The 55,166-nt window shown below is 67.8% G+C and carries 42 protein-coding genes (1 of these 42 cut by a window edge); 8 read left to right on the top strand and 34 right to left on the bottom strand.

Going from position 1 to position 55,166, the window contains the following annotated elements; all coding sequences use genetic code 11:
• Positions 1–46 precede the first annotated feature (46 nt).
• The 6 genes from ACIRRA_RS36230 to ACIRRA_RS36205 all read right to left on the bottom strand — a co-directional run bounded on the left by ACIRRA_RS36230 (position 47) and on the right by ACIRRA_RS36205 (position 11,408).
• Entirely contained in the window at positions 47–874 is an 828-nt protein-coding gene (locus ACIRRA_RS36230; protein ID WP_402777676.1) for a hypothetical protein, read from the bottom strand.
• A 298-nt stretch (positions 875–1,172) separates the two neighbouring features.
• Positions 1,173–1,967 carry a hypothetical protein gene (locus tag ACIRRA_RS36225; protein WP_402777673.1) on the bottom strand — a complete coding sequence of 265 codons (795 nt, stop codon included), beginning with the start codon at positions 1,965–1,967 and terminating at the stop codon, positions 1,173–1,175.
• A gap of 236 nt (positions 1,968–2,203) precedes the next feature.
• The gene (locus ACIRRA_RS36220) at positions 2,204–5,206 is read right to left on the bottom strand and encodes a pPIWI_RE module domain-containing protein (protein ID WP_402777670.1); all 3,003 of its coding nucleotides are present in this window, start codon (positions 5,204–5,206) and stop codon (positions 2,204–2,206) included.
• Positions 5,207–5,222: 16 nt separating this feature from the next.
• A complete protein-coding gene (locus ACIRRA_RS36215) occupies positions 5,223–8,936 on the bottom strand; it encodes a hypothetical protein (protein ID WP_402777667.1) in 3,714 nt (1,237 codons plus the stop codon).
• Positions 8,929–10,122 carry a hypothetical protein gene (locus ACIRRA_RS36210; protein WP_402777664.1) on the bottom strand — a complete coding sequence of 398 codons (1,194 nt, stop codon included), beginning with the start codon at positions 10,120–10,122 and terminating at the stop codon, positions 8,929–8,931. The genes ACIRRA_RS36215 and ACIRRA_RS36210 overlap by 8 nt, the downstream gene beginning before the upstream one ends.
• The gene (locus ACIRRA_RS36205) at positions 10,119–11,408 is read right to left on the bottom strand and encodes a PD-(D/E)XK nuclease family protein (protein ID WP_402777661.1); all 1,290 of its coding nucleotides are present in this window, start codon (positions 11,406–11,408) and stop codon (positions 10,119–10,121) included. Before ACIRRA_RS36205 ends, ACIRRA_RS36210 begins: the two co-directional genes overlap by 4 nt.
• Before the next feature lie 642 nt (positions 11,409–12,050).
• Here ACIRRA_RS36205 and ACIRRA_RS36200 point away from each other — a divergent pair.
• The gene (locus tag ACIRRA_RS36200) at positions 12,051–13,538 is read left to right on the top strand and encodes a serine/threonine-protein kinase (RefSeq protein WP_402777658.1); all 1,488 of its coding nucleotides are present in this window, start codon (positions 12,051–12,053) and stop codon (positions 13,536–13,538) included.
• Here ACIRRA_RS36200 and ACIRRA_RS36195 read toward each other — a convergent pair.
• Both ACIRRA_RS36195 and ACIRRA_RS36190 read right to left on the bottom strand, forming a co-directional pair.
• Positions 13,535–15,556, bottom strand: a complete 2,022-nt coding sequence (locus ACIRRA_RS36195; RefSeq protein ID WP_402777655.1) for an N-6 DNA methylase — start codon at positions 15,554–15,556, stop codon at positions 13,535–13,537. The genes ACIRRA_RS36200 and ACIRRA_RS36195 overlap by 4 nt on opposite strands.
• A 272-nt stretch (positions 15,557–15,828) precedes the next feature.
• On the bottom strand, positions 15,829–16,962 hold the full coding sequence (locus tag ACIRRA_RS36190) for a replication-relaxation family protein (protein ID WP_402777652.1): 1,134 nt from the start codon (positions 16,960–16,962) through the stop codon (positions 15,829–15,831).
• Positions 16,963–17,568: 606 nt separating this feature from the next.
• Between ACIRRA_RS36190 and ACIRRA_RS36185 the strand changes: the two genes are divergently transcribed.
• Positions 17,569–18,006, top strand: a complete 438-nt coding sequence (locus tag ACIRRA_RS36185) for a PIN domain-containing protein (RefSeq protein WP_402777649.1) — start codon at positions 17,569–17,571, stop codon at positions 18,004–18,006.
• Positions 18,007–18,070: 64 nt separating this feature from the next.
• Here the strand turns inward: ACIRRA_RS36185 and ACIRRA_RS36180 are convergent, their stop codons facing one another.
• The 20 genes from ACIRRA_RS36180 to ACIRRA_RS36085 form a co-directional block, all read right to left on the bottom strand.
• Complete coding sequence (locus tag ACIRRA_RS36180; RefSeq protein ID WP_402777646.1) at positions 18,071–20,251, bottom strand: MMPL family transporter; 2,181 nt, start codon at positions 20,249–20,251, stop codon at positions 18,071–18,073.
• Positions 20,252–20,256: 5 nt separating this feature from the next.
• Complete coding sequence (locus ACIRRA_RS36175; protein ID WP_402777643.1) at positions 20,257–21,189, bottom strand: SDR family NAD(P)-dependent oxidoreductase; 933 nt, start codon at positions 21,187–21,189, stop codon at positions 20,257–20,259.
• Complete coding sequence (locus tag ACIRRA_RS36170; RefSeq protein ID WP_402777640.1) at positions 21,186–21,689, bottom strand: DUF2505 domain-containing protein; 504 nt, start codon at positions 21,687–21,689, stop codon at positions 21,186–21,188. Before ACIRRA_RS36170 ends, ACIRRA_RS36175 begins: the two co-directional genes overlap by 4 nt.
• 2 nt (positions 21,690–21,691) lie before the next feature.
• Positions 21,692–23,500 (bottom strand): BTAD domain-containing putative transcriptional regulator, encoded by a 1,809-nt coding sequence (locus tag ACIRRA_RS36165; RefSeq protein ID WP_402777637.1) that lies wholly within the window; start codon positions 23,498–23,500, stop codon positions 21,692–21,694.
• A 67-nt stretch (positions 23,501–23,567) separates the two neighbouring features.
• The gene (locus ACIRRA_RS36160; RefSeq protein WP_402777634.1) at positions 23,568–24,002 is read right to left on the bottom strand and encodes a DUF1772 domain-containing protein; all 435 of its coding nucleotides are present in this window, start codon (positions 24,000–24,002) and stop codon (positions 23,568–23,570) included.
• A gap of 193 nt (positions 24,003–24,195) precedes the next feature.
• A complete protein-coding gene (locus ACIRRA_RS36155) occupies positions 24,196–24,603 on the bottom strand; it encodes a hypothetical protein (protein WP_402777632.1) in 408 nt (135 codons plus the stop codon).
• Positions 24,593–25,558, bottom strand: a complete 966-nt coding sequence (locus ACIRRA_RS36150; RefSeq protein WP_402777629.1) for an NADP-dependent oxidoreductase — start codon at positions 25,556–25,558, stop codon at positions 24,593–24,595. Before ACIRRA_RS36150 ends, ACIRRA_RS36155 begins: the two co-directional genes overlap by 11 nt.
• Complete coding sequence (gene ubiG, locus ACIRRA_RS36145; protein ID WP_402777626.1) at positions 25,555–26,262, bottom strand: bifunctional 2-polyprenyl-6-hydroxyphenol methylase/3-demethylubiquinol 3-O-methyltransferase UbiG; 708 nt, start codon at positions 26,260–26,262, stop codon at positions 25,555–25,557. Before ubiG ends, ACIRRA_RS36150 begins: the two co-directional genes overlap by 4 nt.
• Before the next feature lies 1 nt (position 26,263).
• On the bottom strand, positions 26,264–27,484 hold the full coding sequence (locus ACIRRA_RS36140; protein WP_402777693.1) for an FAD-dependent oxidoreductase: 1,221 nt from the start codon (positions 27,482–27,484) through the stop codon (positions 26,264–26,266).
• Positions 27,484–28,023, bottom strand: coding sequence for an ester cyclase (locus tag ACIRRA_RS36135; RefSeq protein WP_402777624.1), 540 nt, complete (start codon positions 28,021–28,023; stop codon positions 27,484–27,486). The genes ACIRRA_RS36140 and ACIRRA_RS36135 overlap by 1 nt, the downstream gene beginning before the upstream one ends.
• Positions 28,010–29,140: a 3-oxoacyl-[acyl-carrier-protein] synthase III C-terminal domain-containing protein gene (locus ACIRRA_RS36130; protein ID WP_402777621.1), complete on the bottom strand. Its 1,131-nt coding sequence runs from the start codon at positions 29,138–29,140 to the stop codon at positions 28,010–28,012. The genes ACIRRA_RS36135 and ACIRRA_RS36130 overlap by 14 nt, the downstream gene beginning before the upstream one ends.
• A 13-nt stretch (positions 29,141–29,153) precedes the next feature.
• The gene (locus ACIRRA_RS36125) at positions 29,154–31,559 is read right to left on the bottom strand and encodes a beta-ketoacyl synthase N-terminal-like domain-containing protein (protein WP_402777618.1); all 2,406 of its coding nucleotides are present in this window, start codon (positions 31,557–31,559) and stop codon (positions 29,154–29,156) included.
• Positions 31,560–31,577: 18 nt separating this feature from the next.
• A complete protein-coding gene (locus ACIRRA_RS36120; protein WP_402777615.1) occupies positions 31,578–32,852 on the bottom strand; it encodes a beta-ketoacyl-[acyl-carrier-protein] synthase family protein in 1,275 nt (424 codons plus the stop codon).
• Positions 32,849–33,346: a 3-hydroxyacyl-ACP dehydratase FabZ family protein gene (locus ACIRRA_RS36115; RefSeq protein WP_402777612.1), complete on the bottom strand. Its 498-nt coding sequence runs from the start codon at positions 33,344–33,346 to the stop codon at positions 32,849–32,851. Before ACIRRA_RS36115 ends, ACIRRA_RS36120 begins: the two co-directional genes overlap by 4 nt.
• Positions 33,343–34,647 (bottom strand): beta-ketoacyl-[acyl-carrier-protein] synthase family protein, encoded by a 1,305-nt coding sequence (locus ACIRRA_RS36110; RefSeq protein ID WP_402777609.1) that lies wholly within the window; start codon positions 34,645–34,647, stop codon positions 33,343–33,345. The genes ACIRRA_RS36115 and ACIRRA_RS36110 overlap by 4 nt, the downstream gene beginning before the upstream one ends.
• Positions 34,647–35,096, bottom strand: coding sequence for a hypothetical protein (locus ACIRRA_RS36105; protein ID WP_354840748.1), 450 nt, complete (start codon positions 35,094–35,096; stop codon positions 34,647–34,649). Before ACIRRA_RS36105 ends, ACIRRA_RS36110 begins: the two co-directional genes overlap by 1 nt.
• 21 nt (positions 35,097–35,117) lie before the next feature.
• Entirely contained in the window at positions 35,118–35,897 is a 780-nt protein-coding gene (locus ACIRRA_RS36100) for an SDR family NAD(P)-dependent oxidoreductase (RefSeq protein WP_402777605.1), read from the bottom strand.
• The gene (locus ACIRRA_RS36095) at positions 35,897–36,322 is read right to left on the bottom strand and encodes an acyl carrier protein (RefSeq protein ID WP_402777602.1); all 426 of its coding nucleotides are present in this window, start codon (positions 36,320–36,322) and stop codon (positions 35,897–35,899) included. Before ACIRRA_RS36095 ends, ACIRRA_RS36100 begins: the two co-directional genes overlap by 1 nt.
• 100 nt (positions 36,323–36,422) lie before the next feature.
• Positions 36,423–37,355, bottom strand: a complete 933-nt coding sequence (gene fabD, locus ACIRRA_RS36090) for an ACP S-malonyltransferase (protein WP_402777599.1) — start codon at positions 37,353–37,355, stop codon at positions 36,423–36,425.
• A gap of 241 nt (positions 37,356–37,596) precedes the next feature.
• Positions 37,597–38,160 (bottom strand): TetR/AcrR family transcriptional regulator, encoded by a 564-nt coding sequence (locus ACIRRA_RS36085; protein ID WP_402777596.1) that lies wholly within the window; start codon positions 38,158–38,160, stop codon positions 37,597–37,599.
• A gap of 307 nt (positions 38,161–38,467) precedes the next feature.
• Here ACIRRA_RS36085 and ACIRRA_RS36080 point away from each other — a divergent pair, with 307 nt between their 5' ends.
• Positions 38,468–39,319 carry a BTAD domain-containing putative transcriptional regulator gene (locus ACIRRA_RS36080; protein ID WP_402777593.1) on the top strand — a complete coding sequence of 284 codons (852 nt, stop codon included), beginning with the start codon at positions 38,468–38,470 and terminating at the stop codon, positions 39,317–39,319.
• A 196-nt stretch (positions 39,320–39,515) separates the two neighbouring features.
• Here ACIRRA_RS36080 and ACIRRA_RS36075 read toward each other — a convergent pair whose 3' ends face one another.
• From ACIRRA_RS36075 to ACIRRA_RS36050, 6 genes are all read right to left on the bottom strand, one after another.
• Positions 39,516–40,145: a hypothetical protein gene (locus ACIRRA_RS36075; RefSeq protein WP_402777590.1), complete on the bottom strand. Its 630-nt coding sequence runs from the start codon at positions 40,143–40,145 to the stop codon at positions 39,516–39,518.
• Between the two features lie 157 nt (positions 40,146–40,302).
• Entirely contained in the window at positions 40,303–43,107 is a 2,805-nt protein-coding gene (locus ACIRRA_RS36070) for a DUF5682 family protein (protein WP_402777587.1), read from the bottom strand.
• The gene (locus ACIRRA_RS36065; RefSeq protein ID WP_354835976.1) at positions 43,104–44,222 is read right to left on the bottom strand and encodes an AAA family ATPase; all 1,119 of its coding nucleotides are present in this window, start codon (positions 44,220–44,222) and stop codon (positions 43,104–43,106) included. Before ACIRRA_RS36065 ends, ACIRRA_RS36070 begins: the two co-directional genes overlap by 4 nt.
• A gap of 13 nt (positions 44,223–44,235) precedes the next feature.
• Entirely contained in the window at positions 44,236–45,576 is a 1,341-nt protein-coding gene (locus ACIRRA_RS36060) for a VWA domain-containing protein (protein WP_402777584.1), read from the bottom strand.
• Positions 45,573–46,949: a hypothetical protein gene (locus ACIRRA_RS36055; protein ID WP_402777581.1), complete on the bottom strand. Its 1,377-nt coding sequence runs from the start codon at positions 46,947–46,949 to the stop codon at positions 45,573–45,575. Before ACIRRA_RS36055 ends, ACIRRA_RS36060 begins: the two co-directional genes overlap by 4 nt.
• A complete protein-coding gene (locus tag ACIRRA_RS36050; protein WP_356999960.1) occupies positions 46,949–47,359 on the bottom strand; it encodes a hypothetical protein in 411 nt (136 codons plus the stop codon). The genes ACIRRA_RS36055 and ACIRRA_RS36050 overlap by 1 nt, the downstream gene beginning before the upstream one ends.
• Positions 47,360–47,857: 498 nt before the next feature.
• On the opposite strand from ACIRRA_RS36050, the gene ACIRRA_RS36045 reads away from it, so the two are divergent.
• The 5 genes from ACIRRA_RS36045 to ACIRRA_RS36025 form a co-directional block, all read left to right on the top strand.
• Positions 47,858–49,801 (top strand): serine/threonine-protein kinase, encoded by a 1,944-nt coding sequence (locus ACIRRA_RS36045; protein WP_402777577.1) that lies wholly within the window; start codon positions 47,858–47,860, stop codon positions 49,799–49,801.
• A 145-nt stretch (positions 49,802–49,946) separates the two neighbouring features.
• Positions 49,947–51,215, top strand: a complete 1,269-nt coding sequence (locus tag ACIRRA_RS36040) for a glycosyltransferase 87 family protein (RefSeq protein ID WP_402777574.1) — start codon at positions 49,947–49,949, stop codon at positions 51,213–51,215.
• 130 nt (positions 51,216–51,345) lie between these two features.
• Positions 51,346–52,737: a hypothetical protein gene (locus tag ACIRRA_RS36035; RefSeq protein WP_402777571.1), complete on the top strand. Its 1,392-nt coding sequence runs from the start codon at positions 51,346–51,348 to the stop codon at positions 52,735–52,737.
• Between the two features lie 40 nt (positions 52,738–52,777).
• Positions 52,778–54,025, top strand: coding sequence for an AAA family ATPase (locus tag ACIRRA_RS36030; RefSeq protein WP_402777568.1), 1,248 nt, complete (start codon positions 52,778–52,780; stop codon positions 54,023–54,025).
• Positions 54,022–55,166 carry the 5' portion of a VWA-like domain-containing protein gene (locus ACIRRA_RS36025; RefSeq protein ID WP_402777565.1) on the top strand. Its footprint extends 85 nt past the window's final position, so the window shows 1,145 of its 1,230 coding nt (coding positions 1–1,145); its start codon is at positions 54,022–54,024; the stop codon falls past the right edge of the window. The genes ACIRRA_RS36030 and ACIRRA_RS36025 overlap by 4 nt, the downstream gene beginning before the upstream one ends.

The following is a 55,166-nucleotide window of genomic DNA, read 5'->3' as shown; positions in this document are numbered from 1 at the left end:
CTGCTCTACCAGGGGCTTCCTCGTGCCTCATAGCGACACGCCGACATCAGATCCGTTGCCCGTCAACATCATCCGACCAGGATGAAAAGGGCTCAGTGAGACCGATTTGGTGCCTTGACCCGGTGAGATAACGCGTGTCCTCCCAAGCGATCCCGAAGCCGGTAGCCCCGTTTCGGTCAGCCTCGCGCGCGATGATCTCGAGCACTCCGTTCATCAGGGCACCGAGCCTATCCAGCGGAACGTCGGGGTTGTGCGGTACGAACGTCAGCGTGGTCGTGTCGACGTGCCGTGCGGGGATGAGCGACTGTCCCAAACTTGTCCACGCCTCGGGGATATGCACACTCAGCTGTTTGTCTGGCTCCACTTTCAGACACAGAATTCGGAGCCCATGCCATGCCGTCAGCGATAGAAGAGAGTGATCGAGTAGTGGCGAATAATCGGTCGACACGACGACGAAGCAGATATCGGTGCGCGCGGCGAAGTGTAGATGGTTGCGCAATTCCTGCTCGTATGCGATGAGTTCGGTCGCCGTTTCTCGTGCGCTTTTGCGACTTCGTTTAAGCTCGAATACCACGACGGTGCCGGTGCTCGGCGAGACGTAGAGCAGATCAGTGAACAGCGTTTGACTTCTGTCGAGGGATATCGATGCGTGGCTGTTCGCAACTGGCACGAGCTGACCCAGCCGGTCCTTTACTGCTAGGGCTGCTTCGGCTGCTCGGTGCACTACCAGATCGTCAAGGAGTAACAGAAACTCACCGCTTTGCTGCCGGTCCGCGGCGATCGTCTTGGCGTCGTCCCATCCAGTAGTGATGTTGACGAGTTCCCCTCGCCCGATCAGGTCTTCGATGAAGTCCTGTAGCTCCTGCTCCAACATCTCCGCGCCCTCCCTGCCTTCGGCGATCTTAATTATTTACGGCACAACATGTTTCGTATCCAGTGAGATTAGCGGTCACTGGTTCAAGTCGGGTCTGCGATGTCATGGTCGATGGGGTTGGACGGATAGGCGGTTGCCGCCGTGGGCGATGAAACGAGCCGCCCACCGTCGTGGCCCGACAATCGATCGCTCATCGGCATTTGCGCGGACTCGTCAACCAGGCCCGCAGCCAGCTCTGACCGCACCGGGGGCGCGGCAGTGCAGGACCTTCAGCCTGACAAGTCTCGAGTTGATTAGCTCAGGGATGGCGTAGTCCGACGCCGAGCGTCCATGTCGGACTCCGTAGTTCCTGGGGGGCCGGGATGTTATAGATCTTTGCGAGCCGGTGTACGATGGAGCCGATTTCTTCGCGCATGATGTCCAGGTGCTGATTCGCCCGAATCTCGCCTTTGCTCGGCCATCCGTTATCTTCGACAATCACGTTCTTCATGAGATTTCGTGCTGCAGCCCGGATGGCTTCAAGCTCTTTCCGCAACCGATCGTCGTCGGTGATCTCGCGGAGGGCCCGGTTCATCTCTGACCGCAAGTCGCGCAGCGCCTTGATCACATGGGGCCAAAATTCCATGTCGACCGAGCAGTGCAACGATCGTTTGTCGGCAAGGGTGTCGAACACTTGCTGAACGACTTTCGCGTTGTGCTCAAGTCGCATCAGTTCGGGTAGTAGCGGTAGGCGCGGACTGGCGAGGAGCTGTCGGACCTTGGCAGTGTGCTCGTCGCGCCATTGGGTCAGTAGTGTCACCGAGTATCCGGGTCCGCCGTTGTTGTCGACAAGATCGTGGCAGACGCCGCACAGGAAAATCGCGTTGGCCGCATCGGATCGTTGTTCCTCGGTCATGCTCTCGTTGTGTCGAGCGCTTCCGAACTCTCTACCCTGGATATGTGCAAACTTCCCGATATTGCTCTTGAGCAGTACATCTCCGGTCTTGACTTCCGGGCCCACGAGTAGCCGGTTGCAGTCGGGGTTGGTGCACATGTAGCCCGCGCGCGCCGCTACCAACGCTTTGGTCGCCGCCGAGAACTTGCCATTTGCCATCGGACCCCCTCTTCATCGAATCAGACTGCGCTGCAAGAGGAACCGTACCTGTCAAGACTGACAATCTCGCGATGCTGCCTGACTTCCGAGCTACCAGGTTCGTGGACAACGAATGGGACCGATGCGGGATCCGGGTGACAGATTCAGTCACGCGGCCTGGCCGGTGCGCTCATGATGACCTTGTATTCGACGAGAACGGCGCTGCGTGCAACGATCTCGGTCGGCGTTAACGAGCGTCATGAGGACATCGGCGCTGCCGAGAGCTCGCTCTCCACTTCCTCAAATTCGACCGCCTGCCCGTTCAACTCCTCCTCGTCGCTGGAGGGTCCCTCGGACGGCCCTTCCGACCCGGCGAGGTCGGGATCTGTGGTGTCGGTGTCGTCGGACTCGGTGGGCAGAACGTACTCCTGGGCGAGCTCGGCCAGATGAAGGGGTAGCGGCAGCGAAAGCGCATCGAGATAGTCGGGGGCCTGACGCAGTTGATGCATGGCGAGGGCGAAGGCTTCGGGATTGTCGTGGTGATGGCAGCCAGCGACGGTGATCTCGACCAGGCTGGGATTCCATGCGGGTTTGTCGGCGTCGGTGGTCAGCTGGTCGATGTTCTTGCCACGGGTGAGTTTTCGCAGCGAGAGGCGATCCGCGGAGACTGCTGAGGCCTTGAACTGGCTGGCTTTCTCGGTCGTGCTGTAGAAAACGCGCTGGTCGGTCGCGCGGGTATCGGCTGGCGGAACCCAGAGCCCCGAGGGCAGTCCGTTGATGCCGCGAGGGTCTCCAATGCCCCACCACTGAGCGGTTTCGCGGCCAGCGCCGCCGCGGATACGGACTATGCGCAGATTGTGCTGCAGGCCAGATGCCGGCGCGGTGCCGGTCCGCAGCAGATCGCGCACAAGGCGACCGTCCTGTAACCACGACCAGTGCTGTCTGCTGTTCTGGGAGTGAGTGATCAGCACAGTCGGAGCACCATAGAGCGCGAATGTAAGTCGCTGGACGAATTCCTCGGTCTGGCGGCGCTGCTCGTGCATGCTGCGCCGCCACGCCCGGGCACTGACCCGTCGGGGCGGTTGTTCGGTGTCGCGGGTGGCTTCGTCGGTGAGCGCGGCGCGTTCGACGAGCCCGAGCAGAAACTGCGGGTAGGGCACCCAGCTGCATGTGGTGTCATCCCAGCCTTCGACCCGTGCATGGCCGGGGGTGTCGGGGATGGGGGTGAGCAGCACCGCGATGGGCAGGTGCAGGGGCAGCCGGGTGGGTCCGTCTACGCGACGTTTGATCATCCACAGCGCGGCGTAGCGCAGCCCGGGCGGCAATTCGTCGCCGAGGGTGTGTTCGGGCAGGACCCGCACACCGAGCTGACGCAGCCCGTCCAGCCACGCGGAGCGCACCCGATGACGGACGTTGCTAGTGTTCCTGATACCTGGCGCGGTGGACGGCACGGCGACGAACTGGGTGAGCATGCCGGCGTCGGCGCATCCCAGGCGCAGCGCGAACTTGGGATCGGTGTTCGAAGGCCGAAAGCACAGGCGATGGTCGATCTCGACGAGTGCGAGGCTGGGGCGGATCCGCTTGGCGTCGTCGCGGGCAAGGTACTGCGTCGTTGCCCGCCGACGCTGCGCGATTGCCTCGCCGAGCGCTGCGGCCGAACGAGTACCGGCGGACAGGGACAAGCCAGCGGCGAGCCCACCGGCCAACGGTAGACAGCGCAACCGGACCACGAGCTCGGGAGTACGCCATTCGACAACTGCCGGATCACCGGCGGTGGCGGTGTCGTACGCGGCCTCCTCAGGCGCGACGTTGGGGGCGCCGAGCCCGAGGATGTCGGCCAACTCAGCGATCGCTGCATCGCGTACGGAAGCGCTCTGCCATAACAGACGCAGTACGAGGACATCGGTGCCCGCCTTGAGCTCGTCCGTTGGCGAGATCAAGTACTGCGACAGGGCACGGGTGGCCGCGGCCAGCGCGACCCGTCGTGCATGGGTGGGGTGCCCCACGGTGCTGGGGGTGCTCGGCGTGCTCGCCGCGGCGGCGGTACTTGGGCGGGCGTTGGCGGGTTTGTTGGTGCCGACGGTGCTGCGTGTCAACGGCGCCGTGCGAGTCAGGCTCGGTGGCAGGGCCTGATCGATCCAGTCCATCAGCTGCGAACGCTGGTGTGACATCAGGCCCGTGCCGATGCCGTGTTCGCCCATGTGGGTGCTGTGCACGACTGCGGCACGCAGGCCGGGGCCTTCGCCGAGCCAGTCCTCAGGCGCGCTCAGCAGTGCGGTGGGATCGGGGAAGTTCTGGCGCAGGTCGAGTCGACGCAAAAGCCCGGCGGGTCCGTTGCCGACCCAGCCGATTGCGCGGGTGGCGCGGTCGTAGCCGAGTTTGCTCACGGCGAACCGGTCGCTGGCCGGTGCACCGGGCAGCCAAGGGATCGGCGGACGCAGATATACCGAGGTGGCGCGGCCATAGGGCAGCGCGATCGTGCCGGTGGACGCGCGGGGGCGGGTGGCCCAGCGCCGTACCCCAGTGTGGATGTGGAGACGTGGGCGCGGTGCGAACGGCACCGTGTGTAGTGAGACGGTGATCGTCACCGAGAACCACCAGGGTTTCCCTTTGACCGGGCGCATCAGTGGCTGGGACATCAGCTCGGCACCCTGCTGTCGTGGACCACGGGGCACCGCACGAAAGTGCAGGGTGCCGGTGTCGAAACGATAGGGCTCGAGCGCGGCGATGCGCCGCGCCAGCGCGTCGGTTGTGAGCTGGTATTGCCGCGTGGTCGGTGCCGCGGTGCCGCCAAGGGTGAGCGGGCAGTCGAGCAGGTCCACCTCAAGCTCTTCCCAGTCGAGCGGGGTGGTCTCTAGTTCGGCGAGTGTGTCCTGCAACAGGGCGCGATAGGACGCGGTGCCCACCGCGTGCGCGGGGCCGATGTCGTGCAGCCAGGCGCTGAGCAGCCTTGAAAAGGTGCCCCCAGGAAGCGGGTCGGCGAGCTCGGCGGGTACGTAGAGCCAATGGTCGGGTGCGTCTGGATTTCGAGGACAGACCACCAGATCCGGTGCCAAGCACTGCAATACGACGTCGAGGCGGCCGGTCGGCACTGTTAGAAAGGGATCTCTACCGGGGGCTCGCTCGTGGTTGCACAGGCGCAGCAGCGACTGGCGGGCTTGCTCGGGAAAGGGCAGGGCGCGGTAGCGCTCCACCCACGGTTCGACGCTGTCTGCGGGCAGGTAGGCCGCACGGCTGATGGATCGGTAGGTAAATCCCACAGGTGTTCCTCTGCGGTCAGGACCGCGCCGCCGCAGCGGACGGTGCGTCGAGGGGCATGGTCTGCAGTGCGTGGTAGAGCGGTGCGTAGAGCATCTGCACCAGCGCGGGCTCCGAGGGATCGGCGAAGTCCACCGCGGCGGCGTCCGGCGCGAAGTACGGTGCCAGCACGTCGCGCAATCGCACGAGCAGCCCGTCGTCGGGAGTGCGCGTGGGCGAGGTGGTGGGGTTGTGCGGTGCGCTCGCCCAGGCCAGCGCCGGCGCGAATGCGGCGTCAACGAACACGACTCGTGCGGCGACGCCCCCGCGGACCAGTCGGCCGATGACCTGCCAGATGCTCACCAGCTGATCCCAGGCGAAGGATTGTTGCTCCTCAGGGCTAAGGCGGGAGTAGACGTAGCGGCGAGTGAGCAGTCGGCGCCATTGGCCACGGGCCGCACGGCGGAACTGACGCCCGGCTTGGCCCAGATCCTCGGCGCGCGTGACCAGCTCGGAAAATGTTCCCAACTCGGGGTGGGTGATGAGGTTGCGAGTGAACCGTGATACCCAGTCGTTGACGGCGAACACCGCCAGAGACAGTTCGTCGGGTCGCGGGTGCGGGCGCACCAGGAAGAACACGGTGCCGAACGCGGCCACACGTTCACCGCTGGGGGTGCGGGCGGGGGTGAGGATGTTGTGGCCACGTTCGATGGCCATCAGCGGCGCGATCAGCAGCTCGGCCGAGTCGTCGTCAGCGAAGGATGCGAGATCACCGCGGCGCACAGTGGTGGCGGTGCGGGCGCCTGCGGGGCCCTCGTCGATGTCGGCGTCGTCGCGGATCAGGACCCGCACTCGCCCGTGCCAGCGGGGCAGGGCGTCGAGGACCTCGGCGGCGATGCTCGCGTCGGCGTAGCTGCCGACCAGCAGCAACGCCCGACGACGCCGATCGTCGCCGATCATGGCCAGTTCTTCTTGGATTGGGCTCGGTTCCCCGGCGATCGCCGGGGTGGCGAGTTTGCTGACCAGCAGCCGCAGTACTTCGGTACGCACACTGTGGTCCTGGCCGGACAAGCTGATGGGCCGGTTGTCGGCGTCGTAGAGAAATTTGGTGCGGAAGCTGGTGGCGGCCACCGCATCGAGGGCCTTGCGGTGCGGTTTGAGTACGGCCTGCACCGGAGCCAGCACGTGCGCGCGGGTCGAGGTGCCCGCCCAGCTGGTAGCCGACATCAGCAATACATGCGGGCCGGCTCGTCCGATATCGGGGTCGGCGCCCAGGTCGGGCAGCGCGTGCAACAGCTCCCGGCCCACACCGGCGCAGCGGAAGAACCGCAATGTGCCGGTGCATTGACCAATCCGGCTATGGGTGAGGTCGGGATCGTCCGGCAGGTACTGGAATCCGAGCACGTTGCCCATCGGCGCTTCGGGAACCAACGGTGCGTAGTCCAACGGTGGGCGCCGGGCCAGTTCGTTGTCCGCGGTGTCGAGATGTAGGGCGGTCTCCACGTGTGGCCACAGATAGGTGATACGGCTCAGACGTTGATGCAGCACTGCCAGGTGCAGGACGAATTCAAGTCGGCGCGCGGCCCTCTCGTACCAGGCCTCGCTGCCGCGCATGTCGGCGGGATCGGCGGCGCGGTGCCGACGGGATGAGACCGGTGCGGGTGCCGTTGTGTCGAGTCCGGGCGCCCCACGCAGCAGTGTCTTCACCAGTGCCCGAACCTTGACCCGGGTCTGAGTCTTGTCCTGGGTGTGCAGCAGCTCGTGGGCGGTACGGATGAGCATATCGGTGACGGGGTGGTGAGCGCCGCGATCACCGAGCGGATCGTCGCGGAAGGCGTCGAAACGCTCGGTTACTTCCGTGCGCCGAGCCGCCCACGGGGTGGGGGGCGTGTGCGGGCGGTTCGGCGGCGGCGCTGGCATGTCTGGGTCGATGTCGAAGACGTCCTCCTCGCGTTCGACAGGCTCGTGCACCCCCGCGGTCCCGGTGGTGGGAAACCACTCCTCGAGCAGCTTCTCCTGCAGGGTCCAGGCGCTGAAGTAGTCGATCTCCACCCAGCTCCGCAGACCGTGGTCGTCGATGAGGGAGGCATAGAGGCGATTGGTGGTGGCGCTCACGACGTCCAGGGCCGCGGTCCAACGTTCGACGTCGCCTTCGGCGAGCTGGACGCGGCCCTTACGGGCCAGCTCGGCGATCTTATGGGTGCTCAAACGGTCCAGCCAGGACTCCGGTCCTCTCGCGACCAGGGTCGCGGCGGGGGCAAAGGTGTCATCCAGATGCATCTGGACCCGGTCGACCTCATCGATGATCATGATATCGCTTCGTGCACAGGCCAATTCGAGGTAGCGCAGTCGTTCGGCGTTGAGGTGGCGTGGGACCGCAGTCTGTACCAGGCTCGCCGGGTTGGCTACCCAGATCTCGGCGTCGACCATCTCGTGGTCGCCGTGATGGCGCGGGCATCGGCTCCACACCGGACACCCATGAGGGGCGCCGAGCCGATCGTCGGGGTCGGGCTCGCCGGTTCCCGACCTGGCGTCCACGCCAGCACCGGTGTCGGCGGGGACGATGCCAGGGGTGTCCTGGGCGCGGTATCCGAGCGGGAGCGCCGAGGGAGGGGACATCGGGGCGGGCGTGGGATGCAGTGCCGTGCACGGGGCATCGACATAGCGCAGGGGCTGCGCGGCTTCCAGGCCGCGTTGGGCATCGAGCACGCAGACCGTCGAGAGGAAGGCGAATCCTGGGTCGTCGTGCAACAGCAGCGGCTGTCCGGTGCGTGAGGCGATGCGCCGGTGCAGGCGCTGGGCATGGCGTTCGCGGGTGGTGGTGCCCAGCACCGGTGCCGCGCGCAGCCCCAGCGTGCGAAAGGTGTCGGTGAGTGCGAGCTGCTCGGCCACATCACCGACCACCAGAGTGGTGCGCAAACCATGGCGCGCTCCCCACACCGCGATCAACGTCATCAAGGTGCTCTTGCCAGCGCCAACCATGCCGACCAGATGGACCAGCCGGTCCAGCTTGAGGACGGTGGCGCGGTCGAAGCCGGTGCCGTCGGCTACGCGGGTATCCAGTTCCAGCTCGTCGAGCCGACGTGTCCAATTCCCGCGGCGTGTACCGGTTCTCGACTCGCACCCGTCCATCCACTGCGCGGTTTCCGCGAGTGCGGACATCGGGATCTCCAGCGGCCCCGGTGCCGGGGCTCGCGACAGATCGTGACCGGCCAGGGGGGCAAAGACGAGCTCATCGGGAATGGCGACCGAACTGTGCAGGCGCCGTCCCACCACGAAGCGGCTGGACCCGGCGGGGGCGAGGGGCAACACCGAACGCTGAAACGATGGCGTCGTCTCCAGCGCTAGATCGTAGACAGTGAAACGATCGGCGGCGAGGAACGGTTCGATGCGGCAGGCTGGTTCGTAGTTGTCTGCCAAGCGGTATCCGCGCAGGCGCTGTGGCAGTTGCCGATACGTGTCGAGGCTGTGTTGCCACATCCGGTTGCGTCGCAAAGTCCACAGCAGATGACGGGCATTGGTGACCAGTTGGCGTTCGGTTTCGTCGCGGAGCAGGCCTGCGGCCGCGGCGAAGGGGTAACCGCCCAGTAGCGGCCATACCGCCGATGCGGGGGCGGCAAGGTCCAAGCGTTCGAGCAGCCGCAGTCCCAGCTCGACCTGGCAGAGCAGTGCCGGGCGCACCGGGGCGAATTCGGTCGGCCAGGGCGTGAGTGCGTCGGAGACGGGGCGATGCCAGCCGGATCGATCACGCATGAGGATCTCCCTGGAGTGTGGGCTTGTCGGTAGCGGTGAGCACGGTCGCCGTGAACTCGGTCGCGCTTGCAGGTGTGCAGTCACGGAGCCGTTCAGCCACCGCGCGCAGGAACTGCCGGTCGGTCAGCAGTTCCAGCCCGGCTGCTCGGGCGGGTCGATTGCGCGCGAAGATGCCCAGGTAGTCGCGGCGGGTCTCGACGCGGAACTGCGGCACCACCCAGAACGCCTCGTCGTATCCCGGTTCGGGCCGCACCGGCCGGGCCGATCGTCCGAGCAAACCCGGGTGGGCCCAATCCTTGACATCAACTGCCCAGACGTGGTTGTCGGGAAAGGTGATTCGGATGTCGTAAGCGTCGTATCCCGGCCACATCTGCACGCGCAGACCGCGCATCGTCTTCAGCCGTGCCTCGAGGTCGATCTCGGCGAGCCCCGGGCCGGTGACGAATTGTCGCAGCGGCCGCGCCAGGTGACTGACCTGACCGACGTCGGACACAACGAGCTCGCGTCCAAACGGTGCCGGGCCTCGGCTTCGGCACTGGTCACGTTCGCACCACCAGCCGCCCTCGATCGTCGGAGTCAGCAGCGTGCCGCAGCGCCCGCACGTGATGAATCGTCCGCCACGGCAGTAGCCAGCCGGTGCGGGCAGATAGATCCGTTCGAGCAGCGCGCGGACAGGTTCGAGGTAGAGATCGGTGGCGATCTCGAATCCGATCTCGGCGGTCAACACCGGTGTGGTCACAAGCAGCCGGCGAAAGGCTGTATAGGACTCCGGTGAGGACGCCTGCTGGCACAGCTGCATTGCGGCACGAATGATCGTGCGATCGAATTCGGCTGCGGCGCTGTCGCGTCCCTGAACCCACCACTCGTGACACAGTTGTGTCGGCTCGCCGGAGATCTCATCGAGCAACCGATCCTCAGGGCCGAATGCATCGGCGGGCAGCTCCAGCGGCCAATCCTCCACCGGACGGGTCCGGCACCATCGCAGCAGATCGGGCAGACTCATCGGAGGCTCGGCGCCGCGAGTGAGGCAGGCCAGCACGGTGGCGTTGAGTGCCCGCACGGCTTCGGCGTCGTAGGGCAGCGAGACACCGTGCTGCGTCGCGTCGGCCAGGCGGATGACGGCGGTCGCGATGGCGCGCAGCAATGCCACGTCCTCAAGCGCGTCGTCGGTGAGTGCGTTGGTCATCGATGCTCCTGGCCGGTGTCGGAATCGATTGCGGGAATCAGGTATTCGCGCCCTGCCGCACACCAGCGACGGACTTCGCAGTCACGGCAGTGTTGATCGGTCCGGGGCGCGAACTGCTCATCGGACAGCAGCGGCTCGGCCATCTCGGCGATCACTTCGCGTGCCTGGTCGACCACATCGGACCGGCTGGGATCCAGCGTCTCGAGCGCGCATCGATCCGGGGTAAGCACCTCCAACTCGACACGGGCGCGCCGGGGAGCCCCCGGCAGTGCGCCGGCGGCTAACAACAAGGTGGCCATCGCCAACTGGGGGTAGGTGCGCATCAGCGGGGCGCGGTCCCACAGCGGCGAGCGCGACGTCTTGGTCTCCCGCCATACCCAGCCTCCGGCGTCGGTGTAGAGCAGATCGGGCGTCGCGATCACCACCACGTCGAGCTCGGGAACGTAAGTGGTGACCTGGCGTTGGACCTCGAAGTCCGCGAATGACTCCGTGCGTCCCAGCGGGCAGAGCGCCCGGTGGCGCTGGAGCATCGCCGCGCCGTCACGGGCGTCGGATCCGGTCAACTCGTGCCCGCCCGCCGACCAGTGCCCAGGGTCGGATGGACCAGGCTCGCCGCGACAGCCGTCGGGCGCGGGCCGATTGTGGTGCTCGTTCAGCCAGGCGTCGACCGCGCGCCCGCGGCGGATAGCCGGTGATTCGCCATCACTGTCGCGCAGATTCAGCTGGCGGGTCAGGTGGTAACGCGCTGGGCATTGGGTGTGGACGCGCAGATCCCACACGGAGAGGCTTCGCCGGGGCCTGCGCAGGCCCGTTCGCACCGGCGATCCCCACAGTGCCTCGGTGCGCACCAGCGTGGTGCATCCGTCGATGGCTTTGCAGGCGACACAGCTGGAGCCCGCAATCGGATCGGCGGTGCCGACCGCGCGAGCGAAAACCGGTGCAGTGTGGGTCTTGTAGGCCTGGGCGACGGTGTGCTGGTCGCCTTCGAAGAGTTCTTCGACGCGGCCGTCGAGGCTGCCGAACCCGACGACGCGCACGCTCTGCGGGGCCTGCGTGTGATCGCCCCGCTGGCTGTAGGGTAGCCACCACTTGTCCAGGACCGCGGGGCCGCCCTTCGCGAGAACCGCTGCGGCCGCCGCGAGTTCGGCGTCGGGCCGATTGTCACGGACCGTGCCGATCGAGGGCAGCCACAGCTCACGCAGCTGCCCGTCAACTGTGCTGTAGCGCCGCCCCCAGGCGGTGCGCTCGAACCGGCGGATTCCCCGCACGTCGGCTCGGTCTCGCATCTCCCCATAGCAAGCCACCCATTCGGTGTTCACAGGTTGTAACTCGCCGCCGACCCCATCGACGGCACCGTGGCGGCGGGCACGCGCGTCGATATAGCGCTGGAGCACCTCCTCGGTCCACACCAGCAACCCCGGATGAGCCGGTGGGCCCGAGGTATCGAATCGTCCTGCGGTGCGCCATAACTCGGCGATAGCATCCTCGCATGTGCTCGCTGCGAACTCGAGTCGGTCCAGCGCGCGGAACAAGGGGGCGAACACAAAATTCTCATACGCTGCTGTGGCGCGTTCGCGGTATCGGCTCGCCCTTACTTGCGGCCGCACCCGCACGGCGGTATGCACCGGGCAGTCGCCTGGCGCCTCCCGGGCGATCACACTGCTCACCCTTACGAGGCCGGTCGAGCCTTCAGTGCCCGCAGGTGGGCGCCATGTGGTCACTGTCTCTCCCGTGATCGGTGTCGGTTAGGGCATGACTGTGGTGGTGCCAACTAACGATTGCATGGAGTGTGAACATAGTCAACGCGATATTTGGTGATAGAGTGCTTCACGGTTGCGGTGCTGTGCCGCGGCGTTCGAGAACGAAGCTGGTGCCGACACCGCTTGTCGCGGTGGCGATCGCGGGCTGTGTGCCGAAAGGTGCGGGCAATGAACGAGCGGAACCTCCGCCGCAGTGCGCTGATCGGGTACCGCTTCCGATTGGAGTCGCCGATCGGCAAGGGTGGCATGGCCGAGGTATGGAGAGCACGCGACATAGAATCGAATCACTGTGTCGCGGTGAAGTTCTTACGACCGACCGAAGAGCTCATCGACTCGGTCGACACCCGCTTCCGCACTGACGAACTCGACGTTGTCTACGCACGGTTCGAGCGCGAGGCCAAGCTGCTCTCGACCATCAACCACCGGGCCATCCCGAAACTCGTTCACCACGGCGACCACCTCGGCACTCCCTACCTGGCGATGGAATACATCAACGGCACAAACCTGCGCGAGTATCTGCTCACTGCGAGCCCGCTGCCCCTGGACTACGCGGTCGCGATTGCCACGGAAGTGGCCGACGCGCTTGAGTGTGCACACCAGAAGCCGGTCGTGCACCGAGATCTCAAGCCACAGAACATCCTGATCTCCGTTGAAGGTGCTGTCTTCCTGCTCGACTTCGGCATTGCTCTGCCCCTGACCTCCGGAACGACCCGCTACACCCTGCACGGCGGCACCCTCGGCAGCCCGGGTTATCAAGCGCCCGAACAGATCCGGGAGGATCCCGTCGAGCCCCGCACCGACACTTACGCGCTGGGCTGCGTCGTGTTCGAAATGATCACCGGCCGAATGCCCTTCCGCGCCGGCGACGTCCGCGGACTGGCAGGCCAGCACCTCGACACCGCACCCCCGTCGCTGAGCGAATACGTACCCCACATTCACCCTGACCTCGACAATCTGGTCCTGCAGATGCTCGCCAAGCATCCCCACCAGCGCCCGGACATGGCCCAGGTCCGAGGCGTGATGGCCCGCTTCTTGCCGTCTCCCGGTGCAGCGCCAGTGCCCGCGCCACGCCCCGAGCCTGACCCGACCGTGCGGTTCCGGTTCCCGGACGGCGACCCCTCGCTGCCCGCCGAACCCGATCCGTCGCGACCGGGCCCCTCGCCGATGTGGCTCAAGCGCAGCGACATCCGAGACTTGTGCACTCGTGCCGAACATGAACTCGATGCGGGACTGCCTGCGGATGCTCTGCACTCCTTGGCCGCCGTGGCGGAGGCGGTGCGCAAGCAATGGGGCCCGCACCGTGCTGAGGCTCGCCGCGCCCGCTTGCTCGCCGCCGAGGGACTGCGACTGGAAGGCGAGTGCGGCAGAGCCGAAGAGTTGTACACGCAGATCGCCCACGATCTCGCCGCCGACAGGACCAGCGAGGCCGCCATGACGGCGACACTGTGTCGACTGCGCGCCGCCGAATGCGGCCTGGCCTTCGGCAGAAGCGAACCGGCACTGACCGCACTGGTCGAGGGGCACGCAGCCATCGCATGCCTGTCCGGCGGGCTGGCAGCCCCGATCCGAGAGGCATGGTCGGAGCTGGTCACTTACCTGCGCGAGCTCCGCTACGGGCCCGAGGTTGAGAAGGTACTCGACGAGCTGACCGATTAGTGATCGAGCACACCCGAGGCCAGGCGGTCGCTCAACTCGGCAGTCAATGACTCTCCCATGCCTGACAGGGTTGCCAGGGAGTGCTCGAACTCGGAGACTCGGCGAAAGACCGCGCCGTAGCGGCGCTGCTCATCGATTGGCAGCTGTAAGACCCGCAACTTGCGTACGTCGATACGCGCCGAACTCGACGTGTGCGTCCCGGCCTGGCGTCCGTTGGAAGGCGCCCGCAGGCACCCGGCCAGAAACCATGGATCCAGCCGGTCGGTATCGGCACGCAGCGCATACAACTGTGGCCCCAGCGCCGTCGCCACTTCGTCGGCAACCCACGCAGTGAATGCCCGCGTCACCCCTGCGACAACGACATCGCCCGGCTCGGTCACCGTCAACGCGCCGCTCTGCACCGTCGTCGGCGCGATCCACTGCCGCGGAATGCCATCGCCCATGAGATCCGACACCGTCAGCAGCGGCAGATCAGTGTCGGCTTGAGGCCGGAGATGCGTCCAATCCGCGTTGAGCGCTTGACCAGCATGAAGGTCGACCGCGCCAGCACGCACCAACTCACCGATCGTCGTAGTCCCGACCTGTGGCGAGGCCGTCCAGCCCAAGGTCGACAACATGCGCTGTGCATCCGCTATAGTGGCGAGCGCTTTGCCAAACTCCGACCACGACGTGGTAATCGACTGCGGCACAACACCGTTGACGTTCGATAAAATGTGTCGAGCCGGAGTGAGATCGACATCCTCAGACAGCAGATCGACCGCTGCAACGCGGCGATGTCGGACAGCCCCCACGGCTTGCTCTGGCGTAGCCTGCTGCGACGAAATCCCTGCCAACACTGCGTTTGTCAGCGTATCCCAGTCATCGCCGGTTACCGGACGTTCGATCGCTGAGGCATCGACCAGAGACACCTCGCGGGCGTCGGAAGCGACGGCGTCCGGCCGCCGTAGTACCCACAGATGCAATGCGACACTGTGCGGCGGGGCGAGCCCGGCTGGCAGTGCGATCACCGCACGCAGCGCTCCCGAACGCACCAACGCACCCCGGATATGGCGTCCGGCCTTACGTGAGGCCGTCGCAGGCGGCATGACAACCACCGCTGCGCCGCCCGGCGCAGTACGTGCCAGCACATGCTGGACCCAAGCGAGCTCGGATTCGCTGCGCGGAGGTAGCCCGAAACTCCACCGCGGATCCGTTGCCAATACATTGTGGCCCCAGTCCCGGCTATTGAATGGTGGATTACAGACCACGAAATCGGCCGCCACGTCCGAGTGCGGGTCTGCCAACAGGCTGTCCCCGGTGGCGATATCGACAACGATGTCATTTGCGTTGGCTCCGGCCGCTAGCTCCGTGGCAAGTCGAGCGGCAGCCAGGGCTGAGAGGACAGGATCAAGTTCGGTGCCAACCAGACGTACTTCACCCACGTTCAGCGCCGCGGCGGCTGCGATGAGCAAGGTCCCCGAACCGCAAGCGGGATCGAACACCGTGACCGGTGACAACATTTCACCGAGGCGGGTCTCGACGGCGAGGGTAGCAATCATCTTCGCGAGTGGACGCGGCGTAGTACTGATCTGCCGAACGTGCACATCGAGCCACCGGCCGAGCAGATACTCGAACGTCTCACCCGCTGTTTCCTCGGCCTCTGCCACCGCCAACGCCCGGTGCGCCAATGGCTCGGTATCGGTTCGCAGACTCAATTCGGGAACTGACACGAGATGCGGCGCACTTCGTGCGCGGCGCAACGCTATCGCCGCGATCACCTGCCCAGCCTGCCCTAGATCGCCGAGGTGCTCTAGGCTCGGCCACAATCGCTCGACATCACTGATCTCGCCCAGCTTGCCTTGTCCGCGCAGCCACGCCTCGACCTCGGCGAGGGAAAACTGTGGACTGACATCGGTGCCGCCTACCGGCGTCGGGAACGATCCGTGACGGCGCCTCCAGTTGCTCACTGCAGCACGCCCGACATCAGCCAGTCTGGCGATTTCTGCCAGGGTGACGACTACCTCGGACGACTGTGCCACTGCGCCCTCCTAATCAGCTGGGGCCTACGTCGGGACCGGTCCACAGGGAAGAGACCCCGTGGGCGTTATTCTCCACGATCACCCCACCCTATCCATTGACTTTGTTCACAGTCCAATCGCTTGCGCAGGTTTCAGGCAGTCCGTGCAGTCTGGTTACGCCTTGCTATACGAGGCCGACCACAGCTCCCCGTTAGCAATCGCTCCACGAATGCCGAGAACGCGTGCCGGACCTCGTGCGACCCATGCGAACTCCACCCTTGTCCTGGTCGCCACTATGTCCTGCGCCTCGGCCAGTGCCCCGGCGGAATCTCGATCTCACCATCGTCGTCGAGCGTCGGGGTGTCGAATCCACTGGTGGAGTCGATGCACCTGGCCGTGGGCGGGTCGGCCCGCCGGTTACGGTCCAGCATGAGGATTCCGGCGAATTCCGGATCGTGGGGGTCGAAGGCTGCCTCGCTGTAGGGCTGGGCGAATCCTGCGTGGTGAGCGATGCGAGGGCCGCGCTCGGGCAGGTCGGCCAGAGTGAGGCGCTCCATTGCGGTGCTGCCGGACTGAACTGTGAGGAGAGACCAGATCGGGCCTGCGGGGTCGTCTGGATGAGAGTAATCGCGGGCCGAGGTAGCGATCACGGGAGTGCGTTCGTAACCGCACAGCGCCTTATGGAGCGCGGCACGTGCCGCGGTTTCACGGCGGGTCGAGTGGAGAGAGAACAGCAGGACGCCGAAGTCGTCGGTCGGAAAATTCTGGTACACGGCGACTTTGCGCGCGAGGACGGTAAGGGATTCGGTGCCGGTGTCGTATTCGAGGAAGAACCGCACCGCCCGCCCGCCTTGCTCCCAGCAGCCGTACCCGTCCGGGCGTGGTTGGACCGTTTCGCCGTTGTACTTGTCAATGCGAAAGTAGTTGTCGCACTGGCGTTCCGACCACCATTGCGTCAGTCCTTCGATCCGCGTGGAGGGCCGGGTGTCGCGGTGGCGGGTGGGGTTGCGGTGGGCGGCCAGGGCGGTGAAGAAGTTGTTGATGCCGAGACGGTGTTCGAGGGTAAGTGAGCAGGCCAGGCGTTCGAGCATGACGGCATGCGTGCTTGGGGCCGGTGGCTTTTCGGCGCGTTGGGCGGCGATCAAGCGTGCACCGGGATAGCCGAGGGCATGGCGGGTTTGGCTGGTTCCGCCGCCGTAGAGGGATTCGCGGAAGGCGAAGAGCATGCCCATCTCGCGGAGTTTTCGTAGCCGGTCCTGTGCGCGGCGCACGGAGGCGAACTCAAGCGCGGCGATCTGGTCGGTAGTGAGCACCTTGTGTTCGGCAAGGAGGGAGAGAAGCCGTCGGTCGCGGTCGAGGAGACGGAACCAGGGACCGGCGTCCGGGTGCCCGCCCCGGTGCACACAACGGCCGTCGTGCGGTCCCACGAGGGAATATGTATAAGTATTGATATTCATTCTGGATTTCGGCCCCGCGCCTCGAATGTGCGCCCGAGCGGCCCGGATGCCGTTCTCCTGTTCGGCGTTTGGGGTAGCGGCTATAGAACGCCGAGCGCCCGTCGGCCCAACCGCGCCACCAAACGCGGCCCCATCCGCAGTCGGGTTGTCGTCGTGCCCGTTCATCGGGCATCACCACCGACCGGTTGCCGGGAACCCACCGCGCGGATCATGATGTCCGGCCCGTCCACCAGCACGGCCCGGTTCGTATGCTGGTCCGTCAGGTCCACAGAATGACAGAGCCGCAGGTCAATGACCTGCGGCTCTGTCGCTTTCCGCGCAATGCACGGGCCTGGCAGTGCCCTGCGTTCATGAAGGCCAAGACGAGCGTGTATCTGATCCCGCACAGGCTGCCCGTCTGAAGGAGGTCGCTGAGGCATCGGGGCGATCGGAGGCTGACCTCATCCGGGAGGGTATCGACCTTGTACTGCTGCGGGCGTACAAGGTCCGTCGCACTCGCCCGTGGCCGTCGTTCGATTCCTGCGATCCGGGGTTTGCTGCCAACAGTGAGGACATGCTCGGGGAGGCATACGGCGGGTGAGCTTCTTCATCGCCGACACCTCGGCCATCATCGCCGCCTACGATCGCGCCGCCGAAGTGCATGACCGGGCTCGCGGGTACCTCGCCACGTCAGTTGCCGTCGTCTCGCCATTCGTCCTCGACGAGATCGATCATCTGCTGATCGCACGATTCGGAAAGGACAGTCGCACAGCCGATCTCGTACTCGACGACCTGCTCACCTCGGCCGAGGAGGGTGGTGTGCTCGTTCCCGCAGTCGACCGCGACGGCCTCCGGGTCGCGCAGAAGATCATCGAACAGTACCGCGGCCGCCGACTCGACCTGGCCGATGCGGTCAATGTCGTGCTTGCCGAGCGCTATCTCGCCAACGACATACTGACGTTGGACGAGAAGGACTTTCGCGCCCCGTTGACGCCCGCTCATTCGTCGTTCCGGCTCCTGCTGCAGGGCGACTGAACCGCCGACGGTCCCGAACCGTGTGGGCCCGGCGACAACGCCGGGCCCACACGGTTCGTGGGTATTACCCTCGGACGACGGCTGGTTCCGGACGCCGCCGGCCCGGAGCCCACCAGTTGAGGCGGCCCATGGTCTGCATGAGCGCCGGGACCAGGATGGTGCGGATGATCGTTGCGTCGACCAGCACGGCCAGGGTGAGTCCCAGACCGAAGAGCTGGACGAAGGAAACCCCGGAGAACACCATTCCGACGAAGGCGATGGCCAGCAAGGCCGCCGCGGCCGTGAATATCCTTGCGGTGCGGGCGATTCCGACGGCGACGGCGCGACCGGTCGCGCCGGAGGCGAGATACTCCTCTCGAATGCGTGACAGCAGGAACACCTCGTAGTCCATGGATACGCCGAAGGCCAGGCAGAACATCAGGATCGGCATGGTCGGGACCAGATACCCGGTCGAGGTGAATCCCAGTGCGCCCGAGAGGTGTCCGTCCTGGAAGATCCACACCATCGCGCCGAAGGTGGCCGCCAGCGACAGCACCGTCAGCGCCAATGCCTTGATCGGCAGCACTACACTGCGGGTGAAGATCAGCAGCACCAGGAACATCGACACCGCGATCATGCTCAGCGCCAGGGGAACTCGCCGCGCCAGTGTGGACACCGAGTCGGCGTTGCGGGCCGCCGGTCCGCCGAAGAGCACCCGGCCCGGGGCGGGCACCGCGCGCAGGCGGTCGAGTTGAGTGGTCGCCGCCGTCGCGTACGGGTCGAGGCGGGTGCCGATCCGCAGATACGTGCCCGCGTCGCCGGCCAGCGCGGATTGTGGTCCGGCCACCTGGAATCCGCCGGCGTAGGCCCCGGCACTGGACAGCACCGACGTGACATCGGGAATCCGGGACAGCGTTTTCGCGTAGTCGCCGACCGCCGCGATGTCGCCGTGATCATCGGGCAGGATCGCCAGGATGCCCGCCGTCAGGTTCTCGGAGAAGTCCGATCGGGAAGCGTCGCCGACATCGCGGCTGGAACCGGAGGCGAGCACCCGATCGTCGGCCCAGCCGAAACGCACGGTGAGGAACGGCGATCCGAGCAGCAACAGGACCGCCACTACAGCGGTGATCCACAGCACGGGACGGCGCATCACACCCATGGCGAAGCGGTACCAGCGGTCGTCTTCGACGGGAACGGGCACCGGGTCGGGGCGTCCGAGACGGCGGCGCAGGAACCGCCGCACATCCCAGGCGTCGACCCGGGAACCCATGAGTGCCAGGGCCGCCGGGAGCACCAACAGCGTGGTGAACACCGCCGCCGCGAGCACGGCCAGCCCCGCGTAGGCGAAGGAGCGCAGGAAGTACAGCGGGAACACCAGCAGCGCGGACAGCGACAGGGCCACGGTCAGACCGGAATACAACACGGTGCGCCCGGCTGTGCGCACCGTGCGAACCACGGCCTCGACGGTGTCAGCGCCCGCCGCGATCTCCTCCCGGAACCGGCTCACCATGAACAGGCTGGAGTCGAGCGCCACTGCGAACCCGAGCGCGGTGGTCATGTTCAACGCGAAGATCGAGACATGCCCGACGGCGGCCAGCCCGCGCAGGACCGCCAGTGCCGCACCGATTGTTATTACACCCACCAGCAGCGGCAGCATGGAGGCGATCAGGCTGCCGAACACCAGCACCAGGGCGAGACCGGCCAGCGGGACGGCAATCGATTCGATGAGCACCAGATCGAGGGTCACCTGGCGGCTCATCTGGGCGAGCGCGACCGCTTCACCGCCCGCCCGGATCTCGACCCCGTCGCGGCTTCCGTCGTACTTCTTGGCGACGGCGTCGGCCACCTTGGGCGCGGCGGTGTCATCGCCGCGCGCGAAGGCCACGATGACGGCGCTGTGCTGATCCTTGCTGCGCAGGGCGGGCCGCATCTCGGTCGCGACGCTCCAATACGACTGCACGCCTCGCAGATCCGAATCGGCGCGCAGTTCATCGGTGAGCTGCTGTCCCACCGTGGTGGCGGCCGGACCGTCGATGCCGTCGGGCGCGGTGAGCAGCAGCACGACGTTCGGTGCGGCACCCGGAAAATGCTGTTCGAGATAGTGGTCTACCCACGTGGATTCGGAGTTGGGCGCTTGAAAGCCACCGGACTGCAGGTGCATCGGCGCGGACCAGCCGACGGCGTAGCAGAGCACGGCGGCCAGCCCCGCCATCGCCAGTACGGCCCGCGCGCGGTGCGAGGCGAAGAGCGCGATTCGAGTCAGCATGGGGCTCACGGCCGTTCGGCGGACGGCACATGTCGCGCGGTCCGGACCAGATCTTCGGAGACCCGCCAGAGTTCGGCGGCTCGCTCCTCGTCGTAGGACTCCGGTGCGCTGGGCACCTCCGCCGCCCCCGTGAAGTACTTTCCGGTGGTGTCGGCGAGTTCGGGTGCGGTGACCAGCCGGGTGAGGTCCGCTGCCGACCGGGTGACGGTGCGGGCGATGGGCATGACCTTAATGAGCACGGGTGCGAGGAAACGGAATCCGATGCGCGCCACAGCGGGGTAGCCGCGCGAGAGCCCGGTCTGCGGCATCAGCCCGGGATCGAAGGCATTGGCGGTGATACCCCGGTCGTGCCAACGTCGCGCGAGCTCATAGGTGAAATAGACATTGGCGAGTTTGCTGGTGGCATAACGGATTCGGCCGTCCGCGCCGGAGTCCCGCCCGTCGTCCGGGTCGGCCAGCTCCCGAGGGTGACGCCATCGCGGCGCGGGGAATCCCATGGACTTGCGTGGCCCCTGGTGCACATCGCTGGACACCACGACGACCCGCGCGCCCGGCGCGAGTAGATCGGCACACCCGGTGACGAGCGCGAAATGCCCGAGGTGATTGACCGCGAAAGTGAGTTCATGGCCGTCCTGGGAGGTCCGCACGCGGTCCACGATCTGGAGGCCGGCATTGCACACCACCGCGCCCAGTCGCGGATTCTTCCGGCGGTGCAGTTCCTCGACGGCGGCGTCGACCGAATCGAGCGAGGCCAGCTCGAGTTCGACCGATTCGATCCTGGCATCGGGCGCGTGCGCGCGGATCCGCTGAACTGCGGTCTCGGCCCGCTGCGGGTCGCGGCAACCGAGGATCAGCGGAATACCCTTGGCGGCGAGGCATTTCGCCGTCTCCAGACCGAGGCCCGAGGTCGCCCCGGTAATCAGCACCGGATCGTTCATTCCGCGTTCTCCAGCCACTTCATCGTGAATTCGTCGATGGCTGCGGCGGTGCTGGTGAAGGTCTTGCTCATATCGGCCTCGATCAGCCTGCCGATCAAGGGAACTCGCGCCTCGATCGAGCCCGACATGGTGAACTCGCACCCGATCTCGATGCGGCGCACCACCAGATCGGCGTTGAGCGAGATGGTCATGCCTTCCACCTGCCCCTGCATCCGTCCCCGGGCCACGCCGTCCTCGGGTTCGTACCACGACTCGCTGTAGCGGTAGCGCACCCCGTGGGGTCGGAAGGTCGCGGCCGGACCGGGCAGCGCCGAGGCCGGGATGACGGTGTTCACGGTGACCAGTGCCAGGCCGTCCGTGGCATCGAAGGCGGCCAATTCCGCGTCGGGGCCGTCGATTTCGCGAATGCGCTGCTCCCAATAGTCGCGGGAGCCGAGGACGCGATGGAACAGGGTGTCCGGGTAGGGGTAGGGGGTGGTGTGTTGCACGGAACGCGACATGGTCAGTCTCCGAGGTTCTTGGCGTAGATGCGGTGGATGTCGAGCATTCGGTAGCGGGTGCGGTCGGCATCGTCGCGACCGACCTCGGACAGCAGGTAGGCATCGACGAGACGGTCCAGGGCGTCCTCCACCTGATCGACGCGCAGATCGGCCAATGCCGCTGCGGTGAACTCGGTGCCGGCCGGTATCCGGCGACCGAGTTCCCGGAACAATCCGGCGGCGGTGGGGTCGAGCCGGTCGAAGGTGAGATCGAGGCTCGCGCGCATGTCCAGCGCCTGATACGACACCACTTCGAGGCGGCGCTGTTCATCGCTGATCCGGGCGAGCATGTGGGCGAAGGTCCAATGGGGCCGCGTCGTCATGCGGCAGGCGACGGCGCGCAAGGCCAGCGGAATGCCGGAGCAGTGTTCGGCGACCGTCCCGGCGTCCTCCCATTCGGGCAGCACGCGGGCGCGCCCGACGGTGGCGACCAGCATCTGCAGTCCCTGGGTGCGGGACAGCTCGTGCAGGACGAAGGTGCGAACGGTGGTGAGCCCGAGGGCGAATCGGCTGGTGATCAGGGCGGTGCCGACGCCGCCCGGGGGCAGCAGCGGGATGACCTGGGATTCGGTGGCGGCATTGTCCAGAACGACGAGCACCCGCCGATGCGCCAGCCGTGCCCGGTACAGATTGACCCGCTCGGCCAAGGACTTCGGCATGGCTGCGGCCGGTATGCCCAGCGCCGTGAGCAGCCGTCCGAGCACCGTCTCCGGGGTGGTGCACGGACCCTCGGCGAGGTCGGCGTACAGCAGTCCTTCGGGAAAGCGGTCGCGCAGGCAGTCCGCCGCTTGCAGGACCAGCGCCGTTTTGCCGACCCCCGCGCCGCCGGTCACCAGCACCGGCCGCGGTGCGGGATCGTCGGTCAGCATGCCGGTGAGCGTCGCCAGTTCCGTGTCCCGGCCACTGAATCCGAGCGGAGGCAGCGGCAGCGTATCGGGCGCGACGGCCGGCGCGTGCGGCCGGAGCCCGCCGGATTCGGCGCGGACGGTGAGCGGCGGGTAGGCCGGTGCGTCCAGCTCGGGCAGGTCGCCGCGCAGGATGCGGCTGTGCAGATCCCGCATGACCGGACTCGGGTCCGCGCCCAGTTCGTCGGCGATGAGCCGCCGCGCCAGCTCGTACTGCCGCAGCGCCTGGGTGGTCTCGCCATGGAGGAAGTAGGCGCGAATCAGCCGCTCTTGCAACCCTTCCACCAGCGGTTCCTCGAGCAGCGCGGTGTGCAGCCGGTTGATGACCAGCGAATGATTGCCGCGCCTGATCTCCGCGTCGGCCCAGTCCGCGGTCACCTCGTGCTTGAGCCGGTGCAGGGATTCGCTGAGCCGCCGGGCCCATTCGCTGTCCAGACCCGTCATGGCACTGCCGTTCCACAGGTTCAGCCCGGCCGACAGCCGCTCGACCCGATCGGGATCGTCGATATCGGTGGCGCGGGCCCGGTCGACCAGATCCATGAAGTGCCACAGGTCAACCGATTCCGGCGGGGTGGAGAGCATGTAGCCGCCGGGGCCGCGGTTCACCTGGACCGGTTCCGCGCCGGTGCCGGAGGTGGCCTCGGTGAGCAGGCCGCGCAGCCGGGCGACGTAGGTGTAGACGGCATCGCGCGCCGCGGCCGGCGGGGAGTCGCCCCAGACCCGGTCGATCAGGGTGTCGATCGACAGCGGCCGGCCCGAATCCACCAGCAGTGCGGCCATCAGGCTGCACTGCCGGGGCGGGCCCAGGTCCACGATCTTGCCGTGCACGTGCAGCTGCACGGGCCCCAGGAGTTTGAACTGAATCATGTACCACGCCTTCATTTCCCGCCGTCACGCGCGAATGCGCCGGAGGGTTACGGTGCGGCGCACTCGATTACACCGAGAGCGCCGCGAGAAATAGTGCGACCAGGGCGATTCCCTGCAGGATCACGCGGACCACGATGACGCTGTCCCAGGTGCGCTGCATGTCCCGGACGTCGACCGGCACCCGGTCGGCCAACACCGCGGCGGTGAGTTCCTTGTTGACCGGCGCGCTGACCCGCGCGTAGATGCCGAGCCAGATGGCCAGAGCGACCACGGCCGCCGCGGCGAGAATGCCCGCGGCCGCCTTTCCGTCCAGGAAGGCGGCCCCGGCGGCGACGACCGCCGCGACCACGCCGATGGCGCCGGGAATCGGCATGCGCTTGTCGGCGACTTCGTGAATGCGTCCGGTGGCGGCGGTCAGCGCGCGATCGTCGATGCGGGCCAATGCCGTGCGCAGCACCAGGGCACAGAAAAAATCCGTCCCGTAGACAACCGCTGTCGTCATGATTGAAATTCCGATGGCGGACAGTAAGAAATAATTCATGGGAAGAATCCTCGGCGTAGTTATCGTCGCAAGGTGTCGTGAACAGTATGTTGCACCTTGCGGCACAACAGGTTTCACCGAACTGTGATTGTCACGATGGCCAGTTCCCGCCCGGTGTGGGCTGTGATCGGATATAAGCGGAATTGGTCAGGTATTACTCGCGCAAGGCCGCGGCTACCATAATTCCGCCCGCCAATCCGGCCGCGGTGAGCAACTCCCAGCTGTCCGGTGGCCCGGTGAGGCCGAGGCGTGCGCGCTTGTTGAGCGTCACTGTCGCATCCACCAGTTCGAGCGCGACGCCCAGGACGAACCAGTGCCGCACCGGATGTCCGCGCCGCAGCGACCACAGGGTGCCGAGCCCGATCACCACGTCCCGGGTGCCGAACGCGCGGGTCGGCAGCGAGGACGCGTCCTCGTCGTACTCGCCGGACCAGGACTTCGCGACGGCCCCGGGCGCGGTGAGCATGCCGGTGCCGATCGCGACGCGGGCCAGCGCCTGGGACCACGCCGCCTGCCGAACCATCGCCTGGGTGCGGCGGAAAAGCATCGAATTACCGTTCATCGTAAGGTCTTTCCTCCGCACAGGCGGCCACGTCCACCGCGACCACCACCTTTCCGCGGGCATGCCCGCCCTGACTGAGCAAGTGCGCCTGCGCGGCGTCGCACAGCGGGTAGACCGCGCCGACCGGCACCCGGAACACGCCCTTGCCCGCGAGCGCGGCCACCACCGGCAGATCCCCGGTGTCGGGTCGCGTGAACACGTAGGCGCCGCCGAGTTCGCGGGCCTTGGGATCGACCACCGAGGCGAACCGGCCGTGCGGGGCGAGCAGCGGCAGCACCGTGCGCTGAATGCGCTTGCCGACCGCGTCGAGCAGCACGTCGACCCCGTCCGGGGCCAGCGCGCGTACCGAATCAGACAGTCCCACAGCGTAATTCACCGGCTCGGCGCCCAGTTCGCGCAGGAAGGCGTGATTGCGGTCGCTGGCCGTGCCGATCACGCGTGCGCCCAGGTGCACCGCCAGCTGCACCGCGACGCTGCCGACGCCGCCCGCCGCGCCGTGCACCAGCACCGTCTCGCCGCGTCGCACATCCAGTACCCGCACCAGTGCCTGGTAGGAGGTGAGCGCGGCCAGCGGCATGGCGGCGGCCTCGGCCCAGCCCAGCGTCGCCGGCTTGAGCGCGAGCGCTCGCACCGGGGCGGGCATGACCTCGGCGAAGGCACCCCGGCTCAGATAGTCCTCGCGGACACAGCCGACGACCTCGTCGCCCACGGCGAATTCGGTGACGCCGATGCCGATTTCGCGCACCACCCCGGATACGTCGGCGCCGGGAACGATGGGGAACACGGTGTCGGCGAAGGGATCCAGATAGCCCTCGCGCGCCTTCCAGTCGATCGGGTTGACCGAGGCCGCCTTGACGTCGAGCAGTACCCCGTCGAGCGCCATCTTGGGCACCGGCAGTTCGCCGTATTCGAGGACCGACGCGTCGCCGTAGCGCCGGTAGAAGACCGCCTTCACGACCGCACCGCCGCGCCGATATAGGTGGCGGACAGGTCCGGGGTGGTGAACATGAGCAGGTTGCCGTCGCGCCGTTTGCCGAGAATGGTCAGCCCGCGCTGCTTCGCCAGCGGCGTCAGGCCCGCCGCGTCGAGGTGGCGGCGCAGCTCCGCGGGCTTGATGAACTGGTGGTGATGGTGGGTGCCGCGGGCCACCATGCCGGTGAGGTACTCGGGGATCCAGATCATGACGATCCGGGCCATGAGTGTGCGATTGATGGTGTCGTAGCAGAAGATTCCGCCGGGGCGCAGCACGCGGGCGATCTCACGGACCGCCAGCGCCGGATCGTCGACGTGCTCGAGCACGTCCACGCAGGTGACAGCGTCGAAGGTGGCGTCGGGGTACGGCAGCGCCTCGGCCCGTCCGACCGCGTACTCGATGGCCTTGCCGGTCGCCTCGGCGTGCGCTCGGGCGGCGGCGACCAGGCGGGCGGACGGGTCCATCCCACTGACCACGGCCCCGCGCCCGGCCAGGTACTCGGTGGTGAAGCCACCGCCGCAGCCGACGTCGAGAACCTTCTTGCCCGACCAGTCCTTCACGAATCGGTCGAAGTACTCGAAGCGCGGACGCTGGAAGGAGGTGAGCCCCTTCATGGCGGAATCGTCTTCCCACCAGGATTCGGCGAAGTCGCCGAAGAAGTCGCTCTCCGTTTGGGATTGCTTCATGTCATGCTCCGTCTGTCTGAAAACTTCTGTCCGGCAGTGGTTTCACCGGCGTGCGCCAGCGGGTGGCGTAGGCGATCTGGTCGCGCTCGGCGATCCGGAACACCAGCCGCGGCCACACCGCGCGCATGCCGAGTTCCCGCAGCCGGATGAGCAGGGGGTGCTCCAGCGCGCCCAGTCGGCCGATGCGGTGGGCGACCTGCTGCAAACCGGCCGTGCGGGCGCGGCGCTGTTTCTCATAGCGGCACAACGCGTTCACGGGATCGGTGGTGTCCAGTTCCTCGGCGAGCACCAGCGCGTCCTCGAGCGCCTGGCACGCGCCCTGGCCGATATTGAAGGTGATCGGGTGGGCGGCGTCGCCGAGCAGGCTGACCCGGCCGGACCCCCAGCGCCGGTCCGGCGGCCGGTCCAGGACATCGCTGCGGATGATGGCCTCCGGCGCCGTGGCTTCCAGGATGTCCGCGATCGGCGGCATCCAGTCGTGATGGCGCTCGAGCAGCATCGCCCGGACGTCGCCCGTATCGCGGCCGCCGGGTGCGCCGTTGGCGACGCTCATCCAGTGCACGACGCCGGGTGCGACGTCGTAGAAGGTGAAGCGGGTACCGGGACCGAACAGGGCGTAGAAGGTGCCCGGCGGGATCTTCTCGTGTCGCAGTTCGGCTTTGCCGCGCCAGGCGATGTAGCCGGTGTAGCGCGGCGGGTGCTCGCCGAGCAGTCCGGGGCGCACCGCGCCATTGATACCGTCCGCGCCGATGAGAACGTCGCCGCGCACCCGCTCACCATCGGACAGTTCCACCGTGACGCCGGCGTCGTCCTGTTCGAAGCCGACAACTCCAGCGCCCGTGCGGATCTCGGCATCCGTCGGATACGCCGACACCGCCGCGCTGAGCACCCGATGCAGCACCGAGCGTTCGACCGCGATGGTCGGAGCGCCGTACCGGTCGATGAAGTCGCCGACCGGCCACGCGCCGAAAAGGTCACCGCGCCAGGTGCCGAAGTGGGTGATGTGCTGGATCGGCGCGGTTTCCAGCACCTCGTCGAGTACGCCCAGCCGTTGCAGCGCGATGGTGCCATTGGTCCAGATGTGCAGTCCGGCACCGCCATCGCGCAGTTCGGTGGCCCGCTCGAACACCCGCACGCCCATGCCGCGTTCCCGCAGGGCGAGTGCGGCGGCCAGGCCGCCGATGCCGCCGCCGGAGATCAGGACGGTGAATGGCCGGTCCATCACGGCTGTTCCGTCGCGGTCAACGCGGTGGCGGCCGCCGCCAGATCCGCGAGATCCATCCCGCCGCCGCGGCGTCGGCCCTTGCGGGCCAACGCGCCGGACATCAGCCAGCCCAGGCCCAGCGCCTCCAGCATGGAGGACTCGACGCCGATGCCCCAGCGCTCGGCGATCAGGCCGTTCGCGAGCCGCCACACCACGACACCGTGGAATTCGATCCGTTCCCCGGTGGGGTCCATTCCCAGGAACTCACCGGTGAAGGTGCCGCGCCAGGTGTTGTGGATGACCACGTAGTCGGAGTGCGCGCTGAGCGCTTCGATGGTGACATGCAGGTCCGGAAAACCCTGGCGCAGACCGGCGATGGTGTACTTGACGCCCTCGGTCCCCTCCGGCGCGCCGGGCAGGGGCTGGTGATCGACCATGTCCGGCGAGTAGATCTCGTCGACCACGGAGAAGTCGCCCTCGTTGACGAACTCGTCGAACACGCGCCGGATGATGCGGGCATTGTCCTCGGGGGTGAAAACCGGCTCAGGCGTGGACATTCGTGGTCTCCTCACCCGGCGCGGGTGCTTCCCAGCGCAGCGACAGACCGGCGTACAGGTAGCGGCTGGCCTCCACGGCCAGCAGCAGCACCCGGTCGCCCGGCCGGACGCGGCCCTGTACCCAGCCCTCGTCGAGGGCCAGCGGCACGGCGGCGGAGCCGGTCGCGCCGACGGTCGCGAGGTTCTCCACGATGTTCTTGGCCAGCACCGCCTGGTCCTCGGGAGAGACTCCGGCGGCATCGAATTCGGCGGTGAAGTAGTCGGCATTGCCCTCGGGCAGCACGCAGGCGTCGATCTCGGCCACCGTGAGCCCGGTGCGGGTCAGCATGTCGCGCATGCCCGCCACGAAGACCTTCGGGCCGAAGGTGGCGGTCCCGGAGACATCGAGCTTCATCTCCACCAGGCGCTTGCGTTTGGCCTGATCGGCCACGGGCTCGTGGGTGCCGCCGCCCACGATCTGCATGCCGGGCTTGCGGTCACCGCCCAAACAGGCGGTGGCGAACTGGAATTCGCCGTTGGGGTCGGCGCTGCCCGGTTCCCCGGCGCGCAGCACGACCGCCCCGGCCCCGTCGCCGAAGGAGTTGATGACCAGCCGGTCGCGCATGCGCACCGACTCCGGGTCCATGCCCAGGTACATCGGGGCCAGCAGCGGGGAGATCGCCTCCGCGCCGATCACCACGGCGGTGCGGTAGGTGCCGTCCGCGAGCATGCGCCGCGCGTAGTCCAGTCCCTGCACGAAACCCGTACAGGCGGCGCGGAATTCGATGGAAGCGCAGTGGGCCAGGCCCAATTGCTCCTGTACGTAGGTGACCACCGCCGGCAGCTGGTATTCGGGGCTGGCCGAGGACACCACCAGCAGATCCACCTCCGCCGGATCGATGTCCGCGCGGGCGAGGGCGCGTCGCGCGGCGGTGGCGGCCATGGCGTTGGTGCCGCTGCCGTGCTTGCCGGTGGCGGGATCGATCATCCAATGCCGTTGGCGTACTTGGATATTGTCGAGCACCTCGGCGGGCAGTGTGCCGCACAGGCGCTCCAGGGTGGCATTGTCGATCGGGTCGCCGGGCAGGAACGATCCCGTGGCCAGGATCGAGACGTGACGTGGTTCGAGATTCGGCATGTGGTGTCTCCGTTCACGAGTGGATGACCGCGGCGGGATGCCGCAGCACGAAGCTGGTGTGGGTGCCGCCCAGCGAGGAACCGTTGACCAGCACCGGGCCGTGGTCGCCGCCGCGCTGCCAGGCGGTGATGGCCAGCGCGGCGGCCAGTTGCGCGCCCGCGCCGATGGGATCGCCCAGAACCCGCTTCGGCTCGGGCCGGGCGCAATTCGCGCCGAGACCGAGCCGGTCGATCGCACGTCGCTCCGGGCCGTCCACCACGGGCACGCCCGCCGCGGCGGTCCAGACGGCGGAGAGGTCGACGGGGGATGCCCCGGCCGCGGCCAGGGCGTCGCGCATGGCCCGTTCCACCCCGCGGCCGCGCGGATCCCACCGGGCGATGCCCAGGGCATCGGAGGTGGTGGCGTATCCGGCGAGCACCGCGATCGGGGTGACGCCCCGCTGCCGCGCCGCCGAGGCCCGCTCCAGCAGCAGGGTGACGCTGCCCTCGGCAAGCCGGAAGTCCCGGCCGTGGCGGCCGGTGAAAAGCCCCGCGCCCCGGTACGCGTCGAGGGCATAGGGGGACAGTTCGTCCGCGCCCGTGCACAGCACGGCGTCCGCGCGTCCGGCGCGCAGCAGGTCGAACGCGGTCCCGAGGGCGGCGGCCCCGGCGGCGTGGCCGGAGGTCAGGGTGGAGGTCGGGCCCTTGGCCCCCAAGGCCATGGCCACCTGTCCGGCGGCGGCATTGAAGACGGTGTTGGGGAAGATGGCGGGGCTGCCCTGGGCGGGTCCGCCGAGCACGGTCGGTTCGAAGAATCGGGAAATGCTGCTCATCGGCCCGATACCGGTGCCGACGACCACACCCACGCCCTCGTGGGCGGTGAGTCCGGCCGCGGCGAGCGCCTGCCGACTGGTCGCGACCGCCAGTTGCCCGAGGCGGTCCATACGCCGGCGAGCCTTGGCCGGAATATCGGCACCCGGGTCGGCGGTGACGCGGGCGAGCCGTAATCCCTTGTGCGGCTCCGTCGTCATGGTTTCGCCGGTCCAGGCGTCCCAGAGCTGATCGGCATCGGATGCCCCGCCGAGCAGCACCCCGATTCCGGTGACGACGACCTCGTCGGCGGCGACGGGATCGACCTCGGTGCGGGCGGTACCGGGCCGGCCGTACACGACACAGGCATTGGCTCCGGCGAACGCGAAGTTGTTCGACGCCGCGACGCGCATGGGCAGCGCCCGCGCCGCGGGTGCGGGGTCCAGGCCACAGGCCGGGTCGGTCTCGGTGAAACCGGCTGTCGGCGGCACCATTTCATCGCGCAGTCCGAGGATGGTCACGATGGCCTCGACCGCCCCGGCCGCACCCAGCAGGTGACCGATCATGGACTTGGTGCTGCTGAGCACCACCGCCGACGCGGCCTCGCCCAGTGCGGCTCGTACCGCATTGCTCTCCGCCGCATCGTTCTTCGGGGTGCCGGTGCCGTGGCCGTTGATGTAGGGCACGTCCTCGGGCGCGAGACCGGCGGTGTCGATGGCCTGGCGAATCGCCCGGGCCGCGCCCGCGCCCTGCGGATGCGGTGCCGTGGCGTGGTAGCCGTCGGCCGACATGCCGTAGCCGAGCACCTCGGCGATGATGGGCGCACCGGCGGCCAGCGCTACCTCGGCGGCCGCCAGCACCATCATGCCCGCACCCGCGCCGAGCGAGAGCCCGTCGCGATCACGGGAATACGGCCGCGCCGGGCGCGCGGACAGCGATTCGACGCTGGTGAATCCGTAGTAGGCCATCTCGGTGAGCGCGTCGCTGCCGCCCACCAGCATGGCGTCGGCCCGGCCCGCGCGGATCTGTTCGACCGCGTGCGCAAGCGCGTGAGCGCTGGACGCGCACGCGGTATTCACCGACAGCACAGGACCTTTCAGCCCGAACGCCGCGCTGAGCGCCTCCGCGCAGAACTGTGGCGGCACCAGCAGCAGATGCCGGTCGTCACCGAGACCCAGCCCGTCCACGTCGACGGACCGGCCGGCGGCGACCGCGCGGCGCACCGCCTTCTCGGCACTGCGGATTCCGCTGTTGCAGCTGCCGAACGCCACCCCCCACCGGTGTGCGGGCAGGGCGTCCGGTCGTGGTGGAGCGCCGTCCTCGAGCACGCCCAGACCCGTGCCCGCCATCGCCTCCTCGGCCGCGATGAGTGCGTAGTCGACGGCGGGTTCCGGGTCGGTGAGACCCAGCGGCGTCAGGTAGTCGTATTTGGGGCGCGGCGGGTCGAGGATCTCGCCGCCGATGGCTCCAGCGAGTCCGGGCACCGCGAGGTCGCGCAGCGGCCGAATGGCCACCTCGCCGCCGCGCACCCGTTGCCACAGTTCCTCCGCGCCGACGCCGTGCGCGGTGATCGCGCCGAGCGAGGTGATCACGATGCGCCGGTGCGGCGCGGGATGAGGGGTTTCGTGCATGGCCGAAGTTCCTGTCGGTCAGTTCGATGCGGTGAGGGTGAGCGCCACGGCCTGGCCTTCGAGGCCGCGGGCCAGGGCCAGCGCGACCCGCGGATTCGCCTGGCGCGCGGCGCCGGACACGATGTCGAGATCGCAGCCGGGCGCGGGTGTTTCGTGGTTGCCGGTGGCGGGCACGACCCCGGAGTCCAGGGACAGCCCAGCGAGTGCGGCATTGAGCGCACCGGCTCCGCCCACCAAGTGACCGGTCTGTGGTTTGACGCTGGTTACCGCGGCCTTGTGGGCCTCGGGACCGAGGGCGGTGCGCAGGGCGCGCACCTCGCCGGCATCGCCGAGCGCCGTGGCGCAGCCGTGGGAGAACACGGCGTCCACCGCCGACGCTCCGGCGTCGGACAGAGCCGTCGAGATGGCGCGGGCCAGTCCTTGTCCGTCCCGATCGGAGGCGGGTACGCGCACACAGTCATTGCCCATGCCGTAGCCCGAGAGCTCGGCATAACAGCGCGCGCCGCGTCGCAGTGCCCGATCACGCTCTTCGAGGATCAGGATCGCCGCGCCGTCACCGATGACCGAACCGCTGTGCTCCTTGTCGAAGGGGCGAAAAGCACTGCCGCCCAGGTCATTGCGCGGCGAGAGCACCCCGAGCCCGTCCAGTTTGGCCATGGCCCACCAATTGGTGGCGTCGTCGTACCCGCCCGCCACCGCGATGTCGGCCTCGCCCCGGCGGATCGCCCGCATGGCCCGCCCGATCGCGGTCGCCCCGGAATCCGCCGCGCCCGCATAGAAGGCATTGGGTCCGCGCAGGCCGAACAGCGAGGAGATGTGGTAGGTCCCGCCGTTCTGCAAACCCTCCACGTACGCCAGCGGCGGCACGATCGAGCGGGCCAGCTCCCCGAGCCGCCGCATGTCCGGTCCGCCGTCCGCGCCGCGGATGGCCTCCATATCGGCGATCGAGTCGTCGCGCTGGCAGATGTCCTTGTTCCCACCGAGATACAGGCCGGTGCGGTGGCCGAGGTCGCGTTCCTCCAGTCCCGCGTCCCGCAGCGCGAGGGTGGCCGCCGCGACACCGTACTGGTCGCCGCGGGTGGAGGTCCGCATGGAGCGCAGCGAGAGGAACCGGCTGGGATCGAAGTCGGGGATCTCCGCGCCGAGCCGGGTGCGCAGCGGCGACGGATCGTAGGCGCGCAGGGGGCCGATGGCGGTGCGCCCGGCCACGATCGCCGACCAGGTCTCGTCCGCACCTTCGCCGAGCGCCGTGACCAGACCGATCCCGGTGATCACGACGCGTCGCGCGTTCACGACTTCGCCTCGGCGGTGCGCCCATTCGCCTCCGCAGCGCTCCCATACGCTTCCGCGACGGGCCCGCGGACCAGGCGCAGCGTGCGGACGGCTGCGACGGTGGCCTCGCCGACGCGAGCGGTGGCCTTCCACCGGGATTCGGCGGGATCCGCGCCGGCACCGGCCGTTTCGACGGTGATGCGCACCTGGTCACCGGGCGTCACGAAGCGCCGGAAGCGCAGCCCCTCGGCGGCCCGCAGCCGCAGCAGCGGATCACCGGCCGCGAGCACGGCCAGCGCGATCATGCTCTCGGTCAGCAGCACGCCGGGCAGGATGGGGCGGCGCGGGAAATGGGTGTCGAAGAACGGCAGGGTGCCGGTCACGTTCAGCAGGGCCTCGGCGCGAATTCCGGGACTCACCTCCAGGATTCGGTCGAATCCCGGTGTGCCGATACCCGCGGTCGGGACTTCGGCGGGCGCCGGGAGTGCGGTGGGCACGGTGTAGGACGGGGTCATGGCAGCTCCTGGGGTGTGCCCACCACGAGGCAGGTATTGGAACCGCCGAACGCGAGGGCATTGATCATGGCCGCGCGCACCGGCATGGAGCGCGCGTGATGGGGGACGTAGTCGAGATCCAGTGCCCGGTCCGGTGTGTCGAGATTCAGGGTGGGTGGCACCACCGCATCCCGGAGCGCGCCCAGTGCCGCCAGCAGATTGAGCGCCGCCGCGGCGGCGGTGAGATGCCCGGTCATGGATTTGGGGGAGGACACCACCAGCCGGTACGCGTCGTCGCCGAAGACCTTCTTGATCGCCCGGGTCTCGGAGATGTCATTGCCCGGCGTGCTGGTGCCGTGTGCGGCGATGTAGTCGATATCGGCGGTGCCCAAGCCGGATTCGCCGAGCGCGGACTCCATGGCCTCGATCGCGCCCGAGCCATCCGGTGGCGAGTCGGTGATGCGCCAGGCGTTCATGGTGGACCCGTACCCGAGCAACTCGCCCAGGATCGGCGCACCGCGATCCAGCGCGGACTCGAGGTCCTCCAGCACGAAGACCACCGCGCCCTCGCCGATGACGAATCCGCTGCGGTCGGCGTCGAAGGGCCGCGACGCCTTGGCGGGATTGTCGTTGTAACGGTCGGTCATCGCGCCCAGCAGGCCGAAGCCGAGGATATCCGCCCAGGTGGTGAGCGAGTCGTAGCCGCCCGCCACCATCATGCGGGCGTCGCCCTCCTGGATCAGGCGGAACGCCTCGCCGAGGGCGTGTCCGGATCCCGCGCAGGCGGTGTGGATGCCCACCATGGGCCCGGTCGCGCCGATCAGCCGCACCATGGCATTGAGCGCCATGTTCTGGTTCCCCGTCAGGGTCGCCGACGGTGCGGGCCGCACGAAGGCATCGGGTTTGCCGGTGCGAGAGCGTAATTCGGATATCTTCAACACGAGATTCAGATCCGGGCGGCCCACGCTCGCGCCCATGGCGACACCGCGGTCCGAGACGGGATACTGGTCCTCGGTGAGCGGGTCGAGGTGCGCGGACCGCAGCGCCTCGCCGACGGCGGCCAGCCCGAACAGCCCCGGGCGCGACACCCAGCGGCGATCGGCGGCGGACGGGACGGCGGTGGCCGGATCGAACGAGTCGGGGACCAGTCCGGCGATCCGGACCGGGAAGGTGGTGCAGTCGAAGGTGGTCAGCTTCCCGATGGCATTGCGGCCCGCCCGCATTCCGGCCCAGGTGGTCGGTGCGTCCACGCCCAGCGGGGTGACCGCGCCGACGCCGGTCACCGCCACCCGCCGCAGTCCGGCCGCATTGGTGGTACGCATCAAACCAGCTCCTCGCCGAGCAGCTGGCGCGCCATCCGCTCGGTGTCGACCGGATCGTCGAGGCGATCGGCCTCGATGAGGGCGCACATGATGTTGCGGGCGAACAGGATTCGCTCGCCATCCACCTCGATCCAGCCGTCCACCACCGCCGCCTCCGGCGTCGCGTGCACCACCTGTGCGGTCATGCGCAGCACGTCGCCGGGCACCGCGTCGCGGTACACGGTCACCTCACCCACGGTGAGCAGCGCGGCCCGGCGGGTGTGCGCCGAACTCAGCAGCACCAGCCAGGCCCCCGCCTGGCACAGCGCCTCCAGCGCCAGGCCGAAGGGCAGCACCGGGCCGGCGGCGGAGGGCTGCCAGACGTTCTCGTAGACCGAGGTGAGTTTGCGAGCGGTGATGTGCTGCAACGGTTCCCAGGACTCGATGCGGTCGATGAGATGAAATCGCATGGCAGTCACTCCTTTTCCGATTCAGCGGGAGACCAGGCGGCCATTGCTGAGCTGCACCGCCAGTCCGCCGTCCACGCGCAGCAACTCGCCGGTCACATAGTCGGCGGCCGGACCGGCCAGGTAGGCCACCGCCTCGGCGACCTGCTGGACGGTCCCGTAGCGGCGCATGGGGACATGGGTGCGCCCGCGCCCGCCGTCACGCTGCAGCAGGTCGCCGATCAGATCGGTCGGGATCACGCCGCCCAGAACGGCATTCACACGGACCCCGAACCGGGCCATCTCCACCGCGCAGGCCAGTGTGAAGGCGTTCATCGCGCCCTTGGAGGTGGAGTAGTTGGACTGCCCGGTGAGCCCCTTCTCGCCCATGATCGACGACACGTTCACGATCGAGCCCTCGCCCTGGGCCATGAGGTGCCCGGCCGCGGCATGGGTGCAGTTGAATGCGCCACCCAGGTTCACCCGGATGACCTCCCACCACACGGCGGGATCCATGTCGTGCAGCAGGCCGTCGCGGGTGATGCCCGCGTTGTTGACCAGAATGTGCAAGCCGCCCAATTGTTCTCGCGTCTGCTCCACCAGATCGCGGGCCGCGCCGCCATCGGCGACATCGGCCCCGATGGCGACCGCACGCCCGCCGGAGCGCTCGATCTCGGCGACCACCTCGAGGGCCTCGTCCCTGTGGGAGCGGTAATTGACGGCCACGGCCGCGCCGCGACCGGCCAGGGTCAGGGCCACGGCCCGCCCGATGCCCCGGGACGCGCCGGTGACCAGCGCGACCCGGTCGGCGAAGTCGCCGGACATCAGGCGACTGCTTCGGCGTCGGCCGGACCGGCGGCGGCGCGCTGGGCGACCAGGTCCACCAGATTGCGCACGGTGACCAGGCCGAGCACTTGCTCACCGCGCAGTGGGCCGTTCAGCTTGGCCCGATCGAACTGCGGCAGCACCTTTTCCAGGTGTGCGAGGCCGATGTCGGAGACGATCTCGTTCTCGTCGCCGAACTCGTCGTCGGGGATGCCGCCCTGCAGCAGCTCCTGGACATCGGCGACAGCGATCTTCACGCCGGTGTCGCGGTGGATGCGGAACAGGATGTCGAGCAGATCGATGGATTCCGCGCCGAGCTCGTCGATGAGGGTGGCGTCGAGGGTCACCTCGGACTGGTCGATGCCCAGGGCGTCGGCGATCGCGTCGATGACGGCGGGAACGAAATCGGTGCTGGTTTCGGGCATGGTTATCTCTTCCTTCGTGGTGGGGACACCGTTGGGTCCCCTGGGGCGCGGGACGCCACAGGGGTGTGATCGGCTGGGAAATCAGTCGGATTCGGCGGAATCAGGCGTAGGCGGCGATAGCCGCGGTGATGCGGCGGGCGTCCTGGGTACTGCGCACGGTGGCCGCGTCCAGCATGCGGTTGGCGAGCCCCGACAGGACGCGTCCGGGACCGATCTCGAGGTAGTCGGTGCAGCCGAGATCGGCGGCGGCGCCGATCACCTCGATCCAGCGGACGGGGGCGGTGAGCTGTCGGCGCAGTAGGTCGCGGGCGTCATTGCCACTCGAAATCTTCTGCGCGGTAACGGAACTGATGACATCGATGACGGGGTCGCGGAATTCGGCGCGGTCCAGGTCGGCCGCGAATCGCTCCTCCAACGAGGCCATGAGCGAGCAATGGAACGGCGCTCCGACCCGCAGCGCGACCAAGGAGCCCGCGCCTTCCTCGCGCAGTAGTTCCACGGCGGCGTCCACCGCCTCCGCCGTGCCGGAGATGACCGACTGATCGGGGGCGTTGTAGTTGGCGAGTTCGACCACGCCGTCCACTCCGGCGCAGATCTCCTCGATTCGCGCTGCGGGCACCCCGGACACGGCCGTCATGGCACCCGGTATCGCCGCGGCGATACCGGCCATCAGCTCGCCACGGCGTCGCACCAGGGTCAGCGCGTCGGCGAGATCCAGCACGCCGGCCGCGACCAGCGCGGTGAACTCGCCGAGGCTGTGCCCGGTCACCAGGTCGGGGGAGAAGCCCTCGGCGCGCAGCACCTCGAAGATTGCGAAGGAGGTGGCCAGGATCGCGGGTTGCGCGATCTCGGTGGCCCGCAACTGTTCCGCGTCACCCTCGGTGCACAGCTTGCCCAGGGGCAGGCCCAGCACCTCGTCGGCGCGTTCGAATACCACCCCCGCCGTGCCGGGATGTTCCCGGATCAGGTGGGCGGCCATGCCCTCGCGCTGGGAACCCTGGCCGGGAAACATGGCGATCACACTGGCGTTCATGATGTCTTCCGAATCCTGCTGGTAGCCACGGCTACTGCGAGACAAATCCCGAACGTCGCTGTTCTCGCCCCGAGTATGTGAATCCCGGCTCGAGCAGTCCTCGAGGAAAACCAAACACGCAGTAACTATCGGAGCGAAGCCTGTTTCCCGGCTGGACGCTGCTCGTGCGATAACTGAACATGGCGCGACGCTAGCCAGGGGCGGTTAGGACCGGGTTAGGGTCAGCGGGCGCGATCGGACCTCAGTCGCAACGGCTTTCGAGATAGAGCCGCAGTACCAGCCGGCCCTGACTGACCACCCACTCGTTGCGGGGGGCCTCCCGGTAGGCGTGTTCGATGGTGCCCTCGGCGATCGCGATCGCGACCCCGAACACCCGGGGATCGGTGTGTGCGGGCATCACCCCGGATTTCAGCAGCAGGTGGCCGAACGAGTGCGCGCAACGGCGCTGATGGAGGGAGACCACGTCGCTGTCGCCGTAGGCGAAGTAGAGCGCGACGAATTCGAGATGCCGCAGGAAGTGGGTGCGATGCACGGCGGCGAACAGGTCGATCGCGTGCAGGATGCTGTCTGCGCGAAGCGTCTCGATCTCCGCCGCGACCCGCTGGTCGATCTGGTGCATGTCGCGGTCGAGTAGCTGGCGGAACACCGCCTCCCGATTGGCGAAGAACTGGTAGAGCGTCGCGATCGGCACGGCGGCGCGCTCGGCGATCGCGCGGGTCGTCACGGCGTCCATGCCGTGCTCGTCCACCAGTTCCCGTGCCGCGTCCAGGATGCGCTCGACACGTTCCCGGCTGCGCGACTGCACAGGTGCGCGTCGGAGGCGCCCTAGCTCAGACACGGGATCATGATCGCAGACGACTCGGCGTGGCGGCAAAACATGAGCGGAACATGACTTTTCGTCGGATCGGCCAGGTAGCGGCGTGAAGCGAACATTACTGTTTCCCGGGTCGCGCGTAGAAGTCTCCCAGCCGAAATCAATTCGCGAAACATCCACTTGCGCAGGCAAGTTGACCGTGCGAACATAGCCGCCAGCCAGAAATGTGTTACGAGATGGATTGTGGCGAAATACATTTGAACATTTCTGCGGTTCGCCCATGACGCAAGGAGTTTCATTGAGAGCATCTGGTGAACGGGCGATCCAGGTCAAACTGATGGGCGAGTTCGCCATTTCGGTCTCCGGTGCGGATTGTGTTCGGTGGCGTGCGAGCAAGGCTCGATCACTGTTCGGAGTGTTGCTCGTGAACCGCAACAGCGTCGTGGGCAAGGAGCGGCTACGAGAGTTGTTGTGGCCGGACATCGATGGGCCCAGTACCTCGTTGAAGGTGACGGTGCACGCCCTGCGCAGAACGTTGGATACTCACTTCGGAACCGAACGGCGAGACCTGCACATCGAGTTCCGGGATTTCGGTTACATCATGGACGTAAGTGACGATGTGATCGTCGATTGCCAAGAATTCGAGCGGTATACGGCGGGCGCACGTGAGGCCGCCGCGCGGGGCCTGCGGGAGGAGGCGGTGGGCCTGTATCGACGGGCCGCCGCACTGTACTCGGGCGAGTTTCTCGACGGCGAGTCCGACAGCTGGGTGGTCGAACACCGGCACTGGCTGCGTTCGATGATCCTGAGCGCTTTGAACACGCTGGCCGAATACGCGCTCGAGGCGGGAGAACTCGCCGACGCGGCCGACGCGTGCCGCCGCACGTTGGCCATCGATACCGCGAACGAGGCCGCTTTTCGTCGACTGATGACGATCCACGCCCGGCGCGGGGAGCTGCACCAGGCGGAACAGTGGTACGCGCTGTGTGCGCAACGTCTGCGGGAGCAGTTCGAAATCGATCCCAACCAGGACACGCGGTCGCTGCGGCATCGCCTGCTCGGCAGCGAATTCCTGGAGGGTTCCAGCCCGATCCGTGCGGGCCACCGGGTTCGCGGCGGCGTCTCGAATCGCCTGGGCTCGATCGTCTGACCGCGGATCATCTGGTCGAGAGCGCGGCGGAAGCCTGTCGACGCCCCGGGTGGAAAGGCGATGGCTGGTCACCTCGGCCGAGGAGGGCGCGGTATCGGCATGGCGGGTACAACCCGGTGACCCGGGCTCGCACCTCACGGTGATACCTCCGCCCAATTCGAAAGGCCCGGTCCATCAGGACCGGGCCTTTTCGCATTCAGAGGGTGCCGTTTTCGATGTCGCGTTTCAGGGCCGCCTGGTATGCCTGGTGGGATGAGATGCCGTTGTCGGCGGTGAAGCCGATGAGCAACGGGTTCGCGATGAAGGTGAGGTGCTCGTTCACCGTCGTGGTGCCGTTGCCGTTGTCGACGAAGGTGATCTTCTGGTGGGTGATGATGCCCGGCGAGTCGTAGCTGTCGGTGAGGTAGTAGTGATCGGCCGGGTAGAGGCGCTGTTCCGCCTGGGTTTTCGCGGGATAGTCGACCGAGCCCATGGGAACGTTCTCCAGCGCGGTGAAATCGATGGTCTCGGTGACGCCGTCGGTGCAGGTGCGATGCACGATGATGTCCTGGAGGAACGGATGCCGTCCGATATCGTTGCGCAGGTTCGAGTACACCGTCCATACCTTGGCGAGTGGCGCGTTGATGGTGATCGGCAGATCGGCGGTCCGCGTCGCTGTGCCGGACGACGGACTCTTCTGGGCGGCCTGATACGTAGCCCAGCCGGCTTGCCAACCGGCGGTATAGGCGTTCGGGGTGTCGGTACAGGTCGGTGCGGAATCCGCTTGCGCTACCGGTGAACTCGCCGCGAACGACAGGGCCATTGCGCATCCCACAAGATATTTCACGGGCGGACTGTAACGTGTTCTCGCGCTCTTCGCGAGACGCGCAGGAATTCGATACCGAACCGTATGAATTGTGATGCGGGCCCTCCGACCAGCAATGCGCGGTGCGAATGACTGTCGGGCCGGCCGCCCATCGGATGGGCGGCCGGCCGGACCCGCGTCAGTGTCGCGCCGCCTGCACTCCGAGCCGCGCGGCCAGTGCGGCGGCGGTGGCGGGGAACCGCTCGAGCAGGCCGGTTACCTCGTGGTTTCCGGCCGGTCCGGCCTCCTGCCAGCCGCCCTCGAGGCCGAGCAGTGCGGCGAGCGCGTCGCAGGCGGCGGGATTGGCGGCCAGCAGTTCGGATACCGGACCGCGCGGCGCCGCCGCCACCGGCGGTGCGGCCGTGGTGAATTCGACCGACCAGGGCGGCACGAAGGCGTCCACGGCGGGCAGTGCGCCGGGGAAGGTGCGGCCCGCTTCCCGGACCAGGCCGGGGATCAGGTCGCCCGCCTGATCCTTCAGGGTGGTGATCAACTTCGGCAGCCATGGCAGCAGCACCGCGTCCGGCAGCGTGCCGAAGGCCTTCGACAACAGCTCCACCACAAAGGGTTTCAATGCGGGAGCCGGATCGATGGCCTGTACGAAACCGCTCACGTACTGCGGAACCGTCGGCAGCACCAGTGGATTGGCCAGCATCCCGTCGCACCGCGCGCGCAGCTCGGCCATGGTCAGCAGGCCGAGCTGGAACCGTGCCGCCCACAGCAGGGCGACCTTGGCCGGTGCCTCCGGATGCGATTGCAGCACAGCCAGTTCCAGCTGGGTGTGATCGCAGCCCAGCGACAGCGCCAGGTTCTCCATCCCGAACAGGAAGCCCAGCATGGCCGCCACCTGCGCCGGTCCGGTCTCCTCGGCGGCGAAGGCCGTGGGCAGCAGGGTGCAGTAGTGTGCGTACCCCGCTGTCACGAACCGTTCGCACCAGGCCGGCAAGCCGTCCTCGGTGGAGCGGAAGTAGTTGAGCAGCACCCGGATCCGCCGCAGCACGACGGGCGCGTCGTCCACTGTCCGTTCGGCGGCGAGGAGTTCGACCGCGCGAGTGCCCAGCTCGTCGGCGAGCCGGACCGATCCCAGATACACCAGCGCGTCCTCGACCGCGGTCAGCGCCACGGCCGCGGTCGCGTCCGGTGCGGTGACCGCGCGCCGCAGGCGCTGCTCCAGCACCTGCTCCACCGATACGCCCTCGTACCCGAGCTCCACCAGCGAGCGCTGGTGTTTGCCGAGCCCGATGTCCCAGCTCTCCTGGATCGAGGTCTCACCGAGTCCGCGTGAGCCCATGATGGGCCGCAGCGCGTCCTGCGGCAGCAGCCTGCGCAGCAGCCACAGCAGATCCGAGCACGGCCGCAGGTCCGGATTCGCCTTCAGGTCCAGCAGTGCGCGTTGCAGTGTCCGCTTGGACAGATCCAGTCCCAGCGGTGTCAGCCGGTCGAGCACGTCGCGGGCCAGCGGCGGCAGCGCCGCGTACCCGACCTGGCCGATACGGTCGCCGCCGAGCAGGATCTCGCACAGCCGCCGCACATCCCGCCGCCCCGGCACCCGGTCCTTCTCCAGGCAGGTGACGGCCGCGTCCTGGAAGTCGTATGGCGTCGGACGGGCACGATTCCGCAAGCCCGCCAACAGGATCGAGGTCTCGAAGATGGCGATGGCGTCGGCGGTGCTGGCCAGGTAGCCATTGCGCCGGGCCAGCCGGACGATATCCACGGACCATTCCAGGAGTTCGGCCTCGTCGAGCGGGTCCAGTACCGGTGGCCGGGACAGGAAGCCCGAAAGCCGGTCTGTCACTGTGACTTCCGGTTCTGCCGGAAGTGGCAGCTTTTTGGCGCGCTTCTTCGTGCCCTGCTGGCCTTCCAGCTGGAACGACTGCAATTTGCCGCGTCGCAATCCCTTCGCCCAGGTGGCCGCCGCGATCGAGACCGCGCCGCCGGCCAGCCCGAACTGCGCCTCGATGGCGGAATGGCTGGACGGGATCAGTCCGTAGTGCCATTTCGTGGCCGAGCGCGGCGAGATCTCGAACGGCGCCGACGCAGCCAGTCCGAACTGTTCGACCGGGCTGGCCGCATGGGCCGCGCCGCACACGTACAACACCTGTGCCGGATCGATGTCGTTGGCGGCCAAGTGTTCCCGCATGCGGGTCCACATGTGCCGTTCGCGGTCCTCGTCCTCGACGGTGCTGCCGCGCCGCAGCCGCCGGAACAGGCTGCCGATCATCACCATGACCTGGCGGTAGGTGTCGTAGTCGGCGTCCACGAGAGGCTGCTCGACGTACTGGTCCCACCATTCCGACCAGTGCCGGACCTTGCCGTGGTGCAGCAGGTGTTCTTCCAGTTCGGCGAAACGCGGTCGCAGATCACCGATTTCGAGGCCGACCGCGCCGCCGTGCAGGCCGTCGTCCTCGGGCTGCTCGCCGTCGGCGGGTGGCTCCGACTTCTCCTCCTCCAGACCCCACTGGAAGACGTGATCGGTGGATCGATCCACCAGCACCAGTTCGACGCCCGGCGTGTCGAGCGCGTAGGCGATGGCTTGGTACTCGGCCGACGATTCGGTGATCGGCGCGACCACCGACAGCGGCGCCCATTCCGCGGGGAAGCCCTCGACCTCGGTGGCGAAGGCCTGCAACGCAATCGGCAAGCGGCAGTTGCGCAGCTCATCCAGCAGCGGCCGCATGTCCTCGCACAGTTCCAGATAGATGACGCTCGGCTGTTTCTCACGCAGCCGTCGCACCATGGCCAGACCGGAGGCGGGCGAGTGGTGACAGACCGGGAAGATCTCCAGCCGCTCCGACAGCGCCCGGTCGACATCGTCGACGATGCCCGCCAGGATGTCGCCCGCCGCCCCGGGTGCGCCGGCGAACGCGACGGCCGCGTCCGCCAGCTGATCCCGCAGCGCGGCAAAGGTATTCGGTGCCGATGGTTCGCTCGCAAACTCGCTCACGACAGCCTCGCGATCGCCGCCCGGCCGCCCTCGAGGAATTCGCCCCAGGCGGCATCGCCCTTCTTGTCCTTGGTGCGCGGCTCCACGACGCCGTGCAGGTACTTGTTGAGAATGGCCAGGTCCTCGGGCGTGCGCCGGGCCAGCGACCCGACCAGCGAACCGGCGAGGGTCTCCGCGCGCAATTCCTTCGCGCCGAAGAACTGGCTGTGTAGGATGGCGTCCTCGAGCACGCCGATCTGCTCGGCGGTGGACAGCGCCGACTCCAGCTTGTCGTCGTCGCTGGTGGCGGCGGCCGCGGCGGCGCGCAGATCGGCGAAGCTCTCCAGCAGGATGTCCAGCAGTGTCGGCGGCAGTTCCAGTTCGATGGAGTGACGGCGCAACAACTCAGCGGTGCGGAAGCGCACGATCTCCGCCTCGCTCTTCTTGTTGGACACCACCGGAATTCGCACGAAGTTGAAGCGTCGTTTGAGTGCCGACGACAGGTCGTTCACGCCGCGGTCGCGGCTGTTGGCGGTGGCGATGATGGAGAATCCCGGCTGCGCGAACACCACATTGTCGTCATCGAGCTCGGGGATCGAGACGTACTTCTCCGACAGGATGGAGATCAGCGCGTCCTGCACGTCGCTGGTGGAGCGGGTGAGCTCCTCGAAGCGGCCGATCACGCCCTGCTCCATGGCCGTCATGATCGGGGACGGGATCATCGACTCCCGTGACTGGCCCTTCGCGATCACCATGGAGATGTTCCACGAGTATTTGATGTGGTCCTCGGTGGTGCCTGCGGTGCCCTGCACCACCAGCGTGGAATTGCGGCTGATGGCCGCCGACAGCAGCTCGGCCAGCCAGCTCTTGCCGGTGCCGGGATCACCGATGAGCAGCAGACCCCGGTCCGAGGCCAGCGTGACAATGCTGCGCTCGACGAAACTGCGGTCACCGAACCACTTCTGCTCCACCTCGCGGTCCAGCCCGTCGGCGCGTTCGGAGCCGAGAATGAACAGCCGCACCATCTTCGGGCTCAGCCGCCACGCGAACGGCTTGGGGCCGTCGTCGATGGACTCCAGCCAATCCAGTTCCTCGGCGTACTTGACCTCGGCGGGGGCGCGCAAAACGTCGTTCATGATGGCAGGTCTCCTAGTCGAGAAAGTTCTTGAGTTCGTGCACGAGCTTCTGGATGCGTCCGGAAATCACCGGGGTGCCGAGGTTTTTGAACCGCTCGCGGAACCACGGGTTGACGCTCTGATGGCCGGAGCTGTTCACCGAGCCGACCGGGATGAGCTTCACCCCGGAGCGGTGCACCGCCTCCATGGCCTCGAACAGCGGCTGGGAGCGGTCGAACTCGTAGAAGTCCGAAATCCACACCAGCACTGTGTTCTTCGGGTCGGTGATCTTGGGCTGGGCCATGGCCATGGCGACCGGGCCGTCGTTGCCGCCACCGAGATTGGTGCGTAACAGCACCTCGAACGGGTCGTGCACCCACGGGGTGAGATCCAGGGCGCGGGTGTCGTAGGCGATCAGGTGCACATCCACCTTGGGCAGGCCCGCGAAGATCGACGCCAGAATGGTGCAGTTCACCATGGAGTCGACCATGGAACCGGACTGGTCCACCACCACGATCATGCGGGCGGGAACGGTGCGCTTGGCTGTCTGGCGATAGTAGAGCCGGTCGACGTACAGCCGCTCGTCCTGGGGGTTCCAGTTGGGCAGGTTCTTCCAGATCGTCCGGTCCACATCCAGATTGCGCAGGATGCGCTTGGGCGGGACCGAGCGGTCTACGGTGCCGACGCTGGTCTGCTGCACCTGGGTGCGCAGCACTTCGGCGACCTCGTCGATGTAGCGGCGGATGAGGCGTTTGGCATTGGCCAGGGCCACGCCGGACAGATTGTGCTTGTCGCGCAACAGCTGTTCGATAAGCGACATGCTCGGGGTGAGCTGGGCGGCCAGGTGCGGATCGGCGAGCACCTCGCGCAGTCGCATGCGGGACACCAGCTCGCCCTCCAGCCCGGTGAGCACGCCTTGCACGGCACCGGCCTGCTCCTCGCCCAGGCAGCGCCGCAGCCAGTTCGCATCGGACTGCCAGCCCGCCAGCTGGGTGGCGCTGACCTGGCCGGAGCCGGTGGCGAAGACATTCAGCAGCAGCTTGGAAACCAGTGCGGCGGTGCGGACATCGGCCGCACCGATGGACTGGGACGCAGCGGCTTCGGCCTCGCCTCCGGCGGCGTCGGCTGCCGCCCCCTCGGCCGCGGAGTCCCCGATGTCGGAGAAGTCGAGGCTTTCGAACTCCGCCTGCATCTCCGGATAGCGTTGCACCACATTGTCGATGGAGATGCCCGGATCGAGCACGGCCAGCGGCAAACCCAGATCGTCGACGATGCCCGCGCTGGCCTGCTCCAGCGTCGGTTGCTGATCTCCGGTGAAGACACCGGCCAGGAGACGCCAGTACAGGATCTGGCGTCGGGTCTCGTGATTCGTCATTTCCGCAGCAACCGTCCCGCGCGCTCGCGCAACACCGCCACCGCATCGCCCGACTTGGCCTGTGTCTTGGCGACTTTCGGATCCGTCGGGCCGAGCGCCCAATCACCGTTGTGGAAGGCGGTGAGCGCGCTCTTGACCTTGCGCCGCACGGCCAGCGGCCGCACCGACCAGACGCCCGCATCCCAGCGCAGCAATCCGATCATGGCGCTGGACCCGGTCACCCCGGCCGGAGTGAGCGGACCGGCGGACGGCAGCGCATCCAGCTCCACCCGAATCCGCTGCTCACCAAGCTCCAGTACACCGTCGCGGAACCGGTACCCCTCGAGCACAACCGGTTCGGCGATGTGCACCGGATCGCGATCCAGCGGCGCGACGGCCGGGGCCTGCGCCTGCGGCAGTTGCACGGTGGCGGTGACGAACGGATCGGCGGCCTCCCCAGCCTTCGCCCGATCGTCATCCCACAGCAGGTCACCGGTCGCGGTCAGCGGCATATCGGTGAGCTCCAGCGCGCGCTGTTCGGCCAGCGCGGTCAGCAGCTGGCGATGCGTGCCCAACAGCTGCCATACCGCCGGTCCCACAATGGTGTCCACCTTGGCCGCCGCCACCGACACCCGCACCCGGCGGGTCGGTGCGCCCGCGACCTCGAGGACGCCGTGCACCTGTGCCTGTACCGCGGTCCCGTGCTCGTGCAGGTCCACGCCGAGCGGGAGCAGGCGACCCGAAACCGGCTCGGTGGCAGTGGATTCCGCGCCGCGCCAGGACAGCAGCAGGGCGCGCGTCCACAGATCGGCCCAGCGTCGCGCGGGCACCCGGTCCATGGTGGCGATCGGAGCGGACGCGCCCAGTTCGGCGGTGAAGCCGTCCAGCAGCATCGCCAGCCGTCGCAGCGCGGGTTCGGCCAGTAGCGATTCCACGGTCTGATCCGCGGCCGCCACCAGGTCGTGGTCCACGCCGCGCCATCCGGCGATGGCCAGCTCGCCCAGCCAGGCGCGGGAACCCGCCGCGAGCGGGCTCGGCGCGGCCGCATCCGGCGTTGCCGTCCACTCGGATCGATTGCGGCCCATGGCCGTATCGGCCTGTTCGACCAGTGCGTCGTGCACCGCGCCCAGCAGGGCGGCACGGGCGGCGGCCAGCGCCGACAGCTCATCCGCGCCGATCGCTCCCGTGCTCACCTTCGACACCGCCGCCGAAACCGCTTCGGCCAGAGGCGAACCCGCCGCCGTCGCGGCCAGCGCCGCCAGTGCCGCGCTCTGCGGCTCGGAAACCCGGGCGAAGCCATTGACCAGAGCGGAATCGAAGCCGCTCACCGCGTCCAGGGCCGCCTCGACGCCGGCGGGCGCATCCGCCAGCGCGGCCAGTTGTACCGCCTGCATCAGCGACCCACCCCCGCGGGGAACCAGTGCAGCTCCGGAATCGGCGTCGCGCTACCCGGCAGCTCCAGGTAGGTCAGATGCCGCAGGAACCGGCTGAACACCGCGGCGGCCGGAGCCGGATCACGAGTTCCATTGAGACAGTGCGCAAGTCGAGAACCCTCGGGGACCTCGACCCGCAGGAACCGCGCCACCCGGTCCTGCCCGTACTGGAGCACCGCTTCATCGATGAGCGCATCCAGATGCTTGCAGGCCCACCCCTGGTTCAACCCGCCGCACGGCCGGTTGTTGTTGGTGCTGCAGCTCAGCCCGTGCGTCCCCGCGGTCACCGATGCCACGTACACACGTGAGATATCGGAGCCACTCGACACCACCCCTTGCAGGCGTCCGTCCGCCAGCTCGACGAACGGCACCTTGTTCAATTTCCGCGGCGCGACAGCGGGCAAAACCCGCACCACAGAAGCGCTTTCCCAAGCCGGCTCACCCGGCGTGGCACTCGGATTCGAGGCCATCGTTCTCCCTCCCGGTCGATCACGATGCGCCCAAGGTATGTGACCCCACCGACAAGTCCCGTCCGACCCCCGAACCGGCTGGTGAGGGACCTGCCCGCGGCAGTTTCCGGGCCCGGCGACGGCGACCGCCGTGAACGGAGCTCGGTCGCTCGGAGTATCTGTATTTCACTGACTCGCAACGCAATTCCTATGCCCGGCTCGGGAAGCCGTGCAACTCATCACCATTCACATCTCCCGGTGCCGTGACCCCGGTGGCCCACCGGCCACGGGCACTCGGAATTTCACCGCATCCGTGCCCGGGGATGGTTCCCTCGGCTCCACGAAGATCGGTGCGCCCTGCCAACTCGCCGCGCGATAAAATCGATCATGGCTTGGGTTTTCAGCTCGGGGTGACGTGCAATGGGTGATCGGCCGACCGGCGATGCCACCGCTGCCTTCGATCCATTGGCTGATCGGGCAGTGGGTGAGCGGTCCAGCGCGCCGGTCGCGAGTGACGAGCTCGAGCCAGGGGATCGGATCGACGATTTCGATCTGCTGCTGGAGCTGGGCCGCGGCTCGTTCGCCACAGTGTTTCTGGCGCGGCAGCGCTCGATGCAGCGACTGGTGGCGGTGAAGGTTTCCACGGATCACGGCAACGAACCCCAGACGCTCGCCCAGTTGGAGCACGAGTACATCGTTCGGGTCTATGACCAGCGGGTGCTGCCGGACCGCGGGCTGAAGCTCCTGTACATGCAGTACCTGCCGGGGGGAACGCTGGCGGCGGTGCTGAAGAGGGTCCGGGAGACCCCGCCGGAACAACGCAGCGGGCGGTTGCTACTGGACGCCGTCGACGCGGCATTGGAGGAGAAAGGCGAGATCCGCACCACGGGCCTGCGGGTGCGTGAGGAAATCGCCGCCCTGTCGTGGCCGGAGACCGTGGCCTGGCTCGGACGCCGGCTCGCCGAGGCGCTGGACTACGCCGCGCGACAAGGTGTACTGCACCGCGACATCAAGCCCGCGAACATCCTGCTCTCCGCCGACGGTGTGCCGAAGCTGGCCGATTTCAATATCAGTTTCAGTGACCACCTCGCGGGCAGCAGTCCGGTGGCGTACTTCGGCGGTTCCCTGGCCTACATGTCGCCCGAGCACCTCGCCGCGAGCCACCCGGCGCTGCCCGGCACGGTCGACGACTTGGACACGCGCAGTGACATTTACGCCCTCGGCGTCGTGTTGTGGGAGCTGCTGACCGGGCGGCGACCGTTCCCCCGGATCGAGGCGAAGGACTCGAAGGACTATGTCGAGCAGGAGCTCGACCTCCGCCGCCGCCCCATCGCAGGCGAATTCCTGGACGACCTGCCCGCCGACTGCCCGGCCTCGCTGCGCCGGGTGCTGCTGACCTGTCTGTCGCCACGACGGGATGATCGGTGGGCCAATGGCGCGGAGCTGGCTCAGCAATTCGAGCTGTGCCTCGACCCCCGGGCTCGGGATCTGGTCGATGCGCCGCAGCACTCCCCGCGGCCGACCGGACCGCTGTGGCCGCTGCCGATGATCGCCATAGCGATCGGGATACCGAATGTGGTGGCGGCTGGGTACAACTATTACTACAACAAAACGCTCATCGTCAGTAAGCTCACGCCCGCAGCGCAGCGGTCCTTCGACTATGTCGCCTCGGTGCTGTATCCGCTCGCTATCGCGGTGGGCGGAATCCTGATTCTCTACGCGTCGCGCCGCCTCATTGTCGTACCCATTGGTTTGCGGCTCGGATGGAACTACAGCGACGAGACCCTCACTCGGACGCGTGTCGATGCGCTGCGGCTCGGCAACCGGGCGGCGTGGATCGCCTTCGTGTTCTGGGTGCTCTGCGGCGTGATCGTCCCGGTGATGCTGAACCTGATCGCCGGCGGCGTTCCACGCGGCACCTACGTGCATTTCCTGCTGTCGGTCGTCGTGTGCGGCGCAATCGCGGTGGCGTATCCGTACTTCGCGGTCACCTGGTACGTGGTGCGGTGCCTGTATCCCGTCTTCCTCGTGCACGGACGGTCCGACGCCGCCGATATCGATCACCTGGGCTGCCTCGCCGGGCGCACCGGTTTCTACCTCACGGTGGCGGCCGCGGTGCCGCTGGTCGGCGTGACCGGCATCACCTTCCTTCCGGGCGCGGAGATCGAATCCATTATCTGGGCGGTCCGGATCCTGTGCATCGGCGGCATCATCGGCTTCGTGCTCGCCTATCTGCTGTACGGCGTCATCGAGAAAGACATCGAGGCACTCGAACGCATTGCCTCCGCATCCGATACGTGTGACGCAGGCGCGCACGGGCCGAGCCCCGATACGGCATCAGAGACGTCTCGGCGGCAGGACTAGCGGTCAGGGAGTCCCATACGGGTACCGCGGTTGCGCTGGTCCGAGCGGTTCGCGCGGCCGTCCGTGGCCGGCGTCGATCCCCATCGGCGAGTCTCGGTGGGTGCGGGTGCACGCCGGGGAGGGGACGCCGATAATGTGATGGCGGATGAGTTGTTCTACCGCTGTTGCTGACCCGAAGTCGCTGGCCCGCCGTTTTGGACGGGTGATGTGGCTGGTTCCGGCGTTGTGTGTGGCCTTCACCGCGCTGTGCCTGATGCTGCCCGTGTGGCCGTTCAAGCAGATCACCGGTGGGTTCATCGACCTGCAGGTGTATCGGCTGGGCGTGCAGACGCTCTGGCACGGCGGGGATATGTACGGGCAGTTGCCACAGACCACGATCGGGATCGGGCTGCCCTTCATCTATCCGCCGTTCGCCGCGCTGGTGCTGTCGCCGTTCGCGGCGCTGCCTTGGGATGCGGCTCGCACCGGGTTCTTCGTGACCTCGGTGGCCGCGCTGGCGATTTCGTTCTATCTGGTGGCGCGGCGGGTGTGGCCGGGGGAGAGCCGAAAGCGGCTCGGGCTGTGGGTGACCGCCTGCGCCACGCCGCTGGCACTGCTGCTGGAGCCGACTCATTCGACGCTGGATTTCGGGCAGGTCAATCTGCTGCTGATGGTGCTGGTGGTGGCCGACTGTCTGGCGGAGAAGCCGAAGTGGCGGCGCGGCATGCTGATCGGTATCGCGGCCGCGGTGAAACTGACACCGGCCGCGTTCATCCTCTACTTCCTGATCCGGCGTGACTACAAGGCCGCAGTCACGGCCGCGATCACCGGTGCCGTGGCGACCGCGCTGACCTTTGCGGTGTTGCCGCACGCGTCGGTGAAGTACTGGTTCGGCGGGTTGGGCAATGTGTCGGGGCTCAGCGGTTCGGCATTCCACACCAATCAGTCGATTCAGGCCGTGCTGGCTCGGTTCGAGATCCACAAGCCACTGCTCACGATTCTGTGGCTGGTGCTGAGCGCCGCACTGCTGGCGCTGGTGGTACCCGCCATGCGCCGCGCGGTGGACTTCCCGCCGCTGGCCCTCGGAATCAACGCCGTCTTCACGCTGCTGGTATCCCCGATCTCCTGGTCGCACCACTGGATCTGGATCGCCCCGGCCCTGCTGGCGATGCTCGGCTACGCGACCCGGTTGCCCTGGCGCCGTGCCGCGGGCTGGTATCTGATCACCGCGATCACCGCCGCGGTCTTCGTGATCGGCCCGCAGAATTGGCTCCCGGACGGTGAACATCGCGAATCGCACTGGACGCCTTGGCAGCACGTCATCGGCAATACCTACGTCTGGTTCAGCGTGCTGCTGGTGGCGCTGTTCCTGCTCAGCGCCCGGCGTGCGCGGTCCGCCGACCAGGACCGCGCGATTGGTGCGCTGGTACGTTAGGCCCCTTCCTGTTTCATCTCGCGGTAATGCGCCGCGGCTGGACCGGATCGGGGGAAGGGGTTATTCTCGGCCAGGTGTTGACTCCTTCTGAACAAAGATTGGGGGTCCCGTTCGTGCCAGGTGAGTGCTGATGCGCACTTCGAGTACGAATAGGGATGATTCCCGCTTTTCCTTCTGGCTGCGCGTGCGTGAGTTCGCCGTGCCGCCGTCCATGATCGAGACCGCGACCGCCCGACGTTGTGTCGGGGACTGGGCTGGGGCTTGTGCCGCAGCGGGTTTCGATGTCGATATCGATATGCGTTCGCTGGTGCGCGCCCACGGCCGGGAACTTGCCGCTCGGGTGCGGGCCGATCTGCGCCACCTGGCACCGGACCTGTTGCGCTGGCACATGCCGAGGATTGCTCCTGACGGTCTGCTTCGACCGGGGCTGACGATCACCCTGGCACGATACGATTCGGAAGACTCCGGAAGCCGTTGTGGCAGCGAACGTTCCGTGCATCTCGTCGTCCGGACCGCGCCCGCTTGGGCAGATGCCGGCCAGCGAATCAGCCTCGCACTCCGGGACGGATCCCGCTCCGGTTCCGACCTGCACCCGCATTCCCGTCCCAATCGGCGATTCCGGCTCGATCTGCACCGTCATCTGTGGGATGCCCGCCGTGCGGATGAGCTGTGGATGCGTTCCGGTGCAGCGCAATTCGCCGATGAGGGCACACTGAACCCCGAGCTGTCGGAGCTGGTGCCCCCGGGGTGCGCGGTCGGCCGATGGGCGGCCGAGGCGGGAATACTGCTGCAGGCCGAGGGGCGCCGGGCCGGTCCTGTCCTGATTCGGTGCGGCGCCGGGCGGCGGATCGTCGTCGATGTGTCCGTGCCCGACGAAGATTCGCCGGTACTGCGGATCGAGGAGACGTATCCGCGGGGCGGGATGTCCGCGCTGCCGGTGTTGCCCGACGCGGCGACCTGGGTGTTGCCCGATCTGGAACTGCTTCGTGCCGGATCCATCACGCCGGATCGGCTGCATCCACTTGTCGCGTCGGCACTGGTACCGGACCACTCGCCGGTCGATACCTCTCCGATCGCCGATCCGGCGGGCCGGCCGCACCTGGTGGACTGCCGGGGCGAGCTGCACCGCATCGGACCGGTGAACGGGGTGCTGGCCGCACTGGATCACGATCCGGCGGAGATCCGCAGGGAGGAGCTGCTGGTCGCCTTGACCGGCACTCCGCTGCCCTGCCTGCAGGCGATCGACCGGGCGCATCGACATCCGGATTGTCTTGTCGGCGTTCGTGAACGGTTGGACCACGGCGACACCGCCGGTGCGCTGGCCGTCGTCGAAGGTCTGCTCGGCCCCGACGCGCTGCTGCGTGCGGGAGCGCTGCGGGACGAACTGGAAGCGTCCGCGAGACGGCGGATCGGCTACGGACTGTTCCGGGCCGGGCTCACCCTGCCGGTCGGTCGCGATCACACCCCTCGGCGTCGCCGCAACGGCGGTCGCGCGCATCCGCGCCACGCGACCTCACGCTGATCAATTCCTCGATTCCTTTACATCCAAAGGTGATTCACACGTGCCCGTAGAAAACACGTGCGCTCCGACCGCGGAGCGCGCCCACCCTTCCCAACTCGACGTCGCAGGCGAACTGCTGAACCTGCTGGGCGCGGTGACCACCGAGCCGCGCCCGAACATTCAATTGGACGCGCTGACGCTGGCGGTGGCCGCCGACCTGCCGGTGCTGCTGTGGGGCGAGCCCGGGATCGGCAAGACCGCGGCCCTGACCCAGCTCGCGGCATCCCTGGATCTGCCACTGACCACGGTGATCGCGAGTGTGCATGAGCCGTCGGACTTTTCGGGCCTGCCCATCATCGGAGACGACCCGGCGACGCACGGCGTGCCGATGGCGCCGCCGGACTGGGCCGTCCGGCTCGTGCGGGCCGGTCGCGGGCTGCTGTTCCTGGACGAACTGTCGACCGCGCCGCCGGCCGTGCAGGCCGCCCTGCTCCGCCTGGTCCTGGAACGGCGGATCGGTGCGCTGCGCCTGCCGGACGGCGTCCGCATCGTTGCCGCCGCCAACCCGCGCTCCTCGGCGGCCGACGGCTGGGAGCTGAGTCCGCCGCTGGCCAACCGCTTCGTCCATCTGCAGTGGACACACGATCACGATGTGGTCGTCCGGGGTCTCGGCGGCACCTGGCCGCGCGCGACCTTGCCCACGCTCGCTCCGGAAAAGGTCACGGACGCAGTGGCTTTCGCCCGCCGCGCAGTGTGCGCGCTGCTCGCGGCGCGTCCCAAACTCGTCCATCAACTGCCCAGCACCGAAACCCGGAGGGGTGGCGCCTGGCCGTCGCCGCGCAGCTGGGAGATGACAGTACGGCTGATCGCCTTCGCCACCGCGGCCGGCTCCGGACGGGATGTGCTGTCCCTGCTGGTCCGGGGCGCCGTCGGCGACGGTCCCGGTTTCGAACTGCTGACCAGCATCGACCGGATGGACCTGCCCGACCCGGAGATGCTGCTCGCCGATCCGGCCGCCGCCGAGCTGCCCGAGCGTGGCGATCTCCGTCAGGCCGTGCTCGACGGTGTGGTGGCGGCTGTCCGCCGGCGACCGGAGCGATCCCGCTGGGATGCGGCGTGGGCGCTGCTGGTGAAGGCCGTGGAATCCGGGGCGCCCGACCTGGTGGTCGTCCCCGCGACCACCCTCGCCACCCTGCGTCGGGACGACTGGGACGTGCCCGCCTCGATCGAACGACTGGCCGGCATGGTGTCGGTGTCGCAGGGCGCGGACCGCGCCGCGGCCCGGGTTGCCGCGCAGGCGGGCCGATGACACCGGACACCGCGCGGCTCGACCTCGACAAGCTCTTCGCCGCCCGGCTGCTGGCCGCCCGGGCCCGGCCATACCTGGCGACCGCGCTGTTCGCGCTGCACCTGGTCGAGTCGCCACGGGTGCCGACGATGGGTGTGGACCGGTACTGGCGGTGCTACGTGTCACCGGCGTTCGTGAACTACACGCCGGTGGAGGACCTGGCCTCCGTCCTGGTGCACGAGGTGTCGCATCTGCTGCGTGAACATCACAGGCGCAGTGACCGATTCGCCCGGGAACACGACCTGACCGACCCGGCGGAGCGACTACGGATGAATATCGCCGCGGATGCCGAGATCAACGACGATGCGTTCGGCGACGGTCTGGTCCAGCCCGAGGGGGCCGTGCTGCCGTCGACGCTGGGGTTGGGCTCCGGTGAGCTCATGGAGGACTACCTGCGTCAGTTCCGCCTCGGGCCGAGCACCTCGGACCTGGCCTGGCTGGACTGCGGCAGCGGCGCCGACGGCCTCGACCGGGAGTGGGAACTGGGGCCGGACGGCGCGGACGGGCTGAGCGAACAGGAACGCGACGCCGTCCGATTTCGCGTGGCGCAGGGCATTATCGGCCGTCCGGGGCAGACCCCCGAGGGGTGGCGCCGGTGGGCGGAGGAGGCGGTGCACCCGCCACAGCCGTGGCGGGATCTGCTGGGAGCGGCGATCCGCTCGGCGGCCTCCGCCCCCGGCGTCGGCGAGGACTACACCTACGGGCGCCCCGCGCGGCGCTCGGCCGGAGTGCCCGGCGTTGTCCTGCCGAGCCTGCGGCGCACCCCACCCCGCGTCACCGTGATCATCGATACCTCGGGGTCGGTCAGCGACGCCGAGCTGGGCAGCGCGCTGCTCGAAACGGCAGCCATCGCCCGGACCGTGGGCGGCCGCCGCGATTCGGTCACCGTGCTGTCGTGCGACGCCGCGGCCCGGATCTCGGATCCCCTGTGCCGTGCCGAGGGTATCCCGCTGATCGGCGGCGGCGGAACGGATCTGCGCAGCGGCTTCGCCAAAGCGCTACGCGCGCAACCCCGTCCGGATGTGATCGTGGTGCTGACGGACGGTCAGACGCCCTGGCCGCCCGCCCGGCCCGCGTGCCGTACGGTGGTGGGCTTGTTCCG

The organism is Nocardia sp. NPDC101769 (assembly GCF_044766925.1).
In the GTDB taxonomy this organism is placed as follows: domain Bacteria; phylum Actinomycetota; class Actinomycetes; order Mycobacteriales; family Mycobacteriaceae; genus Nocardia.
This window is presented reverse-complemented; position numbering and strand designations above follow the sequence as displayed.

Bases quoted from the DNA above. Each gene is read 5' to 3' on its own strand.
- ACIRRA_RS36230 (WP_402777676.1), bottom strand. From the start codon at position 874: ATGTTGGAGCAGGAGCTACAGGACTTCATCGAAGACCTGATCGGGCGA.
- ACIRRA_RS36225 (WP_402777673.1), bottom strand. From the start codon at position 1,967: ATGGCAAATGGCAAGTTCTCGGCGGCGACCAAAGCGTTGGTAGCGGCG.
- ACIRRA_RS36215 (WP_402777667.1), bottom strand. From the start codon at position 8,936: ATGCGTGATCGATCCGGCTGGCATCGCCCCGTCTCCGACGCACTCACG.
- ACIRRA_RS36210 (WP_402777664.1), bottom strand. From the start codon at position 10,122: ATGACCAACGCACTCACCGACGACGCGCTTGAGGACGTGGCATTGCTG.
- ACIRRA_RS36205 (WP_402777661.1), bottom strand. From the start codon at position 11,408: ATGCGAGACCGAGCCGACGTGCGGGGAATCCGCCGGTTCGAGCGCACC.
- ACIRRA_RS36200 (WP_402777658.1), top strand. From the start codon at position 12,051: ATGAACGAGCGGAACCTCCGCCGCAGTGCGCTGATCGGGTACCGCTTC.
- ACIRRA_RS36180 (WP_402777646.1), bottom strand. From the start codon at position 20,251: ATGCTGACTCGAATCGCGCTCTTCGCCTCGCACCGCGCGCGGGCCGTA.
- ACIRRA_RS36175 (WP_402777643.1), bottom strand. From the start codon at position 21,189: ATGAACGATCCGGTGCTGATTACCGGGGCGACCTCGGGCCTCGGTCTG.
- ACIRRA_RS36170 (WP_402777640.1), bottom strand. From the start codon at position 21,689: ATGTCGCGTTCCGTGCAACACACCACCCCCTACCCCTACCCGGACACC.
- ACIRRA_RS36165 (WP_402777637.1), bottom strand. From the start codon at position 23,500: ATGATTCAGTTCAAACTCCTGGGGCCCGTGCAGCTGCACGTGCACGGC.
- ACIRRA_RS36160 (WP_402777634.1), bottom strand. From the start codon at position 24,002: ATGACGACAGCGGTTGTCTACGGGACGGATTTTTTCTGTGCCCTGGTG.
- ACIRRA_RS36155 (WP_402777632.1), bottom strand. From the start codon at position 24,603: ATGAACGGTAATTCGATGCTTTTCCGCCGCACCCAGGCGATGGTTCGG.
- ubiG (WP_402777626.1), bottom strand. From the start codon at position 26,262: ATGAAGCAATCCCAAACGGAGAGCGACTTCTTCGGCGACTTCGCCGAA.
- ACIRRA_RS36140 (WP_402777693.1), bottom strand. From the start codon at position 27,484: ATGGACCGGCCATTCACCGTCCTGATCTCCGGCGGCGGCATCGGCGGC.
- ACIRRA_RS36135 (WP_402777624.1), bottom strand. From the start codon at position 28,023: ATGTCCACGCCTGAGCCGGTTTTCACCCCCGAGGACAATGCCCGCATC.
- ACIRRA_RS36130 (WP_402777621.1), bottom strand. From the start codon at position 29,140: ATGCCGAATCTCGAACCACGTCACGTCTCGATCCTGGCCACGGGATCG.
- ACIRRA_RS36125 (WP_402777618.1), bottom strand. From the start codon at position 31,559: ATGCACGAAACCCCTCATCCCGCGCCGCACCGGCGCATCGTGATCACC.
- ACIRRA_RS36115 (WP_402777612.1), bottom strand. From the start codon at position 33,346: ATGACCCCGTCCTACACCGTGCCCACCGCACTCCCGGCGCCCGCCGAA.
- ACIRRA_RS36110 (WP_402777609.1), bottom strand. From the start codon at position 34,647: ATGCGTACCACCAATGCGGCCGGACTGCGGCGGGTGGCGGTGACCGGC.
- ACIRRA_RS36105 (WP_354840748.1), bottom strand. From the start codon at position 35,096: ATGCGATTTCATCTCATCGACCGCATCGAGTCCTGGGAACCGTTGCAG.
- ACIRRA_RS36100 (WP_402777605.1), bottom strand. From the start codon at position 35,897: ATGTCCGGCGACTTCGCCGACCGGGTCGCGCTGGTCACCGGCGCGTCC.
- ACIRRA_RS36095 (WP_402777602.1), bottom strand. From the start codon at position 36,322: ATGCCCGAAACCAGCACCGATTTCGTTCCCGCCGTCATCGACGCGATC.
- fabD (WP_402777599.1), bottom strand. From the start codon at position 37,355: ATGAACGCCAGTGTGATCGCCATGTTTCCCGGCCAGGGTTCCCAGCGC.
- ACIRRA_RS36065 (WP_354835976.1), bottom strand. From the start codon at position 44,222: ATGAACGACGTTTTGCGCGCCCCCGCCGAGGTCAAGTACGCCGAGGAA.
- ACIRRA_RS36060 (WP_402777584.1), bottom strand. From the start codon at position 45,576: ATGACGAATCACGAGACCCGACGCCAGATCCTGTACTGGCGTCTCCTG.
- ACIRRA_RS36055 (WP_402777581.1), bottom strand. From the start codon at position 46,949: ATGCAGGCGGTACAACTGGCCGCGCTGGCGGATGCGCCCGCCGGCGTC.
- ACIRRA_RS36045 (WP_402777577.1), top strand. From the start codon at position 47,858: ATGGGTGATCGGCCGACCGGCGATGCCACCGCTGCCTTCGATCCATTG.
- ACIRRA_RS36040 (WP_402777574.1), top strand. From the start codon at position 49,947: ATGAGTTGTTCTACCGCTGTTGCTGACCCGAAGTCGCTGGCCCGCCGT.
- ACIRRA_RS36035 (WP_402777571.1), top strand. From the start codon at position 51,346: ATGCGCACTTCGAGTACGAATAGGGATGATTCCCGCTTTTCCTTCTGG.